General features: G+C 70.1%; 60 protein-coding genes and 2 pseudogenes (1 of these 62 only partly in view). 41 read left to right on the forward strand and 21 right to left on the reverse strand.

Features of this window, described 5'->3' with window-relative positions; translation table 11 throughout:
* Positions 1-186 precede the first annotated feature (186 nt).
* From OO63_RS44095 to OO63_RS47820, 6 genes and pseudogenes are all read left to right on the forward strand, one after another.
* Entirely contained in the window at positions 187-825 is a 639-nt protein-coding gene (locus tag OO63_RS44095; RefSeq protein WP_051834917.1) for an HNH endonuclease signature motif containing protein, read from the forward strand.
* Between the two features lie 119 nt (positions 826-944).
* Positions 945-1160 carry a hypothetical protein gene (locus OO63_RS31555; protein WP_030362640.1) on the forward strand — a complete coding sequence of 72 codons (216 nt, stop codon included), beginning with the start codon at positions 945-947 and terminating at the stop codon, positions 1158-1160.
* 133 nt (positions 1161-1293) lie between these two features.
* The gene (locus OO63_RS31560) at positions 1294-1818 is read left to right on the forward strand and encodes a helix-turn-helix domain-containing protein (RefSeq protein WP_030362641.1); all 525 of its coding nucleotides are present in this window, start codon (positions 1294-1296) and stop codon (positions 1816-1818) included.
* Positions 1799-3298 carry a hypothetical protein gene (locus tag OO63_RS31565; RefSeq protein WP_051811365.1) on the forward strand — a complete coding sequence of 500 codons (1500 nt, stop codon included), beginning with the start codon at positions 1799-1801 and terminating at the stop codon, positions 3296-3298. The genes OO63_RS31560 and OO63_RS31565 overlap by 20 nt, the downstream gene beginning before the upstream one ends.
* Positions 3295-3480 carry a hypothetical protein gene (locus OO63_RS31570; RefSeq protein WP_030362643.1) on the forward strand — a complete coding sequence of 62 codons (186 nt, stop codon included), beginning with the start codon at positions 3295-3297 and terminating at the stop codon, positions 3478-3480. The genes OO63_RS31565 and OO63_RS31570 overlap by 4 nt, the downstream gene beginning before the upstream one ends.
* Before the next feature lie 135 nt (positions 3481-3615).
* A pseudogene (locus OO63_RS47820) lies at positions 3616-4551 on the forward strand (phage portal protein); the annotation flags it as partial.
* 1077 nt (positions 4552-5628) lie between these two features.
* Here OO63_RS47820 and OO63_RS47825 read toward each other — a convergent pair.
* Entirely contained in the window at positions 5629-6516 is an 888-nt protein-coding gene (locus OO63_RS47825) for a DUF559 domain-containing protein (RefSeq protein WP_397622226.1), read from the reverse strand.
* Here OO63_RS47825 and OO63_RS47830 point away from each other — a divergent pair.
* The 16 genes from OO63_RS47830 (at position 6427) to OO63_RS31650 (ending at position 22185) form a co-directional block, all read left to right on the forward strand.
* A complete protein-coding gene (locus OO63_RS47830) occupies positions 6427-8613 on the forward strand; it encodes a head maturation protease, ClpP-related (RefSeq protein WP_397622227.1) in 2187 nt (728 codons plus the stop codon). The genes OO63_RS47825 and OO63_RS47830 overlap by 90 nt on opposite strands.
* Positions 8610-10115, forward strand: coding sequence for a phage major capsid protein (locus tag OO63_RS31580; protein ID WP_030362645.1), 1506 nt, complete (start codon positions 8610-8612; stop codon positions 10113-10115). The genes OO63_RS47830 and OO63_RS31580 overlap by 4 nt, the downstream gene beginning before the upstream one ends.
* 91 nt (positions 10116-10206) lie before the next feature.
* Positions 10207-10719, forward strand: coding sequence for a hypothetical protein (locus tag OO63_RS31585; protein WP_030362646.1), 513 nt, complete (start codon positions 10207-10209; stop codon positions 10717-10719).
* A 15-nt stretch (positions 10720-10734) separates the two neighbouring features.
* Positions 10735-11217, forward strand: coding sequence for a hypothetical protein (locus tag OO63_RS31590; protein WP_030362647.1), 483 nt, complete (start codon positions 10735-10737; stop codon positions 11215-11217).
* Positions 11218-11230: 13 nt separating this feature from the next.
* Complete coding sequence (locus tag OO63_RS31595) at positions 11231-11647, forward strand: hypothetical protein (protein ID WP_157854091.1); 417 nt, start codon at positions 11231-11233, stop codon at positions 11645-11647.
* Positions 11648-11759: 112 nt separating this feature from the next.
* On the forward strand, positions 11760-12167 hold the full coding sequence (locus OO63_RS31600; protein ID WP_157854092.1) for an SAP domain-containing protein: 408 nt from the start codon (positions 11760-11762) through the stop codon (positions 12165-12167).
* A 3-nt stretch (positions 12168-12170) separates the two neighbouring features.
* On the forward strand, positions 12171-12536 hold the full coding sequence (locus OO63_RS31605; protein ID WP_051811367.1) for a phage tail fiber protein: 366 nt from the start codon (positions 12171-12173) through the stop codon (positions 12534-12536).
* 36 nt (positions 12537-12572) lie between these two features.
* Positions 12573-13577, forward strand: coding sequence for a LamG-like jellyroll fold domain-containing protein (locus OO63_RS31610; RefSeq protein ID WP_030362651.1), 1005 nt, complete (start codon positions 12573-12575; stop codon positions 13575-13577).
* Positions 13574-14632 (forward strand): hypothetical protein, encoded by a 1059-nt coding sequence (locus OO63_RS31615; RefSeq protein ID WP_157854093.1) that lies wholly within the window; start codon positions 13574-13576, stop codon positions 14630-14632. The genes OO63_RS31610 and OO63_RS31615 overlap by 4 nt, the downstream gene beginning before the upstream one ends.
* Position 14633: 1 nt before the next feature.
* On the forward strand, positions 14634-15008 hold the full coding sequence (locus tag OO63_RS31620) for a hypothetical protein (protein WP_030362653.1): 375 nt from the start codon (positions 14634-14636) through the stop codon (positions 15006-15008).
* A gap of 6 nt (positions 15009-15014) precedes the next feature.
* Positions 15015-15476 carry a hypothetical protein gene (locus OO63_RS31625; protein ID WP_030362654.1) on the forward strand — a complete coding sequence of 154 codons (462 nt, stop codon included), beginning with the start codon at positions 15015-15017 and terminating at the stop codon, positions 15474-15476.
* On the forward strand, positions 15473-16861 hold the full coding sequence (locus tag OO63_RS31630) for a hypothetical protein (protein ID WP_030362655.1): 1389 nt from the start codon (positions 15473-15475) through the stop codon (positions 16859-16861). The genes OO63_RS31625 and OO63_RS31630 overlap by 4 nt, the downstream gene beginning before the upstream one ends.
* Positions 16862-16872: 11 nt before the next feature.
* Entirely contained in the window at positions 16873-17307 is a 435-nt protein-coding gene (locus tag OO63_RS31635; RefSeq protein WP_030362656.1) for a hypothetical protein, read from the forward strand.
* A gap of 27 nt (positions 17308-17334) precedes the next feature.
* Positions 17335-17742, forward strand: a complete 408-nt coding sequence (locus tag OO63_RS47085; protein ID WP_234311408.1) for a hypothetical protein — start codon at positions 17335-17337, stop codon at positions 17740-17742.
* A 32-nt stretch (positions 17743-17774) separates the two neighbouring features.
* Entirely contained in the window at positions 17775-18173 is a 399-nt protein-coding gene (locus OO63_RS31645; RefSeq protein WP_030362658.1) for a hypothetical protein, read from the forward strand.
* Between the two features lie 148 nt (positions 18174-18321).
* Positions 18322-22185, forward strand: a complete 3864-nt coding sequence (locus OO63_RS31650) for a hypothetical protein (RefSeq protein WP_030362659.1) — start codon at positions 18322-18324, stop codon at positions 22183-22185.
* 10 nt (positions 22186-22195) lie between these two features.
* On the opposite strand, the gene OO63_RS45665 is transcribed toward OO63_RS31650, so the two are convergent.
* Positions 22196-22360: a hypothetical protein gene (locus tag OO63_RS45665; RefSeq protein WP_157854094.1), complete on the reverse strand. Its 165-nt coding sequence runs from the start codon at positions 22358-22360 to the stop codon at positions 22196-22198.
* A gap of 94 nt (positions 22361-22454) precedes the next feature.
* Here OO63_RS45665 and OO63_RS31655 point away from each other — a divergent pair, with 94 nt between their 5' ends.
* The 7 genes and pseudogenes from OO63_RS31655 (at position 22455) to OO63_RS31685 (ending at position 29215) form a co-directional block, all read left to right on the forward strand.
* On the forward strand, positions 22455-26063 hold the full coding sequence (locus OO63_RS31655) for a carbohydrate binding domain-containing protein (protein WP_157854095.1): 3609 nt from the start codon (positions 22455-22457) through the stop codon (positions 26061-26063).
* 66 nt (positions 26064-26129) lie between these two features.
* Positions 26130-26570: a hypothetical protein gene (locus OO63_RS31660; protein ID WP_030362661.1), complete on the forward strand. Its 441-nt coding sequence runs from the start codon at positions 26130-26132 to the stop codon at positions 26568-26570.
* A gap of 12 nt (positions 26571-26582) precedes the next feature.
* Positions 26583-27068, forward strand: coding sequence for a hypothetical protein (locus OO63_RS31665; RefSeq protein WP_030362662.1), 486 nt, complete (start codon positions 26583-26585; stop codon positions 27066-27068).
* Positions 27069-27070: 2 nt separating this feature from the next.
* Positions 27071-27655 (forward strand): annotated as a pseudogene (locus OO63_RS47610) (N-acetylmuramoyl-L-alanine amidase); the annotation flags it as partial.
* A 354-nt stretch (positions 27656-28009) separates the two neighbouring features.
* The gene (locus OO63_RS31675; RefSeq protein WP_030362664.1) at positions 28010-28219 is read left to right on the forward strand and encodes a hypothetical protein; all 210 of its coding nucleotides are present in this window, start codon (positions 28010-28012) and stop codon (positions 28217-28219) included.
* Positions 28220-28250: 31 nt separating this feature from the next.
* Complete coding sequence (locus OO63_RS31680; RefSeq protein ID WP_030362665.1) at positions 28251-28517, forward strand: hypothetical protein; 267 nt, start codon at positions 28251-28253, stop codon at positions 28515-28517.
* Positions 28514-29215, forward strand: coding sequence for a collagen-like domain-containing protein (locus tag OO63_RS31685; RefSeq protein ID WP_030362666.1), 702 nt, complete (start codon positions 28514-28516; stop codon positions 29213-29215). The genes OO63_RS31680 and OO63_RS31685 overlap by 4 nt, the downstream gene beginning before the upstream one ends.
* Before the next feature lie 3 nt (positions 29216-29218).
* Here the strand turns inward: OO63_RS31685 and OO63_RS31690 are convergent, their stop codons facing one another.
* From OO63_RS31690 to OO63_RS31700, 3 genes are read right to left on the reverse strand one after another with little or no spacing between them, the layout of a single operon-like run.
* Positions 29219-29410, reverse strand: coding sequence for a hypothetical protein (locus OO63_RS31690; RefSeq protein ID WP_030362667.1), 192 nt, complete (start codon positions 29408-29410; stop codon positions 29219-29221).
* 41 nt (positions 29411-29451) lie between these two features.
* Positions 29452-29988 (reverse strand): NUDIX hydrolase, encoded by a 537-nt coding sequence (locus OO63_RS31695; RefSeq protein ID WP_030362668.1) that lies wholly within the window; start codon positions 29986-29988, stop codon positions 29452-29454.
* Between the two features lie 44 nt (positions 29989-30032).
* Positions 30033-31370: an NsdA family TPR-like regulatory protein gene (locus OO63_RS31700; protein WP_030362669.1), complete on the reverse strand. Its 1338-nt coding sequence runs from the start codon at positions 31368-31370 to the stop codon at positions 30033-30035.
* A 135-nt stretch (positions 31371-31505) separates the two neighbouring features.
* Here OO63_RS31700 and OO63_RS42555 point away from each other — a divergent pair, with 135 nt between their 5' ends.
* On the forward strand, positions 31506-31961 hold the full coding sequence (locus OO63_RS42555; protein ID WP_051811368.1) for a hypothetical protein: 456 nt from the start codon (positions 31506-31508) through the stop codon (positions 31959-31961).
* A 166-nt stretch (positions 31962-32127) separates the two neighbouring features.
* On the opposite strand, the gene OO63_RS31710 is transcribed toward OO63_RS42555, so the two are convergent.
* The 3 genes from OO63_RS31710 to mca form a co-directional block, all read right to left on the reverse strand.
* The gene (locus OO63_RS31710) at positions 32128-32307 is read right to left on the reverse strand and encodes a helix-turn-helix domain-containing protein (RefSeq protein ID WP_234311410.1); all 180 of its coding nucleotides are present in this window, start codon (positions 32305-32307) and stop codon (positions 32128-32130) included.
* Between the two features lie 634 nt (positions 32308-32941).
* Positions 32942-33226 (reverse strand): hypothetical protein, encoded by a 285-nt coding sequence (locus OO63_RS31715; RefSeq protein WP_030362672.1) that lies wholly within the window; start codon positions 33224-33226, stop codon positions 32942-32944.
* Complete coding sequence (mca, locus tag OO63_RS31720; protein WP_078619489.1) at positions 33219-34100, reverse strand: mycothiol conjugate amidase Mca; 882 nt, start codon at positions 34098-34100, stop codon at positions 33219-33221. Before mca ends, OO63_RS31715 begins: the two co-directional genes overlap by 8 nt.
* Before the next feature lie 157 nt (positions 34101-34257).
* Here mca and OO63_RS31725 point away from each other — a divergent pair, with 157 nt between their 5' ends.
* Both OO63_RS31725 and greA read left to right on the forward strand, forming a co-directional pair.
* Positions 34258-34683 (forward strand): DUF4307 domain-containing protein, encoded by a 426-nt coding sequence (locus tag OO63_RS31725; protein WP_051811369.1) that lies wholly within the window; start codon positions 34258-34260, stop codon positions 34681-34683.
* 214 nt (positions 34684-34897) lie between these two features.
* Positions 34898-35395: a transcription elongation factor GreA gene (greA, locus tag OO63_RS31730; protein ID WP_030362675.1), complete on the forward strand. Its 498-nt coding sequence runs from the start codon at positions 34898-34900 to the stop codon at positions 35393-35395.
* A 95-nt stretch (positions 35396-35490) separates the two neighbouring features.
* Here greA and OO63_RS31735 read toward each other — a convergent pair whose 3' ends face one another.
* Together OO63_RS31735 and OO63_RS31740 are read right to left on the reverse strand one after the other, a co-directional pair.
* Positions 35491-35871, reverse strand: a complete 381-nt coding sequence (locus OO63_RS31735; protein ID WP_125262054.1) for a hypothetical protein — start codon at positions 35869-35871, stop codon at positions 35491-35493.
* A 41-nt stretch (positions 35872-35912) separates the two neighbouring features.
* Positions 35913-36317 carry a hypothetical protein gene (locus OO63_RS31740; RefSeq protein ID WP_030362677.1) on the reverse strand — a complete coding sequence of 135 codons (405 nt, stop codon included), beginning with the start codon at positions 36315-36317 and terminating at the stop codon, positions 35913-35915.
* Between the two features lie 298 nt (positions 36318-36615).
* Between OO63_RS31740 and OO63_RS42560 the strand changes: the two genes are divergently transcribed.
* Positions 36616-37326 (forward strand): helix-turn-helix transcriptional regulator, encoded by a 711-nt coding sequence (locus OO63_RS42560; protein WP_051811370.1) that lies wholly within the window; start codon positions 36616-36618, stop codon positions 37324-37326.
* A 92-nt stretch (positions 37327-37418) separates the two neighbouring features.
* Here OO63_RS42560 and OO63_RS31750 read toward each other — a convergent pair whose 3' ends face one another.
* The 3 genes from OO63_RS31750 to ilvA all read right to left on the reverse strand — a co-directional run bounded on the left by OO63_RS31750 (position 37419) and on the right by ilvA (position 40817).
* A complete protein-coding gene (locus OO63_RS31750; protein WP_030362679.1) occupies positions 37419-38270 on the reverse strand; it encodes an ABC transporter permease in 852 nt (283 codons plus the stop codon).
* Positions 38267-39307: a daunorubicin resistance protein DrrA family ABC transporter ATP-binding protein gene (locus OO63_RS31755; RefSeq protein ID WP_030362680.1), complete on the reverse strand. Its 1041-nt coding sequence runs from the start codon at positions 39305-39307 to the stop codon at positions 38267-38269. The genes OO63_RS31750 and OO63_RS31755 overlap by 4 nt, the downstream gene beginning before the upstream one ends.
* Before the next feature lie 268 nt (positions 39308-39575).
* Entirely contained in the window at positions 39576-40817 is a 1242-nt protein-coding gene (gene ilvA, locus OO63_RS31760) for a threonine ammonia-lyase (RefSeq protein WP_030362681.1), read from the reverse strand.
* Positions 40818-40962: 145 nt separating this feature from the next.
* Here ilvA and OO63_RS31765 point away from each other — a divergent pair, with 145 nt between their 5' ends.
* The 3 genes from OO63_RS31765 to OO63_RS31775 all read left to right on the forward strand — a co-directional run bounded on the left by OO63_RS31765 (position 40963) and on the right by OO63_RS31775 (position 42385).
* A complete protein-coding gene (locus OO63_RS31765; RefSeq protein ID WP_030362682.1) occupies positions 40963-41475 on the forward strand; it encodes a MarR family winged helix-turn-helix transcriptional regulator in 513 nt (170 codons plus the stop codon).
* A gap of 137 nt (positions 41476-41612) precedes the next feature.
* Complete coding sequence (locus tag OO63_RS31770; RefSeq protein WP_030362683.1) at positions 41613-42134, forward strand: sigma factor-like helix-turn-helix DNA-binding protein; 522 nt, start codon at positions 41613-41615, stop codon at positions 42132-42134.
* Between the two features lie 35 nt (positions 42135-42169).
* Positions 42170-42385, forward strand: coding sequence for a hypothetical protein (locus OO63_RS31775; protein WP_051811374.1), 216 nt, complete (start codon positions 42170-42172; stop codon positions 42383-42385).
* 143 nt (positions 42386-42528) lie between these two features.
* Here the strand turns inward: OO63_RS31775 and OO63_RS31780 are convergent, their stop codons facing one another.
* Entirely contained in the window at positions 42529-43683 is a 1155-nt protein-coding gene (locus tag OO63_RS31780) for a cystathionine gamma-synthase (protein WP_030362685.1), read from the reverse strand.
* Between the two features lie 134 nt (positions 43684-43817).
* On the opposite strand from OO63_RS31780, the gene OO63_RS31785 reads away from it, so the two are divergent.
* The 3 genes from OO63_RS31785 (at position 43818) to OO63_RS31795 (ending at position 46552) form a co-directional block, all read left to right on the forward strand.
* On the forward strand, positions 43818-44936 hold the full coding sequence (locus OO63_RS31785; RefSeq protein WP_030362686.1) for a hypothetical protein: 1119 nt from the start codon (positions 43818-43820) through the stop codon (positions 44934-44936).
* Positions 44937-45013: 77 nt separating this feature from the next.
* Positions 45014-45724 carry a peptide-methionine (S)-S-oxide reductase MsrA gene (msrA, locus tag OO63_RS31790; protein WP_030362687.1) on the forward strand — a complete coding sequence of 237 codons (711 nt, stop codon included), beginning with the start codon at positions 45014-45016 and terminating at the stop codon, positions 45722-45724.
* Between the two features lie 27 nt (positions 45725-45751).
* Positions 45752-46552 carry an alpha/beta fold hydrolase gene (locus tag OO63_RS31795; protein WP_030362688.1) on the forward strand — a complete coding sequence of 267 codons (801 nt, stop codon included), beginning with the start codon at positions 45752-45754 and terminating at the stop codon, positions 46550-46552.
* Between the two features lie 40 nt (positions 46553-46592).
* On the opposite strand, the gene OO63_RS31800 is transcribed toward OO63_RS31795, so the two are convergent.
* On the reverse strand, positions 46593-46979 hold the full coding sequence (locus OO63_RS31800; protein WP_030362689.1) for a VOC family protein: 387 nt from the start codon (positions 46977-46979) through the stop codon (positions 46593-46595).
* A gap of 242 nt (positions 46980-47221) precedes the next feature.
* Positions 47222-48274 carry an NAD(P)-dependent alcohol dehydrogenase gene (locus tag OO63_RS31805; RefSeq protein WP_030362690.1) on the reverse strand — a complete coding sequence of 351 codons (1053 nt, stop codon included), beginning with the start codon at positions 48272-48274 and terminating at the stop codon, positions 47222-47224.
* A 148-nt stretch (positions 48275-48422) separates the two neighbouring features.
* Between OO63_RS31805 and OO63_RS31810 the strand changes: the two genes are divergently transcribed.
* Positions 48423-49337 (forward strand): helix-turn-helix domain-containing protein, encoded by a 915-nt coding sequence (locus OO63_RS31810; RefSeq protein ID WP_030362691.1) that lies wholly within the window; start codon positions 48423-48425, stop codon positions 49335-49337.
* Positions 49338-49369: 32 nt separating this feature from the next.
* Here the strand turns inward: OO63_RS31810 and OO63_RS42565 are convergent, their stop codons facing one another.
* From OO63_RS42565 to OO63_RS31825, 3 genes are all read right to left on the reverse strand, one after another.
* On the reverse strand, positions 49370-49981 hold the full coding sequence (locus tag OO63_RS42565; RefSeq protein WP_051811371.1) for a Uma2 family endonuclease: 612 nt from the start codon (positions 49979-49981) through the stop codon (positions 49370-49372).
* Positions 49982-50086: 105 nt separating this feature from the next.
* Positions 50087-50875: a group II truncated hemoglobin gene (locus tag OO63_RS31820; RefSeq protein ID WP_030362693.1), complete on the reverse strand. Its 789-nt coding sequence runs from the start codon at positions 50873-50875 to the stop codon at positions 50087-50089.
* Positions 50872-51294, reverse strand: a complete 423-nt coding sequence (locus OO63_RS31825) for a winged helix-turn-helix transcriptional regulator (protein ID WP_030362694.1) — start codon at positions 51292-51294, stop codon at positions 50872-50874. The genes OO63_RS31820 and OO63_RS31825 overlap by 4 nt, the downstream gene beginning before the upstream one ends.
* 25 nt (positions 51295-51319) lie before the next feature.
* Here OO63_RS31825 and OO63_RS31830 point away from each other — a divergent pair, with 25 nt between their 5' ends.
* Positions 51320-51694 carry a YybH family protein gene (locus OO63_RS31830; protein ID WP_030362695.1) on the forward strand — a complete coding sequence of 125 codons (375 nt, stop codon included), beginning with the start codon at positions 51320-51322 and terminating at the stop codon, positions 51692-51694.
* A gap of 193 nt (positions 51695-51887) precedes the next feature.
* Here OO63_RS31830 and OO63_RS31835 read toward each other — a convergent pair whose 3' ends face one another.
* Together OO63_RS31835 and OO63_RS31840 are read right to left on the reverse strand one after the other, a co-directional pair.
* Complete coding sequence (locus tag OO63_RS31835; protein WP_030362696.1) at positions 51888-55223, reverse strand: S8 family peptidase; 3336 nt, start codon at positions 55221-55223, stop codon at positions 51888-51890.
* 191 nt (positions 55224-55414) lie between these two features.
* Positions 55415-55707, reverse strand: partial view of a S8 family peptidase gene (locus tag OO63_RS31840; RefSeq protein WP_051811375.1) — the 3' portion only. The gene runs 2662 nt beyond the window's last position; only the last 293 of its 2955 coding nucleotides appear in the window; its start codon lies off the right edge, out of view; the stop codon is at positions 55415-55417.

Genomic DNA, 55707 nt, shown 5'->3' on the forward strand with positions numbered 1-55707 from the left:
AAATCTGCACCCGCTCGTCGGCAGGCACGCAAACCGACCATGTCGTGATCAAGGTGCCCAAGCTGTCGCAGACGTAGGCATGGTGAATGTCGTCCAACACACATGCCAAAGAACTGCCAGGACTGCGGGAAGCCCTCGAAGTGGCCGCTCGCCCGAGGCCGATGCCGCACCTGCTACCCCAAGCACGTGCGGTGGCTCAAGGAGGCGGGCACGTTCCGCAAGCTGACCGTGCGGCCCGCTGCCGAACGCGTACTAGCCCGCGTCGTCCCGGCGCACGGCGGGTGCGTCGTCTGGACCGGCTCAACCGTCAGCGGATACGGCCAGATCCGCGAGGCTGGTGTGCACAAGCAGGCCCACCGCGTGGTCTACGAAGCGCTCGTCGGACCGATCCCGGCAGGCATGGAACTGGACCACCTCTGCCACAGCCGCAGCAAGGACTGTCGGGCTGCCGACGATTGTCCGCACCGTCGCTGCGTGAACCCGGCCCACCTGGAGCCGGTGACGCGTCAGGAGAACAACCGTCGCAGCACGAGCTTCAGTGCGCTCAACATGGCCAAGACCCACTGCTCGATGGGTCACGAGTACACGGAGGAGAACACCTACTACCCGCCGAGCGGCCGACGGACGTGCCGCCAGTGCAGGCGCGCCCGGGTCGCTGAGGCACGGAAGCGCAAGGCGGTCCCGAAGGAAGAGCCCACGCACTGCCGCAATGGACACCCGCGCAACGAAGCGAACGCCTACGTCGACAGCAAGGGCGCGAGGGATTGCCGGGAGTGCCGCCGAGAAGCGCAGCGCCGCTATAAGCAGCGCAAGCGCGACGCCTGAGCGCACCACCGTCGGCCTCGCCACGGTCACCGTGCTCTACCCCGTCGACCTCCCCATCGCCGCCCGCGTCGACCTCCTCGCCGACGCGCTCACCGCCTGAACCGCGAACGGAGACTGCCATGGACAAGCCCAACCTCGACCGCAGCAAGGACTACGACCACGAGTACTCCGACGACGGCGGCCACACCTGGATCCCGACCAACACCAACTGCTCCGCCATGGTCGAAGCCGAAGTGCTGCACGCCCAAGACGAGGGCCGCGCGGTCACCGTCAACGGGCAGGTCGTCGTCATCGACGAGGGCGGCAGCCTCACCCGGTGGACGCCCCGCTCGTAACCCCGTCCACCACCACGCCGGAGGCCCGCCCCACCTCGGGAGCGGGCCTCCGGCCTGCGTGCGCCGTCCACCAGTTGCACTCGTCGTTACCATCAAAACGAGCCACACGGTAACCACAGGGCAGGAGGGCGCCATGGCCAACCCCAACCAAGACGCCCGCGCCCACAACACTGGCCGCTACGAACGCAGCATCGAAACTGCACGCCGCGACGCACGCGCCGCCGAACTCCGCGCCCAAGGCTGGACCTACCAGCAGATCGGCGACGAGCTCGGCATCCACCGGCGGTCCGCCATCGACTGCTGCCGCCGCGCCGTCCGCGAGGCCGTCGACGGCGCCGCCAAGGACCTCATCCACCTCGAAGTCACACGCCTCGAGGCGATGTACGACGAAGTCCTCGACGTGCTCCGCCGCGACCACTACGTCGTGTCGTACGGCCAGATCGTCCGCGACGACGCCGGCGCCCCGCTCCTCGACGACGAGATGAAGCTCAAGGCCGTCGACCGCGCACTGCGCACCCGCGAGTCGTTCCGCAAGCTCCTCGGCCTAGACGCCCCCTCCCGCGTCAGCGTCGAAGCCGAGCAACTCGGCCGCGAGATCGGCCGCCTCCTCGACTCGGCCCTCGGCCCGGACGGCGCCGGTGACGACCCCGACGCGTGACAGCATCCGCCACCAGGTCGAGCAACTGGTGCGCGCCGGAGACACCAAGGCCCTGCGCGAGATCCGCGACCAACTCCGCAGCAAGGTCGACCGCCGCGCCCTGCAACAGCGCTCACGCCTGTACGCGCACAACCCCGTCGGCTGGGTGCAGGAGCGCCTGCGCCAGATCGTGTGGTCGAAGCAGCGCGAGATCATGCTCAGCGTCCGGGACCACCGGCGCACCGCCGTACGGTCCTGCCATGGCGCGGGGAAGTCCCACACGGCCTCGCTGGTCGCCTCGTGGTGGCTCGACACGCACCCGCCCGGCGAGGCCTTCGTCGTCACCTCAGCGCCGACCTTCGCGCAGGTCCGGGCGATCCTGTGGCGGTACATCCGCCGCACCCACCGCCGCGGCAAGTTGGCCGGCCGGGTGAACCAGACAGAGTGGCACATCGACGACGAGCTCGTCGCGTTCGGCCGGAAGCCCGCCGACCACGACGAGTCCGCGTTCCAGGGCATCCACGCCCGCTACGTCCTCGTGATCCTCGACGAGGCGTGCGGCATCCCCGAGCAGCTGTGGGTGGCGGCGGACGCGCTGACGACGAACGCGGACTGCCGGATCCTCGCGATCGGCAACCCCGACTCACCCTCGTCGCACTTCCGGAAGGTGTGCGTGCCCGGCTCCGGCTGGCACGTGATCGGCATCAGCGCGTTCGACACCCCGAACCTCACCGGCGAGGACGTCCCGGAGCCGGTGGCGCAGGCCCTGGTGGGCCGGGAATGGGTGGAGGAGAAAGCGGCGGAGTGGGGCGAGGACAACCCCCTCTACCGATCCAAGGTCCTCGGCGAGTTCAGCGAGGACGCCCCCAACCGCGTCGTGCGCGCGAGCGACATCGCGGCCTGCCGCATCGACCCCGAGACCAAGCTCAAGGCGGAGGACCTGGAGCCGGTCGAGCTCGGCGTTGATGTCGGCGGCGGTGGGGACGAGACCGTCATCCGTGAGCGCCGCGGCCGCCGCGCCGGGCGGGAGTGGCGGGCGCACACGGACCGGCCGGAGAAGATCGCGCCGCTCGTGCTCCAGGCGATCATGGAGAGCGGCGCGGGCGCGGTGAAGGTCGACTCGATCGGCGTCGGGTTCGGCGTGATCGGCGAGCTGCGGAACCTCGCGAGTCAGGGCAAGCACCGTGCGCGGGTCGTCGCCGTGAACGTCTCCGAGAAGGCCAGCAAGCCCGACAAGTTCAAAAACCTGCGCGCCGAGATCTGGTGGGAGGTCGGCCGCGGCCTGTCGGAGCGCAAGGGCTGGGACCTGTCCGTCATGGAGAACGGCGACACGACGGTGGCGCAGATGCTCGCGCCGCTGTGGGACGTCGATGCGCAGGGGCGGATCCAGGTGGAGCCGAAGGACGAGATCAAGAAGCGGCTCGGCCGCAGCCCGGACAACGCCGACGCCCTACTGTTGGCTTTCTACAACGGAGGCCGAACAAGAGTGAGGTGGGTGTGAGCGCGAAGAAGGACTATATCGCCAGCTCAGGACGCAAGTTGAACACGGCCATGCCGTACCTGCTTGACACGGCTGGCATCATTCTCTTGTCTGGATCAGTCATGATGCTTCACGTGGCCGCTGGCATCGCGGTAGCGGGCGTCGGGATGTTCGTCCTGAACTGGCGGTTCTACGACAGGTAGGCGTGAAGGGAGGGGCCGGTGGCCAGAACCCTCCTCGGCACGCTCCTGAACCGCGCCCCCGTCCCGTACTCGGGCCGTTCCAACATCAGCATTCCGTGGCGGCAGCCCACCGGCGCTGAGGCGCAGATGCGCGCGATGGGCACGGTCGGCACGCTGTTCGCCATCGTCAACCGCACATCGAACGCGACCGCCTTGGTCAACTGGCGCTTGTACCGCAAGGCCCCGTCCGGGCTGCCGGAAGACCGCACCGAGGTCACCCAGCACGCAGCCCTCGACCTATGGAACAAGCCCAACAAGTTCTTCACCCGCCAGGAACTGGTGGAGTCCGAGCAGCAGCACATCGACCTGACCGGCGAGGGCTGGCTGGTCATCGCCCGCAGCCCCCGCTCCCCGATCCCGCTGGAGCTGTGGCCCGTCCGCCCGGACCGCATCGCGCCAGTCCCGCATCCGGTGGACTTCATCTCCGGCTACATGTACACGGGACCGGACGGGCAGGAGATCGCGCTGCGGGTCGAGGACGTCATCCAGATCCGCATGCCCAACCCGCTGGACCCGTACCGCGGTATGGGTCCGGTGCAGTCGGTGCTCACCGAGATCGACGCGGCGCGGTACTCGGCCGAGTGGAACCGGAACTTCTTCATGAACTCCGCCGAGCCGGGCGGGATCATCGAAGTCCCGCAGGCCCTGGGGGACACCGAATTCAACGAGCTCCGTGAGCGATGGAACGAGCAGCACAAGGGCGTCGCGAACGCGCACAGGGTCGCGATCCTGGAGCACGGCAAGTGGGTGGACCGCAAGTACACCCAGCGCGACATGCAGTTCGCCGAACTCCGGCAGGTGTCCCGCGACGTGATCCGTGAGGCGTTCGGCGCGCCAGCGTTCGTCCTCGGCGATGTCGGGGACGTCAACCGCGCCACCGCCGAGGCCTCGAAGGTCCTGTTCGCCGAGCAGCTCACCGTGCCACGGCTGGAGCGGTTCAAGCAGGCGCTGAACAACGACCTCCTCCCGCTGTACGGCAAGGACGCGGCCCGCACCCTGGAGTTCGACTACTGCGACCCGGTACCGCCGGACGCTGCGGCCCGCAACTCCGAGCTGCGAGAGAAGACGTCCGCGTATGCGCGGCTTGTCAACGCCGACGCGGACCCGCGCCTCGTATCCGAGTACCTCGGCCTGCCGGAGATCGCGGGCGATGCTGACCGGGCTCTGCTGGTGGAGATCGTGAAGGGCGCCCCGTCGACGGCTCCGTGGATTCTGCCGCTGCTCGGCTTCGACATCCCCGACCGGCCTGTTGTGCCGGCGCCTGGGGCGCCTGCGCCCGCCGCATCTGCTCGCGTGGACCTGCACCACCACGTGCCGTTCACGCCCGCAGCCCGGCACCTGCCGTCGTACAACACCGTCCTGTCCCGGCCCCGCACGCTGCCCCGCGCGGCTGCCGCAGACCCGGACCTGGGCTCGCTGCGGGCGCAGTTCGACGAGGCACTCACCGCGCTGCTGGAGGCGTGGGAGCCGGTCGCTGAGGCGCAGTACACGGAGCTGGAGCGGCAGATCGAGGAAGCCGTCGATGCCGACGACATAAACAAACTGTCTGGTCTGTCAGTAGCGTCTGATGAAGCCGCGCGCGTGCTGCGGTCGGCGCTCGCCGACATGGCCGAGACCGCGGCCAGGCAGATGGCCGAGGAAGCGGCCGAGCAGGGCGTGAAGGTCCGCCCGCCGAAGCTCGACAAGGGCCTGCGGAACGCGTTCGGGTCGGAGCTGGTGGAGATCGCCGCCGCGACCGCCGGTCTCGTCTCCGCAGATGCGGCTGCGGCGGCGGGCCGTGAGGCGCTGCGCCTGCTCGTGCCCGGCGCGTCCGGAGCGAGCGTGGCGGAGAAGGTCGGCGGGTTCCTGCGCGGGCTGAAGAACTGGTTCCGCCGCGACCAGCTCGGCGGCGCCCTGCACCGAGCCCAGAACGCCGGGCGCGTGGCCACGCTGCAAGCCGCACCCAAAGCCCGCTATTTCGCGACAGAACGCCTAGATCAGAACACCTGTCTTGCCCCCGAGGTTCTAGTGACGACCCGGTCCGGCCTGGTGCCAGCAAAGGACGTCACGCTCGACGACGAGCTGCTGACGCACTCCGGGCGCTGGGCAAAGCCAGACCGGATCGTTGTCTCAGAGGTCGAGGAGCAGCTGACCAGGATGGTGCTCACTGACGGCCGATCGCTTCGCCTGACGTGGGACCACCCGGTCCTCGTCCGGAACGGCAGTGGCTTCGCCTGGCGGAACGCGGGGGATCTCGCCGTGGGCGACCTCGTAGTCGATCAGTCGACGCTTGAACTCGACGGGGAAGTCAGCGCCGTTGATCTCGGTCTCGGACAGGCGCCAGACGGTGTATCCACGGTCGGCTATGTCGGCGGTCTTGCGGCGGTCGACGCCCGGGCGCAGCGAGTGCCAGTAGTCTCCGTCGGCCTCGACTACGAGAGAGTCGCCGACGAGGAAGTCCACGACCCAGGGGCCGATCTGGACCTGGGATCGGTGACTGCGCCCGAGGTGTTCGAGAGTCTCGCGGACCCGGCGTTCGATGCTGGTCTCGGCGTCGCTGGCGCGGTAGCAGCGGACCGAGCAGTACCGCTTGCGGGCGGCGCCGGAGGGGACGATGCGGAAGTTCGTCCCGCAGTGGCCGCAGGAGATGATGACGGGCGGTCGGCGGCAGGTCTCGGAGCAGTGGCTCCGCTTGTCGGTCTGGGAGTGCCGGAAGGCGGCACCGCATCGCTTGCACGTGGCGGTGATGCCCCGGGCGTTACTGCAGGCTCGCGAGCAGCGGATGTACCGGTGTGCGGTGCCGACGGGAACGCTGTACTCCTTGCCGCATTCGGGGCAGACCTTGGTGACCTGCCGCCTCGGGGTCCTGATCTTGGCGAGGAACTCAGGGTCGGCGAACTTGCACTTCTTCGAGCAGTAGATGGCGCGATGGCGCGACCTGCTGGTGATCTCGCCCGAGCAAGTCTTGCAAGTCGGCGGCGTGTAGTCCGGACGTCTTCTGCGCCACGCCGCGCGCATCGAGCAGGGCTTACAGAGCGGTCCGAGCTTGACCGCGTTTCCGCAGTCCGTACACGTTCTGTCCATGATCTAAGCGTACAGGTAGCGACGGCCCAAATCGCCGCAATTGAGCGGGAGTTGCACGCCGGAGAGGTCTTCGACTTCACCATCCCGGACGACGAAACGTTCTGGGCAGAGGGCGTCCTGGTCCACAACTGCACGCCGTGTGCGGACATCGACGGCCGCGAGTTCGAGGACCTCGACGCCGTGCGCGCCGTGTACGGGGCGGGCGGCTACCAGGAGTGCGAGGGCGGGATCCGCTGCCGCGGCACGGTCACAGCGGTCTGGGACACCACGGAGGAGGCCTCGATGGGCCGCACGCGACGCTGCTGGAACACCGCGACACCCGAGCAGATCGCCGCCCGCGGCCGCGCCATGCGGCCCGCGCTCCCCGCGCCGGGCGGCGAGGAAACCTGGTACCGCATCACCAACGCCATGGACGAGGCCAGCGGCAGTCCTGTCGCGTCGGTGCACATCTACGGAGACATCGGATCATGGGGCATCACGGCCGCGGCGTTCGTGGAAGAGCTGAAGACGGTCGACGCCGCCGAGATCCACCTCTTCGTCAACTCCCCCGGCGGGGACGTCTTCGACGGGCTAGCCATTCACAACGCGCTGCGCTCCCACCGGGCCCGTGTGATGGTGCAGGTCGACGCGCTCGCGGCGTCGATCGCCTCGGTGATCGCGATGGCCGGGGACCGGATCGTCATGTCCCCGCACTCGCAGATGATGATCCACGACGCGCAGGGCGTGTCCTGCGGTAGCCCTGAGGAGCTGCGGGAGTACGCCGACTTCCTCGACCGGCAGTCCGACAACATCGCCGCGGTCTACGCCGAGCGCGCGGGCGGCACGAAGTTGCAGTGGCGCAAGCGGATGCAGGCCGAGACCTGGTACTTCGCCGACGAGGCGGTGGAGGCCGGACTCGCGGACGAGGTCGCCGAGCCGCAGAGGGTGCCGGACGAGGAAGCGGCGTCGGATGACCGTGCGATCGCCGCCGCGTGGGACCTGAGCGTGTACAACTACGCGCACGCCAGCCGCGAAGAAGCGCCCGCCCCGCCGCTGGACACGGCCGCGCCGACCCACCACACCGCGACGGTGGACCGGCCCTGGGACTCCGGCCCGAACGAGCGCCGCCTGCCGTCGCCGATGAGCGTGGCGACGGCGAAGAAGGCGTACGGCTGGTACGACCCCGCCCAGGCCGAGAACGGCGAGCTGCCCAAGGCAGCCTGCAAGTTCCCTCACCACGAGGTCGACGGCGACGGCAGCCCCGGTGCCGCGAACCTGGCCGCCTGCCGCAACGCACTCGCCCGCCTACCGCAGTCCGATGTGCCCGAAGCGCAGCGCGCGGCCGTGGAAGCACACCTGCGCGCGCACCTCACCGACGGCGACAGCAGCGAGGACCACACCCACCACGCGCCCACCGCCGCGGTCGTGTTCGACCCCGAAGCGTTCCGTCAGGCCGCGGTCGCAGCCCTCGACCCGATGCCCGGCTACCAGCCCGACCACATGCGTTCCCTCATGGCCGGACTCGCAGGCGACGCACCCGCCACACCCCAGCCGCAACGCGAGGCCCCCGCCTACGTGCCGCCCCCGGCCGACACCGTGCCCGAACCCGACCCCCACGCTGTGGCCGCCGACTACTTCCGCTCCCACATGGCAGGCGTCGCCGACAACGCGCCCGCCGCACCCGAGCCCGAACGGCCGGCCGCACCATACGTACCGCCGCCTGTCGACACCGTTGCTGATGCGGATCCCGAGACCGTTGCGGTGGGCTGGTTCCGCAGCGTGTTCGCCGCCGCAGCGAACGACGCCCCCGCTGTGCCGCAGCCCGAACAGCCCGCACCCACAGCTGAGGCCCCGCAGGTGGTGTACGTCCCCGAGCCGCCGCCGCCCGCCGATGAGGTCGCCGTCGACTACATGCGCACCCTCATGGCGAACGCCGCCCACGACCTTGCCGCCCCCGAGCAGGCTGCGGCACCCGGCCCGGCGCGCGCCGAGCCGATCCCGGAAATCGACCCGAAGAGTTTCGAACGCAGCCTCAGGGAGGCACGACTGTGAACACGGCAACCATCCGGAGGCAGCGCGAGACCGTGAGGTCCGGACTGCGCCAGCGCATGATCAAGCGGGCCGGGTTCGACCCGGCCGCGGCCGGCAAGGCGTACAACCGGGTCGCCGAGCCCCCGGCGCCGGCGAACGGCATGGACCCGGAGCGGCTGGCCATTCCGACGGGTCAGGCTGAGCTGGAGGCGATGCTCACCGACTCGGCGAAGATGCAGCGCGTTTTCGCCGACAAGAACGGTGCGTTCGGGGAGTTCGTCACCAACTACGCCCGTGCGGTCCACAACCGCGACCTGTCCATCGCGACGCAGGTCAAGGAGCAGACCGAGGCGATCCTCGCGAACTGGCTGCGGGAGAACCAGCCTGAAGGCGTCGAGCGGCTCGACCTCACCCCGAAGGCGGTCGTGCAGACCGGCAACGCCCGCAACCACCTGCACAACCCGAAGGCGATGGGCGCCGTCCTGGACCGCGAGTTCAAGAACAGCGCGGAGTACTTCCAGACGATCTGGCACAACGCGAACCGCACCGCGGACATGCAGGCGAAGCTGTCCCGGGTCCGCAACGCGTTCTCCTCGACGGTGCCGTCCGAGGGCGGGTTCCTGATCCCGGAGACGCTCCGCTCGGAGATGCTCGCGGTCGCACTGGAGACCTCCGTGGTGCGTCAGCGGGCGCGGGTCATCCCGATGGAGACCCTCAGGGTGCCGTTCCCGGCGATCGACTCCACGAGCAACGTCAGCTCGGTGTACGGCGGTGTGGTCGGCTACTGGACCGAGGAAGGCGCAGCGCTCACCGCGTCGCAGGCCGCCTTCAGCCGGATCGTCCTGGACGCGAAGAAGCTCACCGCGTACACCGAGGTCCCCAACGAGCTGATCTCCGACTCGGCAGTCTCGTTCCAGGCGTTCCTCGACCAGATCTTCCCCGAAGCTCTGTCCTTCTACGAGGACATCGCCTTCCTCAAGGGCTCCGGTGTGGGCGAGCCCCTCGGCGCCCTCGACTCGGGCAACGCCGCGACGATCTCCGTCACCAAGGAGTCCGGCCAGGCGGCGGACACGATCGTCTGGGAGAACATCGTCAAGATGTACTCCCGCATGCTCCCGTCCAGCCTGGACCGGGCCGTGTGGGTGTGCTCCATCGACACCTTCCCCCAGCTCGCCACGATGGCCCTGTCCGTGGGTACGGGCGGGTCGGCGATCTGGCTCAACAACGGCGTGCAGGGCCCGCCGATGACGATCCTCGGACGGCCCGTCATCTTCACCGAGAAGGCGCCGGGTGTCCTCGGTGACCTCGGCGACATCAGCTTCGTGGACTTCGGGTTCTACCTGATCGGCGACCGGCAGGTCATGAGTGCGATGAGCTCGCCGCACTTCAAGTTCCAGAACGACCAGACCGCCTACCGCATCATCCAGCGCGTCGACGGCCGCCCCTGGCTCCAGTCCGCGATCACGCCGCAGAACAACGGCCCCACGCTTTCGCCGTTCGTCCAGCTTGCGGCCCGCGCCTGACCTGACCTGGCCAGCCCCGGGGCGGCAATCAACCCCCGCCCCGGGCTCAACCCCACGGTGGCATTAACACCCCACCGGGAGAGGCAACATCATGACCACAGGAGCACGCGGCCTCGGCCGGGTCTTCAACGCCTCTGTCGGCGCCGTCCCTGCGGACGCCGTCAGCGCGGCCATCACCGGCAACCGCATCCACATGAAGGACTGCGACACTGTCGCCTTCCTCGTGGTCGCTGGGAGCGGATCGACGGACGTCCTCGACCTCGATCTCCAGGAGCACACCGCCGCGACCGGTGGCACCAGCCAGGACCTGGACATCATCACCAAGTTCTATTACCAGGACGAGACCACCCTCGACGGTGACGAGACGTGGACCGAAGGGTCGCAGTCTGCCGCGTCGGAGATCACCGACGTCGGGTCGGCGTCGGCGCAGCAGCTCGTCGTGGTGGAGGTCGGCTCGGAGCAGCTGTCCGACGGCTACGAGTGGGTGTCGCTGAACGTGCCGGACCTGGGCACGAACGGGTCGAAGTACGTGGCGATCATCAATCTGGCGCTGGATCTGAACGTGCAGCGCAAGCCCACCAACCTCGCGAACCTCAACACCTGAGAGGAGGACTGACCCATGGCAACTCTCATTCAGGGCAACGAACTTCGCTCCCTGGTTCTCGGACGTCCGCCCGTCTCCTCTCCGTCCGGCGCGTTCGCCGCCGACACGAGGACGATCTTCACCGTCGCGGGCGGCGAGGTGCTGATCACCGCCCTGTGGGGCAAGGTCACCACCGCGATCACCGTCGCGAACACAGTGAAGCTCGTGGTCAACCCGACGACCGGTGACAGCGCCGACGTCAACGAGGCCACCGACCTCGGGACGACGGACACGGCGGCCGGGACGGTCATCGGGTTCGCCGGTTCGGTCGACGACCCTGCGACGACGGGCGCGACGTTCGAGTACCAGCTCGCCAAGAACGCGGCTGCTCTGTCCGGGCTCGTTGTGACGACCGGGGATGTCGAGCAGGTCACCACCGGTACGGGCCCGGACGGAGCGATCACCTGGTACGCGACATGGGTGCCACTCACCGACGGCGCGACCCTGGTGGCTGGCTGACATGGCGGGGTCGGTGACGGCGACGGTATCCGCGGTGACGGGCGGGGCCGGGGTGCGGAAGTACAGCCTCGACTGGACCTCGGATGCGTCCGGTGACGTGTCCGGGAATTCGGTGACGCTGCCTGCCGGGACAATCGTCGCCGTCACCTTCACCCCCGACTCAGGGGGCACGCAGCCGACCGACCAGTACGACGTGACGATGACGTGCGACCAGCACGGCGTGAACGTTCTGGACAACGGTGCGGGCACGTCGATCGGCGCGAACCTGTCGAACGCCGCCGCTACCCACAAGATCGCTTTCATTGGTGCGGCGGACACCACCTACATCCGGCAGTGGCTGCACGGAGGCGGTTACACGCTGGTGGTGGCTGCCGCCGGCAGCGCCAAGGGCGGGCTGGTGGACGTCTACATCGCTCCGGGGGTGCTGTGACATGGCGCTGTGGGTGTGTGCCGGGCCGGACGGGTGCGGGACGAAGTACGCAGTGGGGCTGTTCAAGTGCCCTCGCTGCCACAACACCGAGTTTTTCGAGGACGGAGATCCCATGGCGAAGATCACCCGCCACGGTGGGGCGTCCGACGCGACGCTGCCTCAGCCGGAGCCTGCGGCGGCTGACGCTGCTGTGCCGGAGCCGGTGAAGGCCCCCGAGCCCGCACCCGGGCTGGTCGAGGAGCCGCTCGACGTCACCAGGGACCTGGCCGGAGAGCCAGCGCCCGTAGAGGAGACGAGCGAGGGTGCGGAGCCGGGGCCTGACAGTGGCACGGCCGAGCCCGAGGCGGCCGAGGCCCCCCGCGAGCAGGAGCCGGACTACGAGACGTGGACCGTCGAACAGCTCAAGGAGCAGCTCGCCGTACGCGGCCTGCCCAAGTCCGGCAAGCGGGACGACCTCGTGCTCCGTCTCCTGGAGGACGACGACACCCGCACGGCGCAGGCCGAGACCGCAACGGAGTAGGCCATGGCCGTCGGATTCTCCACCGCTGCGGCGAACACACACCTGGACAACCAGGGCACCGCCTACCCGTGGGTCCAGCTGCACGTCGGGGACCCCGGCGCTGCGGGCACCGCGAACGCAGCGACGGAGACGACCCGTAAGCAAGCGACGTGGGCGTCGGCGTCCGCTGCCGCGAAGACCACGTCGGCTGACCTGGTCTGGACTGCCGTGGCCGGTACGGAGGACTACACGCATTTCTCGCTGTGGTCGGCCTCGTCCGGCGGGAACTTCGGCGGGTCCGGAACGGTCACGGCGAACGCGGTCACGGCCGCGGACAGTTTCACGATCTCCGCCGGTGATCTCGATCTCAGCCTGACCGTCGCAGCCTGAACCACCCGCCCGAGCCCAGAAAGGAGGTGACCGAGGATGTCTCAGCGATCCGACCAGGCCAGCGACCGCGTCAGCTACACAGCCAGCGCCCCGCCCGCGCCCGCGACGGCATTCACGGCCGTCTTCTGGGCTCGGCTGCGCGTAGACCGCGATGACTTCTCGACGATGATGCGGCTGCACTCGTCGTCCGGCGCGTCGACCACGGTCAACATCGCGACGGGCAGCAGCGGCACCACGCCGGTCGTCGTGAGCCCCGGCAACACCGGCGGAATTGTCGGCAGCGACGCGCTCGCGGTCGACACGTGGCGGATGCTCGCCGTCACGATCGCCGGTACCGGTGCCACGGACGGGAAGATCTACACCAAGGCGATCGGCGGCGCCACGAACGTCGTCACCGGAGAGGTGTCCGGCGGGAGCGCGCCCGATGGGATCACGCTGTTCGGCCGGTCGGCCGGGGATTCCGGCGAGTGGTTCAACGGCGGCCTCGCGTACGTGCGGGTGTGGTCGGCTGTTCTGTCGCAGGCCGAGATCGAGGCCGAGTGGGAGTCCGCCACGGTCGTCCGTACCTCCGGGGTGTGGGCGGACTGGCCCATGCTCACCGACATCAACGACGCCTCCGGCAACGGCAGGCACCTCGCTGCCGGAACGACCGCACTGTCCACCGAGGACGACCCGCCACAGCCAGCCGACGTCACCGGCACCGCGCTCGCGGAGTTCGGTGGCCTCAGCGCCACTGCTGCTGGTGTGCGCGCTACCAGCGGCAGCGCGGCGGGCTCTTTCGGCGGGCTCACTGCGACGGCGCGCGGCGGGTTGCCGGGGGCCTCGGAAGGCTCGTGGTACGGGCTCCTCGACATCCTCCGCGAGGGCGCGCAGCAGTACCGCGAGGACCGCACCCGCACTCCCCAAGCGTGCGAGGAGTGCGGGGAACCGCTGCGTAGTGGGCCGCGCGGTGAGCTGTTTTGCCTGTTTGACGGCTCGATCTGGGGGGCGGGCGGCCAGCGCCTCGGCCAGGTCGACCCCTCCATGACGGGGAGGCGGTGACGATGCAGCCCTCGTACGCGACCCGCGAGGAGATCAAAGCCGAACTCGATGTGCGGGAGACAGCGCGCAGCAACGCCCGCATCGACCGCGTCCTGGACGATGCGTCGCGCGCCGTCGAGGACCTGTGCCACCGGCCGCACTTCTACCCGGTGATTGCGACGCGCTACTTCAACTGGCCCAACGCGCAGTCGGGTACGTCGTGGCGGTTGTGGCTGGACGACTCCGAACTCATCTCTGTCACCACCCTCACCAGCGGCGGCACGACGATCGGGGCGAGCGACTACTTCCTGGAGCCCAACCGCAGCGGCCCGCCGTACAACTACCTGGAGATCGACCTCGGCAGCGGCTCGGCGTTCGGCGGCGGCGACACCCACCAGCGCGACATCGCCATCACCGGGCTGTGGGGTTACCGCGACGACGAGACCACCCTTAGCGCCACAGCGGAGGCGCTGGACGCCTCGGGGACCGGCATCGACGTCGATGCCGCCACCTCGGCCGCCGTCGGCGTCGGCAGCCTGCTGCGCATCGACAGCGAGCGCGTCATCGTCACCGGCCGCTCCCAGCTCGACACCGGCCAGAACCTGGGCGGGAACCTGACTGCGGCCAACAACAACGTGTCTGTCAGCGTGTCCAGCGGCGCCGCGTACGCGATCGACGAGGTCATCCTCATCGACTCGGAGAAGATGCGCATCGACGAGATCGCGGGCAACACGCTCACCGTCACGCGCGCTTGGGACGGGACCACGCTCGCCGCGCACACGTCCGGCGCGGACATCTACGCCCCCCGCACGCTCACGGTCACCCGGGGCGCGCTCGGCACCACCGCGGCCACGCACACCACGAGCGCCATCGTGTACCGGTGGGACCCGCCGGGGCCTGTGCGACAGATGTGTATCGGGGAGGCCCTCACGAGCCTGTTGCAGGGCCGGTCCGGGTACGCGCGGACGGCTGGCTCCGGTGAGTGGGAGCGCGAGACCACCGGCCGCGGGCTGAAGGACTTGCGCGAGCGCGTGTACGCCAGCCACGGGCGTAAAGCCCGGGTTCGGAGCGTGTGACGTGCTGCTCGATGTCTCCAGCCGCGGATCCGGCCCGCTGTTCGACGGGCGGGCCCGAGTTGCCGCGAACGCGTACGTCGACCATCTGGAGCGGCAGCTCGCTGAGGAGGGCCTGACCATCCTCCGCGGCGAGATGCGCGCGGTGTTCCGGAACCCGACGGGCTACTACGAGTCGCGGTGCCGGGTCGAGGACGGTCACAAGATCACGGACAGTCGGGTCGTGTATGGGCCCTGGCTGGCCGGGGTGGGCTCGCGGAATTTCCCGGTGACCAAGTTTCGCGGCTATGACCACTGGATCCGCACGCGCGACCGCCTGAACGAGCGCAAGGTCGGCATCGGCGAGCGGCTGCTGCGCCGGTACACGGGGCGGATGTGATCGCCCATGCCCCTGGACCTGCTGACCTACCGCAACGTGGCGATCAGTCACGCCATGGCAACGGGCCTGTTCGGGAACGTCCTCGCCCACGAACCGGTCAGTGCCCCGGGCTCTGGGCTCACCGCGGCGTTCTGGGTGCGGCACATCGCGCCCGTTCCCGGCGCGTCCGGACTCCAGGCGACCACCGGCCGCCTGGAGCTGAGGGGCCTCCTGCTGCTGCCCGCCGACACCGAACCGCAGGACGACGTCGACACAGCGCTCACCAGCGCCGCGGATGCCCTCCTAGCCGCGTACTCGGGGGACTTCGACTTCGGGAGCAGTGTGCGCTGCGTGGATCTCCTCGGAGCGCACGGCACAGGCCTGAGCGCGGTGTTCGGCTACCTCAACTTCCAGGGCGGGACCACGTACAGGGTCGCGACCCTCACCATCCCGCTGATCATCAACGACGTATGGGGGCAGACGGCATGAGCAAACAGTCCGGCCTCGGACAGGCCTTCTACCTCGGCGGGTATGACCTGTCCGGCGACACCGGCGCGGGCAATGAGATCGGCGGCGGGCTCACGGGCACGCAGGATGTGACGGGCATCGACAAGAGTGCCCCTGAGCGCGTCGGTCTCCTGCGGGACGGGCGCCTGAACTGGACGTCCTTCTTCAACCCCGCCTCAGGCCGGGCGCATGGGGTGCTCTCCAGTCTTCCGACGACGGACCGGCACGAGATGTGGGCCACCGGTACGAGCCTCGGGTCTGAGGCGGCGTGCATGGTCGCCAAGCAGATCGATTACAACCCGACCCGGGGCGCGGACGGCTCCCTCACTATCAGCGTGTCCTCGCTGGCCAACGCGTACGGCTTGGAGTGGGGAACGCTGCTGACGGCCGGGCAGCGCACCGACACGAGCGCCACGAACGGCACCGCAGTTGAGTTCGGTTACGACGGCGAGGACTTCCTGTTCCTCTCCGGCACATCCGGCGACTACGCGTCCACACCCGACGACGCGAGCCTGGACATCACGGGCGACATCGACATCCGGGCCCGCGTCGCCCTGGATGACTGGACGCCGGCGGCGGAGTCGACGCTCATCGCCAAGTACACGGCCACGTCGGACGAGCGCAGCTACGCACTGGCGGTGACGACTGGCGGCAACCTGATCCTGCGGTGGACGGAGGACGGGGCGTCTGAGCTGTCGGAGACGTCGTCGGTGGCGGTGTCCGCGTCCAACGGGGCGACGGCGTGGGTGCGGGCGACGCTCGATGTGGATGACGGGGCGTCGGACGCGCAGGCCACGTTCTACACCTCGGACGACGGTGTGACGTGGACGCAGCTGGGTGCGGTGCAGGCGGTCGGCGCGACGACGGCGATCTATGCGTCGACGGCTGTGCTGGAGATCGGCTCTCAGTCGGAGGGCACGGTGAACCGGACGGCGGGGAAGTTCTTCGAGGGCTCCGTCCTCAGCGGGATCGGCGGCACCGCGGTGGCGGCGCCGGTCGCGTCGGCGTCGTCGGACGCGGTCACGGATGCGACGCCGCTGACGTGGACGGTGCAGGGCAACGCCTACATCTCCTCGCACACGGTGCACGGCGCGCAGGCGTACCTCCAGGCGTTCTCGTTCGCTGGGACGGACGTGACGGTGAAGCTCCAGCACTCCCACGACAACGGGTCGACGGACGTGTTCGCGGACATCACGGGCGGAGGGTTCACGCAGATCACCGCGGCGCCGACGACGGAGCGGATCGCGATCGCCGCCGGGACGGAGATCAAACGCTACGTGCGGGCGGTGACGGTGACCACGGGCGGGTTCACGTCGCTCGTATTCGCGGCCGCGGTGAACGTCAACCTCACAGCGACCGAGTTCTGAGGGGGTGCGCGATGGGTGAGCCGTTCCGTCTCCCGCCGCAGGGGCCGATGCAGGCCTACCAGACCTTCAGCGTCCGCTCCCGGCCTGACAGGACGGTCAAGGCGGTGTGTGAGCAGGTCGGCTGTGACGCGTGGCGGCGGGGCTGGGAGTCCGTCATCGATGAGCGCACCGATCTCGGCCGGGCGCAGGCGGCCTACATCCGTGGCCAGTCCGGGCGCACTTTCCGTGAGCAGCGCCGCGGGGACGGCATGACGGTGTTCCGGTTCGAGGCTGGTCAGCGCTGTTTCGGCGAGCACCGGACTCGGCCTGAGCTGTACGTGGTCCGTGATGGGGACTGGCGGGGGAATCCGACGGGCCGTCAGCGCACGCATGTGCGGCCGGCGGACTGGGTGGAGCACATGCAGGAGGAATTCGGCCGGTTCAGCGAGGACCGCCGCAAGGGCTAGCCCACTAGGGCAGGAAGGGTGTGAACCATGGCCAAGGAGAGCGGCCTTGGATGGACCACGCTGAATGTGGATGATTCGGGCGGAAGCGCACGGGACATCCGCAACGACGTCACGAACCTCGACTGGAGCCTGCCGCGCGGCACGCAGGAGGTCACGGGTATCGACAAGAGCGCGATGGAGCGGCTGCTGCTGCTCGCTGATTTCAGCGGCACGATGAACGGCGTTTTCAACGATGCGTCGAACCTCTCGCATGCCGTGCTCCGGACGGTGTCGTCGACGTCGGTGAACCGGACGATCGGCATCGTCATCTCGGGTCAGACCCTCAACAACGAGTGCCTCATCACCGACTACGCGCTCACTCGCGCGGCGAGTGGCGAGTTCACGTGGTCGGCGCCGTTCTCTCTTGCCGACGGCACTGTGCCGACCTGGTCCTGACCGGGCCCTGATCACTGATTGGAGGTGCGGCCGTGGGATTCCGCGAGCCCAACAGCACCATCACACTCCGCTTCAAGCAGGGCGACGAGCTCCACGGCCTGGAGGCCACGCTCCGGGGCATGAGCATCGGCGAGTACATGCAGGCCACCGGCATGGACGGGGGCGAGGGCGAGGACACGGCCCAGACCATGGGCCGGTTCTTCGCTGCCCTGATCTCGTGGAACCTCGAAGACGAGCAGGGGAATCCGATCTCTGTCAGCGAGGCTCCCACCCGGGATCAGCGGCTGATCCGGCGGCTGAACAACGCCTACGTCGACGCCCTCATGGGGGTTCATGAGGCCGACCCTTTGGCCGAGAGCTCCACCTCTGGAGAGAACTCCCCGGCGCCCGCCATCCCGATGGCACCACTGTCCGAGAGCCAGGCGAGCTAGCCCATGCCCGCTGGCTGCTGGGGCTGCTCAGGCAGTTCCCCGGCTACACCCTGACGACCCTGCTGCAAGAAGACGTGCGTCTGCTGCGCCTGCTGAGTATCGAGAGCCTCGGCGCCCCTGATGAGCCCGCGGAGGGAGGTGAACCAGAGTGGCCGGAGACGATGTAACGATCATCATCCGCGCCGACAACGGCGACGCGATCCGGGCTTTCCGTGACACGGAGGGCCGTCTGCGGGACATGGGTGGCCGGTTCCGGTCCGAGGGTTCGGTGATGTCCCGGTCGATGAACCAGCTCGCGGCGTCCTTGGGCGGTGTTCGTGGCTCGCTGGTCCCGCTGGCGACGGCTGCGGTGCCGGTGGCGGCGGCGATGGCGCCGATCGCGGCGAAGACGGGCGCTGCGGGGCTGGCGGTGGCGGCGTTCGGGGCGGCGCTGAAGCCGCAGATCTCCAACTTGCAGGACGTTTCGGCTGCGCAGGACAAGTACAACGACGCCGTCGACCAGTACGGGGCCCGCTCCAAGCAGGCGGTCGAGGCGCAACAGGCGGTCGCGCAGACGCTGCGGTCGATGCCGAAGGAGACCCAGCGCGCTGCGGTCGCCTACGGGATGCTCCGCGATGAGACGCGGGCCTGGTCGGATGACATGGCGCGGTTCACGATGGCGCCGGTCGAGAAGTCGTTCGCGGTCATGGGTCAGGTGGTGCCGGAGCTGACGCCGATGGTGCGGGGTGCGTCGACGGAGCTGGACCGGCTGATGACGGTGGCCGGGGGTGCGGTGGCGTCGCCGGGGTTCGATGCCCTCTCGGAGAAGGTCTCGGCGTTCGCGAACGAGTCGCTGAGGGACGCGGTTGACGGGGCGATTCATTTCTCGCGGGTGCTGTCGGAGGGCGACGCGTCGGGGCCGATTCGGTCGTTCATGGAGTACGCGCAGCAGAGCGGGCCCGCTTTGCGGGAGACGATGTCCAGCGTCGGGGATGCGGTGTCCACGCTCGTCGAAGCCGCCGCGGCCGCCGGGCCGGGGATGCTGACGCTGGTGAACGCCGCAGCGGGCCTGGTGGCGGCGTTGCCGCCGGAGCTGGTGACCGTGGCGTTGCAGGTCGCGGTCGGGCTGAAGATGATTTCGCTGGCCGGTGCCGGGGTGGCGGCGGTTGCCGGTGGGGTGTCCGCGCTGGGGGCCAGGCTCAGTGCGTTGGGGGCGGCGTCGGCTGCCGCGGGTGGCGGGTTGGCGGGTCTGAGGGCCGCGTTCCTGTCGCTGGGGGTGGCGGCGCGAGCCTCGGTGGTCGTTGCGGGGATCGCGGCGATCGCGGTGGCGGTGCACAAGCTGTCGAGCATGGGGCGCGAGGCGCCGCCCAATGTGGACAGGTTGACGACCAGCCTGGGCAAGCTCGGACAGTCCGGCAAGGTCGGTGGTGAGGCGGCCCGCGTCTTCGGAGATGACCTCAGCAAGCTGTACGACAAGATCCGGTCGGTGTCTGATCCGTCGACTGCCGACAAGGTCCAACAAGGCCTCGTCAAAGTGTTCTCGCTGGGTATGGCGGACTCGACGCCGGTCAAGGAGGCCAAGGAGCGTCTCGACGCGATCGATACGGGTCTGACCAATCTGGTCAAGGGAGGGAAAGCGGACATTGCTGCGGCGGCGTTCGAGCGGCTGAAGAAGGCGTACGCGGAGGAGGGCAAGGCCTCGGAGTTCACGTCGCGGATGGACGACTACAAGTCGGCGTTGGCGGACATGAAGTTCGAGCAGGAGCTCGCCGCGCAGAGCATGGGCTTGTTCGGTGCGCAGTCACTGGCGGTGCAGGAGAAGCTGAACGCGCAGAAGGCGTCGGCGGATGGGCTCCGGCAGAGCATCGTTGCTCTCAACGACGTGAACCGCGCGGCGTCGGGTGCGATGAACGCGTTCGAGCAGTCCATCGACGATGTGGCGAAGGTCGCGCAGGAGAACGGCGGCGCGCTGCGGATGGTCGACGGTCAGCTCGACCTGAACTCGAAGCGGGCCCGGGATGCCGAGGCAGCGCTGCGGGCCCTGTCGCAGAACATGGATGGGGCTGCGACGGCGGCGCGTGAGGCAGGCGAGCCGTGGGAGAAGGTCAATGGGATCTATGCCCGCGGCCGTGAGAAGTTCGTCGCGGCCGCAGAGGCGTTGGGCCTTTCGGAGTCGCAGGCCCGCCAGCTGGCCAAGACCATGATGCGGATCCCGGACTCCAAGAAGCTGAAGATCGAGATGCGTACCGAGGACGCCGTGGCGGGGCTGGACTCGGTGATCTCTGCGATGAAGAAGACCCCGAAGTCCAAGAGCGTCACAGTCAAGGCGCTGACCAGGGACGCAGTCGACATGCTGAAGTCTCTGGGGCTGAAGGTCACGCGGTTGAAGGACGGGAGCTTCCGGGTCACGGCGAAGACCCGGGCGGCGCACTCCAGCATCGGAGCGGTCAGGCGGGCGCGGGACGGGCTGAAGAACAAGACCATCAGCATCGGCGCCAACACGGCAGGTTTCAGGGCGGCGGTCCGCGGAATGGTCGGCAGGTCGCTGGGCACCTCCTACGTCGATGTGGTGTACCGAAGGAACCCGGCGGTGGGTGCCGCGCTGCTGGGTGGTATGCGTGCGTTCGGTGCGTCCGGTGGTCTGGCCAGTGCCCTGCCTCGGAAGCGGTTCGCCGCGGGCGGTGAGGTGCAGGCGTTCCCCAACGGGGGGAGCATCCGGGGCCCGGGCACGAACACGTCGGACAGCATCCTGGGCATGTTCCCGTCCGGCGCCATGGCTCGGGTGTCTGACAGTGAGTACGTCGTGCAGGCGCGGGCGGTGCGCAAGTACGGGGTGCGGTTCCTCGACGCTCTGAACAGCGGCCAGCTACTGATCCCTGGGCTGAAGCGGGGTGGGTTGACGAAGGCTCAGCAGCGGGCGAAGGAGCGGGCTGAGGCGGAGTCTCGGGCGCGGAAGGAAGCCGCCGGGGAGCTGACGATCAGCTACTTCGGGCAGCGTGCGGGGTACCGCAACCCTGAGATCCGTAACCAGTTGGGGGCCCCTGACTCGCTGGGTGATCTGACGTCGTCGCTGAACAAGTGGCGGTCGGTCATCAAGCGGGCGACGCATGGCGGTGTGGAGCGCAGCCTGCTCCGTTCGCTGGACCGCGCCGGGCGGTCGCTGATCTCGCACGAGAAGAAGATCCTCGGCGTTAACAAGGCCTTGGACAAGGCGAAGGACAAGCTGGGTGATCTGCGGTCGGCGGCGTCGCAGCTCCGCAGCAGTGTGAAGGATCGGGTGGTGTCCGATGCGGGTATCACGCGGGCGGCTGGGTCTGATGATGCCCGGCTCACGATCAACACGCTGTTGTCGCAGATGACGGGCAGTGCCGCCAGTGCGAAGCAGTTCGCGAGCATGCTGAAGTCCTTGAAGAGCCGCGGCCTGTCGAAGGATTTGATCGCGCAGATCGCTGAGGCCGGTGTTGAGGGCGGGGGGCTGGAGACGGCGGCGGCGGTTCTCGGCGGCGGCAAGGGCGAGATCCAGCGGCTGAACGCCCTGCAGAAGGAGATCGTGTCTGCTGCCGGGTCGGCGGGGACGACCGCGGCGGATGCGATGTACGGGGCGGGGATCAAGGCTGCCGAGGGGTTGGTGAAGGGCCTGCAGAAGAAGCAGGATGCGATCGAGAAGCAGATGATGAAGATCGCCAAGAGCATGGAGAAGGCGATCAAGCGGGCGTTGAAGATCAAGAGCCCGTCGCAGGTGATGGAGGAGATCGGCGACTACACCGCCGAGGGATTCGCTCTGGGCATGCGCCGTAACCGGTCTGTGACTCCGGCGTGGGCGTCGATGCTGAATGTGCCTCCGCAGACGACTGCCGACCGCGGCGCCTCGGCTTCGGCTCGGGCCGGGGGTGCCGCAGGCTGGGATGGGCGGCCGATCGTCGTGCAGCTGCGCATCGGGGAGCGGGATCTCGGTGAGGTGGTGATCGACCCGCTGCGCCGGGCGATCGCCCACCGGGGCGGCAATGTCCAGTCCGCCTTGGGGAGGCCGTGATGACGTTCCCTCAGACGCCGCTGCCGATCCAGGTCGACATCTCGCTGGACGGCTCCACCTGGACCGACATCACGACGGACGTACGCGGCGGCGACCAGGTGCGCATCATCCGGGGCCGCTCGGACTGGGGGCAGCAGGCTGACGCGGGCCGGTGCAGCTTCGTCCTGAGCAACACGGGTGGAACGTACTCTCCGAGGAATCCGGAGGGCGCGTACTACGGGCAGATCGGCCGCAACACGCCCGTGAGGGTGTCCGTGAATACGGGCTCCGTGGCGCTCGACCTGCCTGGTGCGGCGGGGGATTACGCCTCGACGCCTGACGCGGCGGCGCTGGACATCACCGGGGACATCGACGTCCGTGTCGATGCGACGCTGGCCAACTGGGTCCTGCCGGAGTACCCGTCGACGGGGGACACGGATTACGGGTACACGGAGCTGATCGGCAAGGAGACCACGGCTGACAGGGCGTGGGCCCTGTACACCCGGCTGGGGAAGCTGCTGTTCCAGTGGCGGAACAGCGGCGGCTCGGCGACCAGCGTCATCTCGGATGATCTGCCGCTGACGGCGTCGGGGCGCCTGGCGGTCCGGGTGGCGCTGGACGTCGACAACGGCGCCAGCGGTTACGACCTGACGTTCTACACGTCCGACTCGATCGACGGGACGTGGACGCAGCTCGGGGACACGACCACGGGCGGCGCGACGACCAGCATCCGCGCGAGCGCGGCGGCGCTACGGATCGGGGATGTCGAGTCGGCGTCGAGTGCGTGGCATCATCCGGCGATCGGCCGGGTGCATGCGGTGCAGGTGCTGGACGGGATCGGCGGCACGGCCGTGGCGAACCCCGATTTCACGGCCCATTCCGACGGGACGACGTCGTTCGCGGATGCGGCGGGACGGACGTGGTCGCTGGCCGGGAACGCGGAGATCACTAACCGCAAGGTGAGGTTCGTCGGCGAGGTCTCCAGCTGGACGCCCCGCTGGGACACGGGCGGCCTCGATGTGGTGACGGAGGTCGAGGCCGCGGGCGTGCTGCGTCGTCTGGGGCAGGGCGCTGTGCCGCTGAAGAGCCCCGTGTTCCGCGCGTACACGGGCACGACGGCGACGGACGTGGTGGCGTACTGGCCGATGGAGGACGAGGAGAACGCCACCGAATTGGCGTCGGCGTTCGACGGGCATCCAGCGGTGACGTTCACGGACACAGTGTCGGTGGCCGGGTACAGCGACTATGTGGGGTCGGCGCCGGTGCCGACGGTGACGAGCGGGCAGCTTCAGGTCAGCGTGCCGGAGTACTCGCTGGATTCGACGAGCAACACGAACATCTTGTTCTTCGTCAAGGTGCCTGCTGCGGGTGTGGTGTCCACGCAGCGGCTGTTGTGGTTCTCGCAGTCCGGGTCTGCCACGTACTGGGACGTCCAGGTCAACACATCGGGCAACGTGAAGCTGCGCGCGTTCGACAACGAGGGCACGAACATTCTCGACAGCGGGTTCAGCTCGTCTTCCATCAACGGCCTGGAGAAGATCATCACCGTTGAGCTCGTCAAGGACGGCGCAGACGTCGATTGGGTCGTCACCGTCTACGACATCGCCGGATCGCTCACCACGGCCGTCCCCAGCGACACCCTCAGCTTCTTCACTCTCAGCGGCACCCTCGCCTCGTACACCACCGGCCGCGTGACGAGATTCCGCATGTGCCGCGACGGCGCCATGAATGGAACCGCGGTCGGGCACCTCGTCCTTGGCAACACCACCGACGCGTTCAAAGCCACAGCTGGGGCGCTTGTCGGGTGGACGGCGGAGACCGCGGCGTCCCGCGTCTCCCGGCTCGGGCGCGAGGAGGGCATCCACGCCTACGCGACCCGCTCCGGCGACGAGCAGTGCGGCGCGCAGGCCCGCAACACAGCGCTGGACCTGATGCGCAGCGCGGAGAGCGTGGACGAGGGGATCCTTGCTGAGCAGCGGGGCATCCTCGGGGTCCGGTATGTGACGCGGGCGAGCATGTACAACCAGCCCGTTGATCTCAGCCTCGACTACACCGGCTCGGATGGGCTCGTGGCGCCGCTGGCTCCGGTGGACGATGACCAGTCCGTCACCAACGACGTGACCGTGCAGCGCGAGGGCGGATCCTCGGCGCGCGCCGTGCTGGACGCCGGCGCGCTGTCCACGCAGGCCCCGCCGGACGGGGTTGGCCTGTACGACACCTCGTACGCCCTGAACCTGCTGGACGACACCCAGCCCGCGCATCACGCGGGCTGGCGCCTGCACCTGGGGACGTGGGACGAGACCCGGTTCCCGCAGGCCACAGTGAATCTGGCGAATGCCCCGGCGAGTATCGAGGCCGCGGCGGTGGTGGATGTCGGCTCGCGCCTCCAGATCACCAACCCGCCGGTGTGGCTGCCGCCGGACACGCTGGATCTGCTGGTGCAGGGATACAGCGAGGTGATGGATCAGTTCACGTGGACGATCACGTACAACTGCACGCCGTTCGGGCCGTTCAGTGTGGCCACCGAGGGCGATGCCCGGTACGCCCGGGCAGACACTGCGGGCAGTGAGCTGGACGAGGCGCTGACGACCACGGAGACCGACGTGGACGTGGCGACTACCTCGGGCCCGGTGTGGGTCGAGTCTGGTGACCGGCTCACCGCCAACCCGGACTTCGAGGTGGACACGTCCGGCTGGACGGCGGGCGGCGGCGCGACGATCTCCCGTGTGGCCACGCCCGAAAATGCGCCATTCAGCGGGTCGTGGTCGCTGAAGATCGTGCCGGACGGTGTGTCCAGCAGCGCGTACGCGGTGTCAGATCAGGTGGCGGTCAGTCCCAGCACCTCGTACTACGTGTACGGGTGGCTGCGCTGTGACACCAGCCGCAGTGTCACGTTGGGCGTCGACTGGTTCACCGGTGGGGGGGCGTACATCTCGTCGTCGTCGGTCTCGCAGAGCGTGGCGGCTGGGGTGTGGACGGAGTTCTCCGGCACGGTGACGTCACCGGGGACGGCGGGGCTGGCGAATCTGTATCCGCAGGTGGGATCGACGCCGTCGGCGTCGGATGTCGTGCACGCGGATGTGGTGCTGCTGAGCGACACCGAGGAGAGCGGGTCGCGGGAGTTGCCGTTCGAGGTTCGAGTGGCTGGTGAGGTGATGCTGGTGAGGGATGTGGCGTCGTGGGCGACAGACGCGTTCGGCCGGTCGGTGTCGAGCGGGTGGGGAACCGCCGACAGCGGGCAGGCGTGGACCACCAGCGGCGGCACGGCGGCGGACTATGCGGTCGGCTCGGGGTACGGGAGCCATGTCCTGGCGTCGACGAACGTGTCGCGGCGGTGTATCACCGATTTCGCGTACGCCGACATCGACGTGTACGTCAGCTTGACCACGTCGGCGACCGCGGCCGGGGGCAGCCTGTACGGCGGGCTGACGGGCCGGTACACGGACTCCGACAACCTGTACATGGCCCGGGTGGAGGCCACTACCAGCGACACGCTGATCTTGTCTATCCGTAAGCGGGTGGCAGCGGCGGAGACCCAACTGGGCACCTATGCGCTGTCGACGGGGATCACGTACACGCCGGGCACGACGTATGTGCGGGTGCGTTTCCAGGTGGCTGGGAGCATGCTGCGGGCGAAGGCCTGGCTGGTCGGCGCGCTGGAGCCGGGGCCGTGGCAGGTGGAGGTGGTGGATACGTCGCTGACCACGTCGGCGTCCATCGGGACGCGGTCGATCGCCTCGTCGGCGAACACGAACATCAACCCCGAGGTGCGGTACGACGACTACGAGGTCGTCAATCCCCAGACGTTCACCGTCACACGGTCCGTGAACGGCGTGACGAAAGCTCAGTCGGCTGGCGCGGATGTGCGGCTGGCGTATCCCGCGTATGCGGCCCTGTAGGAGGTTCTGATGGCGTTTACTCCGTGGGCTGCTGGTCAGCGGATCACTGCGTCGAGGCTGGCCGGCATGACGCTCACGTGGTCGGCGTGGACGCCGACGTGGACGACGTCGACCGGAGCGAACTCCCCGTCGTTCGGGAACGCGACGATCGACTGCAAATACGCGCAGTCCGCGGACGCCGTCCTGTTCGAGATGGAGATCACGTTCGGGTCGACGACGAACTTCGGCGGCGGCGGCAGCAGCGACAACTGGCGCTTCAGTCTCCCGGTGACCGCGGCTGAGTCCGTTCTGATCGCGGGCGTGGGTGAGATCCAGGACGGCGCGGCGACGACGCGCTGGCCTGTGCGTGCCCGCCTCACCACCACGACGACGGTCGAGGTCGAGCTGTGCGGGCGGGCGTACGACGACACAGCGGGCGTGAGCTCGGGTCTGGTGGACGCGACGACGCCGATGACGTGGGCCAACGGCGATCGGATTCTGCTGCATGGCCACTACCAGGCCGCCTAGCGGGAGGTATTGATGTCTGTCTATGTGTGCTCGCTGAAGACGACGGGGCCGCAGCTGATCGATCCGGGCGGCTACCAGGTGGTGCGGCTGCCGTATGGCGGGGGTGAGTCGTACGACCCGCACGGCATGCATCCGGCTGAGCAGCCCGACGGGTACGTCGTCGGCAGCTGGCTCGCCGAGGACCGCGCCGGGCTGATCTGGCCCGCCATCGACGGATGGGGCGAGCTCCGAGCCATGATCCAGTGGGAAGCGGGCGGTTACACCGAGCTGCGCGACCAGGTCGTACGCGATCCGCTGGGGATGACCAGCGACCCGGCGGACACGACGGCGACGGATCACCGTCCGCCGACGCCGGGCATGCAGTGTTTCACCAAGGCGTGGTCGATCTTCGTGCACCCGGGGGTGCCGCTCGCACTGCGCGTCGCCCACAACGACGCGGGGCCGCGGCAGTTGGTGCTCGCCGAGCTCAAGCTCATCATCCACCCTGAGGAGGGCTGACCATGGCCCCGCCCCTGACTCCCGCCACCCTCCTCAGCGTGCTCCGCGCCGAGGGCTTGACCGTCGTCGAGGTCGGCAACTGGCGTACACACAACCGCAACCACAAGGGACCGTGGGGCCCGGTGCACGGCGTGATGATCCACCACACCGTGACCCGGGGCAGCGCCGCCACGGTGGACCTCTGCCGCCGCGGCCACTCCACCCTGCCCGGCCCGCTGTGCCACGGCGTCATCACGAAGGACGGCCGCGTCCACCTCGTCGGCTACGGCCGCGCCAACCATGCCGGGATGGGCGATGACGACGTGCTCCAGGCCGTCATCGCCGAGCGCGCGCTGCCGCCGGACAACGAGGCCAACACCGACGGCAACCGCCACTTCTACGGCTTCGAGTGCGAGAACCTCGGCGACGGCGAAGACCCCTGGCCCGAGGCCCAACTCCGGGCGATCGAGAAGGTCAGCGCGGCGATCTGCCGCCACCACGGCTGGGGCCCGGGGTCCATCATCGGCCACTTGGAGTGGCAGCCCGGCAAGGTCGACCCGCGCGGCTTCTCGATGCAGACCATGCGCGGGCGGATCGCCGCGCGCCTCGACAGCAATCAACCCCCTGAGCAGGAGGACCCGATGGCAGGCATGAGTAACGCCGACATCTGCAAGGCGGTGTGGACGACCGATGGCGTGGTCGGCGTCCCCGACGGCTGGGGCGCCCCCGGCAACACGGAGTGGAAGCCTGCCAGCATCCTCATCGACATGGGCAAGCGGCTACGCACCGTGGAAGCCCAGCAGGCGGCGCAGGCCGCCACGATCGACAAGCTGGTCGATGCCGTGGCCGCCGGACCCGCCGCAGACCTCGATGCCCTCAAGGCAGAGATCCGCGCCGCGATCGAGTCCGTAGTCATCCGCATCGACGCCGACAGCGTCTGACGCACTCCGGGGAGTAGCAGCATGAGGATCTCGAAGTACTGGAAGGCGGTCGTCGCTGCGGTCGCGGCGGGCGCGGCGGCGTTGGCGACGGCGCTGGACGACGGCACGGTGACGGCGCAGGAGGGCCTGACTGTGGGGCTCGCGGTGCTCGGCGCGCTGGGGCTGACCTGGGCGGTGCCGAACAAGGCGCGCACGCCGAGTACGCCGCCTGGTCCGGTGCCGGGGAGCTGACTCTGCCCCATGCGAGCGTCGGGGAGGTGGCATGGACGCCGCCATGGTCACGGCCGTCGCCGCGCTGATCGCGGGGCCGGTGGCTGCGGCGGCCGCCATGTACGGCACCCGCGGCGCGGCTCGGGCGGCCCGGGAGGGTAATGCGGTGACCGGTCTCACCAGCTTGACCGACCAGCTCCAGGAGGAGCGCGTCGAGATGCGTGCCGAGTTGGCCACGCTGCGAGCGGAGTTGGCGGCCGAGCGCGCGGAAGTGGCCCGGCTCAAGGCGCTCGTCATGCAGTTGGGAGGGCAGCCGTGACGCGGACCGAGAGCGCGCTGTACCGGGCCCGACACCTGCTGTGGATCACAGCTGCGCTGCTCGTCCTCGGTGGTGGTCTGGGGCTCGCGTTCCTACTGATCGACCGTGCGAGCGAGCGAGCGGACACGGCGATCGCGGAGGCCAACCTCAGGGGTGAGGCGGTGAGCACGCTGGCGGGTGATGTGCGGGCGCTACGGGAGCAGGTGAAGGCGGAGGGCGAGGAGCCGGTGGCGCCGGATCCGACGCGGGCGGTGGAGGATCTGCCGGAGCGGGCGGAGGTGCCGGTGCCGATTCCGGGGCCGCGGGGTCCTGCTGGTGAGCCGGGCCAGTCAGGGGCTTCCGGGCGGCCGGGCGAGGACGGGGCTTCGGGGCGTGACGGTGCGGACGGGGCTGGTGGCGATCCGGGCCCGAGCGGTGCGCCTGGCGCTCCGGGGTCCTCCGGCGCTGACGGCGCGGCGGGCCCGCCCGGTCCGCAGGGGGAGCCGGGGCCGGCGGGCCCGGCGGGTGAGCAGGGCCCGCCCGGGGAAGACGGTGCGGACGGCCGGGATGGGCAGACGTGCCCGGACGGGTACTCGCTGCAGCCGCCGCCGGATGATCCGGATGCGCTGGTGTGTCGCCGTGATGGTCCGCCGCCGGAGGAGCCGGAGCGGTCGCCGCAGGCTGCGGCGTTGGATCCGCAGCGTCGGCAGTACGCGTGAGGTTCAGGCGGCGGTGACGATGTCGGCGTGGACGGCGGCGACCCACTCGCGGAGGAGGCGTTCGTACACGGCTCGCTGAGCGGCCGTCAGCCTGACGCGGGGGTCTCGGTGTCCGCCGTGCCAGAGGGCGCGGATGTCCTCGTTCACGTCCGCAGCGGGGCGCACGGGGCCAGGGCGCTGGGGGTTGGGGGACATGCCTGTCAGCGTAGGCGGTGCCACTGACTGGACGCCATGGGCTACACACCCCGCAGCCGCGCGAGCATGAGCAGCGCGGCGACGGCGTTCGCCGAGCGCACTTCGCCCCGGGTGATCAGCTCTGGGACCTGCGCGAGCGGCACCCACTCCCTCCGTGCCGACTCGAAGTCGTCGGCAGGGAGGTCGCGGATCTGCTCGGCCCGGTCGGACCAGTACACGCGGTGGTGCGAGGTCGAGATGCCCGGCATCGGGTCGACTGTGAGGAGGAGCTGCATCGGGCCCGGCCGCCAGCCGGTCTCCTCCTCGAACTCGCGCGCCGCCGCGACCGCTGGGTCCTCGCCCACGCCCGTGCCTCCGGAGGGAAGTTCCCAGCCCCACGCGTCCGTGATGAAGCGGTGCCGCCACAGCAACAGCGCCTCGTTGCGCTCGTTCACGACAGTCGCCACGGCCACGGGGCGCAAGCGGATCACGGTGTGATCGAGGTGTCGGCCGTCGGGCAGCTCGACGTCGGCCATCGCGACGTTCACCCACCGGTTCTCGTACACGGTGCGCTCGCCGAGGTTCCGCCACACTGACACGCTGCTGCCTCTCGTCGGGTACGTCGCCCATCCGACCACAGCGGCTACAGCGGGATGCGCAGGGTGTCGTCGATCCTCGTGATGGCCTCGGTGGTGGCGCTGCTCCGCGTCGCGGCGAGGCTGCGGCGGACACCAGCGAGCCGGTCCATCAGCCGGTACGACTCCATACCCTGCACGGTGTCGAGCATCCGCATGGCCGTGCCTGCGGCTTGGTCGACCGCGCCCGCGCGTAGTTCGCAGTCGGCCAGGGTGGCGAGCCTGTGCACGCGGCCGCGCGCGTGTGTCTGTACGGCGACGGCTGACGCCGCGTACTCCTGTGCGGGTCCCGTGTCGCCGAGCCGCATGAGGGTGTCGGCGAGCGCGTTCTCCAGCAGGCCGGGCTGTACGTATCCGGTCTCGGCCGGTTCTTCGTCGGGGCGGATGAGCCCGGCTGCGGTCTCGGCTTGACGCATGGCGCGGTGGGCGGAGGTGTGGTCGCCCATGCGCGCGAACGCCTTGGCCTGCATGGCGTTGAGGTCGCAGGCGAGCGCGGGGGAGATCGCGTGTCCTGCGGTGCGGAGCCCTGCCTCGGCGAAGGCCACGGCCTGGCTGTGCTGCCCAAGGAAGATCGAGTGATTGACCAGGAGCGCTATCACGTACCCGCCGAACGCCCGGTCGCCGCTGGCTTTCGCGAGGCGCAGGGCCTGGTGGTAGTAGCGCTGTGCGAGGCCCTGCGCGTTCGAGTCGTAGGCGCAGATCCCGGCGATCGCCGACAACCCGCCCACGGCCCGGTGCAGTTCGCGCCCCGTGCTGTCGGTGTACGTGCCGCGCATCAGCGGTGCTGTGTCGTACACGAGGTACTGGAGGATGCGGCCTCGGGTCGCCACTCCACCGGCTTTGCGGTACATCTGTTCGTAGTGGGTGCGCGCGGTGCGGAGTTGTTCCACGTCGGGGAGGCCGACTCGGATCGTGCCGCGGCTGGACACGTCGCGGTCGTCCGGCGGGTTCTCCCATTCCCACACGGGGCCTACTGCTGGCAGCCCGGTGATGACTGGCGATTGCCGGAGGTCCTCGCGCTGCTGGTGGTCGCCCCTCCAGAGGGCGGTCGCTCGACCGATGAAGCCGGTGAGCGGGACGGATGCGGGTGGCGCCGACGAGCCCATGCCGATGTCGTCGAGTGTCAGGCGGCGTCCGAGGCGTGCGCCGAGCACTTCACTGATGAGTTCGGCGACGTCGCCACGAGGCTTCTGCCCCTTCAGCCAGCGGATGACGGAGCTGTGGTCGTAGCGCATTCGTTTCCCTCGCAGTGCGCCGGCGCGGTTGACACGCGTGGCTAGGCCAGCGCGCGACATGCCGGATTCGTGCAGCAGCGCGTCCAGCAGCGTGTTCGGCTCCGTGCGCATGGGCTCGGCCTCTCGCGTGACTTTCGATTTACTGAGCGTAGCGGTGCGCGTTTCACACAGTGTGTGAACGCAGCGAAGCCGGTCAAGGGCTGCACACACTTCCCCGCACTCTGACCTGCCGCGAACGATGGGCGCATGGATGAGAGAGCGCGCATCGCCCAGTGGCTCGCCGGTGCCCACCCCGTACCCCGTCAGGCCGAGGCCGAGTGGGCGAACCACGGCGTCGCGCTGCTCCCGCTCGGCCGACGCTTCGACGCCGTGCGCGTACCCGCCGATCGCATCCACGCCGCCGTGGGCAGCGACGAGGCGGCCATCGTGGCCGACGCCCTACTCCAGTGGCTGCAAGGTCCGGTGTTCCGCGACACCCGGTACAGCGAAGGCCCGTACTACGTACTCGTGCCACCGGGCACCGCGTGGGACGGCGAGGAGCATCTCGGCGAGGGCGCCTACCTCGGCGTCCCACGGGTCGGCGACGCCACACTGCTCGCGGCCTGGGTGGTGCTGCCTCCGCGCCCGGGTGACTTGTGCGATCCGACGTACCTGCGGGGTCTGCTCGCCACAGCCGAGACCCTCAGGGAGATCGAGCGGTGAACGGCACGGAGAGCGCCGCCTCACGCGCGGACGAGTTGTACCGGATCCAGATCAGTCACCTGTACGCGTGCCCAGCGTGCAGCAGGAGCGTCGAGTGCGAGAAGGGCGTCCGTCTGCGTCGTGCTGTGCGTGCGGCGCGGCTTGCTGCTGATGGGCGGGCACGGCGTTAGCGGACGAGGTCGGCGAGGGGCACGTCGAGGGCGTTGGCGATCAGGAGCAGGTCGGTGAGGCTGGGGACGCGGATCGCGTTTTCCCACCGGCTGATGGTCTTGTGGTCGCGGCCGACGCGCTCGCCGAGTTGGAGTTGGGAGAGGCCGGCGTGTTGGCGGGCGGCTCGTATCTGCATCCCGATGTCCTGGCGACGGGTGAGTACCCAGGGGGGCATGGGGTCGAGCGGCATCCGTCAAAGCTCTGACGATCATGCGCAGGAGTCTTTACCTGGCTGGGTAAATCTTGCGATCTTGGGTAGGGGCGCGACGGACGGGAAGGAAGCTCTGACCAGGGATGCGCGGCGAGTAAACGTTTCACCCCCCGTGCGAATAGAACGCCGTCACGTGCCACACGCACACACTTCCAGCATGTACGACACCGCAGTGAGATAGGGGCACCACCCCCTCACGAGACCGGCGCGAGCCCGGAGCCCGCTCGCGCCGTCGGCGGCCGCCTGCTCGCCGTGAGCACCCCCTCGTCGGCGAGTGGGCGGCTTCCACCCATCTCCGATCACGCCTGGTTCAAACTCGTCCGATCGGATGGCGAATTTGCCCGTGTCATGTGCCTGACTAGGTCGTTAAATCAGACGGCCAGGGTGGGGGAGATTCCACCCCCCAGGTGGCACCTCCACCCTGGTCCCCCGACCGGCAGCAAACGGCCCCCGTGGATTCACATCCGCGGGGGCTGCTGTCGTGTGCGCTTGCACTTCGCATGGGAGACGGACTGGGAGACGATCATGCCGAGTAACCCCGGACAGTCTCTAGAAATCCCTAATAATCTCTAGTTTCCTTCGATTCCCCAGAAGGGGAGCCGACGCCCGCAGGCTCCTCATCAGGGCTGGCAGTGGCGCTGACCTGCCCCTCCGGCGCCTCCTTGAAGTCGACCTTCCCCATGTGCCGGTTCATGGACTTCATCAGTCGCCACACCGCGAGCGCCATCACCGCGAACACGATGAACCCCAGGACCCCGGGGGTCACCTTGTTCTCGTCGACCTCCTTGGCGAGGGGGACGAGGTGCGTCACTGCCAGGCTTGCGCTTCCGCTCATGTCAGGCATTGTCGCGGATGCCCGCGAAGAGGTCGTCCTCGGGGAGGGAGGTATCGACCAGAGACTTCGCGAGCTCGTACTCCTCGGTCGGCCAGACCTCCCGCTGGATGTCCATCGGGACCCGGAACCAGCCGCCGTCGGGGTCGATCTGCGTGGCGTGCGCGATCAGCGCCTTGTCCCGGATCTCATAGAAGTCGCCGCACGGAACGTGCGTGGTCAGCGTGCGCTCGACCCGCTCGAACTCGTCCCAGCGCTTCAGCCACTCCCCGTACGGCGACTCCAGGCCGCGGTCCAGCATGGCCTGGTGCAGCGCCTCGGTGCGCGGCCGGTTGAAGCCCTGGTTGTAGTACAGCTTCTGCGGCGTGAAGACGGGGCCGAACTCGCTCTCCGGGTACTTCTCCGCGTCCGCGGCACCCTCGAAGGCCACCATGGAGATCTTGTGGGTCATGATGTGGTCCGGGTGCGGATAGCCGCCGTTCTCGTCGTACGTCGTGATCACCTGCGGGCGGAACGTACGGATCTGCTTCACCAGCTCCCCGGCCGCCTTGTCGACGTCCTCCAGGGCGAAGCAGCCCTCGGGCAGCGGCGGCAGCGGGTCGCCCTCGGGCAGGCCCGAGTCGACGAAGCCGAGCCACTCCTGCTTGACGCCGAGGATCTCGCGCGCCTCGTCCATCTCCTTCTTGCGCACCTCGTGGATGTGCTCCTGGATGTACGCGTCGCCCTGGAGCTTGGGGTTGAGGATGTCGCCGCGCTCTCCGCCCGTGCAGGTCACGACGAGCACGTCCACCCCCTCGGACACGTACTTGGCCATGGTGGCCGCGCCCTTGCTCGACTCGTCGTCGGGGTGGGCGTGAACGGCCATCAGTCGAAGCTGCTCAGTCAAGACTCGATCCTCAGGTGTCCGGCGCCGACGCGTGCTGCGGCGCCCTCGGTCATCAGGCGTTGTGCGGGGCTTCTATAGTGACGGAACCGGGGGGCGGAAAATTCCGGCATTCCTTGCCCGTCTGCGCGGGCGCCCCGTGCCCGTCTGGAGGACGATCATGACCGTGGTGAGCGGCGGCGACAGCGGCGGCCCGGCCACCCGCGTCCCCGAGGACCGCTACGGCAGGTCGGCGGACGCGCGCGCGGACCGCAAGCTCAAGATCGTCGGCTCCGTCCTCGGCGTGCTGCTGCTCGGTGTGGTCGGCTGGTTCGGGTACGACTCGATCTCCGGGACCAAGCTCAGCGGCGAGATGATCAAGTTCGACGTGGTCTCGGACCAGGCCGTCGAGGTGCACCTGGAAGTGCGCAAGGACGCGGATGCGAACGGCTACTGCACGCTGCGCTCCCAGGCCGAGGACGGCTCCGAGGTGGGCCGCGCCGACTTCCGCTTCGACCAGGACAAGGGGCGCGTCGACAAGACCGTCACGCTGCGTACGACGGAGCGCGCCACCAGCGCGGAGCTCGTCGGCTGCCACGCAGACTGAGGCGACTGACGCGACTGACGCCCCGCGCAGGGGCGGCGACACGCCTCACTGCTCCGGGCATCCCCGCGTTCACCTGCGCTAACACTTTTCTGATGGCTTATGTCCTCCCCCTCCGGCACCGAAATTGTTAGGCTCGTGGTTTCGCCCACCCGTGAGGGAACATCCTTCTGGGTAGGGCGATGCTTTGTATTCCCAGTACCTACGAGGAGCACCTGTGACCCAGACCAGCGACAACGTCACCTGGCTGACCCAGGAGGCGTACAACCAGCTCAAGGCCGAGCTGGAGTACCTGTCTGGTCCTGCGCGCACCGAGATCGCATCCAAGATCGCGGCGGCGCGTGAGGAGGGCGACCTGCGCGAGAACGGCGGGTACCACGCGGCCAAGGAGGAGCAGGGCAAGCAGGAGCTCCGCGTCCGCCAGCTGACCCAGCTCCTGGAGCATGCCAAGGTCGGTGAGGCTCCCGCCGAGGACGGCGTCGTCGCCCCCGGCATGGTCGTCACGATCGCCTTCGACGGCGACCCGGACGACACGCTGACCTTCCTGCTGGCCTCGCGTGAGTACGCCAGCGACGACATCGAGACGTACTCCCCGCAGTCACCGCTCGGCACCGGCGTCAACGGCAAGAAGATCGGCGCGGACGCCCAGTACGAACTGCCGAACGGCAAGCTGGCCTCCGTCAAGATCCTCGAGGCCAAGGCGTACCAGGGCTGAGCCCCTCGGGACACCCGAAGACCCCCGGCGCGATCCGCTCCGGGGGTCTCGTGCGTTCGGGGCGGGGTGTCACCCGCGTGCGACGTACCCGGCCGTCACCTGCATTCGAGGTAGATGCCGCCGGACTGCTTCACGTCCACCCTGTTGTTGGTCCTGGTGCCCGACAGGAAGGTCTTGAAGGCGCCCCGGGTGGGGCACTTCACGGACGTGTTGATGCTGCCCAGCGAGCTGGGCGACACGTTCTGGCACTTGTTGGTGAGCTGCACCCAGCCGGAGAGCGTCTGCCCGAGCAGCGAGACGCAGACCTTCTTGTAGCCCTCGTAGAACCCGTTGCCCCAGACCTTGCCGTTCTGGACCTTCGGGGTGTACGCGACCAGTTCCAGCTCCTGGGCCGCGGCCGACGACTGGGACGCCGCCCCCATCACCATTCCGGCCGCCATCACGGCCGCGGCCGCACTCATCCGCACCTTGGACATGGACTTCCCCTCGTTCCGTCGGTCGATCGTGCCCGCGCCGTTCACCTGCACTTGACGAAGCGCGGCGCCGAGTCCTTGATGTCCTTGCGGTTGTTGGTCCTGGTGCCCGAGAGCAGGGTCCGGAAGATGCCCTCGCGCGGACACTTGGCGCCGATGCTGATGCTGCCCAGCGAGCTCGGCGACACGTTCTGGCACTTGCTCGTCACCGGGATCGGCGGGATCGTCCCGAGGCTCTCCTGCAGCAGCGTGACGCAGACCTTCTTGTAACCCTCGTAGAACCCGCTGGCCCACACCTTGCCGTTCTGTGCCTTGGGCTGGTACGCCACCAGCTCCAACTCCTGGGCCGCCGCGGACGACTGGGACGCCGCACCCGCCACCATCGCCGCCGCCATCACGGCCGCGGCCGCACCCATCCGAGCCTTCGACACCTTCGACACCTTGGACATGGCGTTCCCCTCGTTGGCTGTACGTCGGTCGGCCGGACCGGCCGGGGCGCGCCACCCGGACGTTCTCGGCGTCTGTAGCCTCCAGCCCCGCGCGCCCCGGCAGTACCCCCCGCCCAGGGGATCTTTTGCGCCAGGCCCGGGACACTTTCCTGCCGATGATTCATGTCCATGTCACTCGCAGTTCACCTTCGGCGTCGCACCATCTTGGGCGTACGCAGCCTGATCACGTAGTCACTGCCGTGATGGACCACTGGCTGCGCACTCACCACGGGGAAGCAGTGAGACACGGGGGTCAACTGTGATTTCGGTCGGTGTCATCGCGCGCGGCGGACCGGAACGGGCGGAGCTGCGGGCCGCCCTGGAGGCGGAGGGGCGGCATCTGGTCGCCGACGAGGACGAGCCGGGCCGGGAGGTGGCGCTCGTGCGCCGCGCCCGGCCCCGGGTGCTCGTGGTCAGCCAGGGCGACGAGGAGTCGGCGGTCACCGCCCTGCACCGGCTCGCCGCCGCGCCCGCGCCGGTGGCCGTGCTGCTGCTCGCGGGCCGCTTCACCTGCGGCGGCCTGCGCCGGATCCTGTCCTGCCGCCCGGCGGGCGTCCTGCACCGGGCCACGGCGGCCGCCCATCTGCCCTGGGCCGTCGGCGCGGCGGCCGCGGGCGGGCCGGTCCTCGGCCCCGAGCTGGTCGACGTCGTGGCCGGTGCCTGTCCGTGCCCCGGCTGCGCCCCCTCGGCGCGGGACGAGGCGCGGGCCCTGCTCGCCACCCTGTCCGCGCGCGAGCTGGAAGTGCTCGAACTCGTCGGCGACGGCCTGTCGAACCCGCAGATCGCCGCGGCCCTCACCATCAGCTGCGACACCGCCAAGGACCATGTGGGCAGCATCTGCGCCAAGCTCGGCATCCGCGGGCGGCTCCAGATCGCCCGGGTCGCCTGGCAGGCGGGGCTCACCGGGCAGGCGGGCCTCGCCGGGCGGCGGACCCCCGCGGGCGGGCGGGTGCACGCCGCCTGCGGGTGACCGGCGCCCCGGGAGAGGGGGCGCCGGGTGACGGGCCGCCAGGGTGCCGGGCCGCCGGGGTGCCGGGTGGCCCGGCGTCAGGCGGCCGAGTGTCAGGCGGCCGCCGAGCGGTACTTGCGCACCGCGAGCGTGCGGAAGACCACCAGGATGAGGATCGACCAGAGCACCGAGGCCAGGACCGGGTGCTGCATGGGCCAGGCGTCCGGCGTCTTGAAGCCGGGCGGCAGATTGCCGAACAGCTCGCGGCACGCCTGCACGGTGGTGCTGAACGGGTTCCACTCGGCGATGTGCCGGAAGAACGTCGGGAGGTTGTTGGAGTCCACGAAGGCGTTCGAGATGAACGTCAGCGGGAACAGCCAGATGAGCCCGCCGGAGGTCGCCGCCTCCGGTGTGCGCACCGACAGACCGATCAGGGCGCCGATCCACGAGAAGGCGTACCCGAGCAGGAGGAGCAGGGCGAAGCCCGCGAGGATCTTGCCGACGTTCTCATGGGTGCGCCAGCCGATGAGGAGCGCGACCAGGGCGAGCACGACCAGGGTCAGGGCGGTCTGCACCAGGTCGGCCACCGTACGGCCGGTGAGGACGGCGCCGCGCGCCATGGGCAGCGAGCGGAAGCGGTCGATGAGGCCCTTGTGCATGTCGTCCGCGATACCGGCGCCCGCTCCGGCCGTGGCGAAGGTGACCGTCTGGGCGAAGATGCCGGCCATCAGGAACTCGCGGTAGTCCTGCGACGAGAGCGAGCCGCCGACCTGGATGGACCCGCCGAAGACGTACGTGAAGAGGACGACGAACATCACCGGCTGGATGAGGCCGAAAAGGACCATCTCCGGGATCCGGGACATCCTGATCAGGTTCCGGCGGGCGATGACCAGGGAGTCGCGGACGGACTTGCCGATGCCGCCGGCCGGTCTGGGGGCGGGAGCGGTACGCGTGACGGCACTCACGGGGCGGCCTCCTTCTTGTGCTTGTCCTTGGCGGCAGCCGCACCCTTGGCGTCACTGTCGCCGTTCGCGCCGTTCGCGCCGTTCTCTTCGTCCTTGACCTCGGCCAGGTGACCCGTCAGGGAGATGAACACGTCGTCGAGCGTGGGGCGGCGCAGGCCGATGTCGTCGATCTCGATGCCGCGGGTGTCGAGTTCACGGATGACCTCGGCGAGCAGCTTCGCGCCGCCGGTGACGGGGACGGTCAGCTTGCGGGTGTGCCGGTCGACGGTGGCCTCGCCCTTGCCGAAGCCGGTGAGGACCTCGACGGCGGTCGTGATGTGGTCCGGCTCGTGCACCACGACCTCGACGCGCTCGCCGCCGATCTGGGCCTTGAGCTGGTCGGCGGTGCCGCGGGCGATGACGCGGCCGTGGTCGACGACGCAGATGTCGTGCGCCAGGTGGTCGGCCTCCTCCAGATACTGCGTGGTCAGCAGGAGGGTGGTGCCGCCGGCGACGAGCTCCTGGATGACCTCCCACAACTGCTGGCGGTTGCGCGGGTCCAGACCGGTCGTGGGCTCGTCCATGAACATCACCGGCGGCGACACGACCAAGGCGGCGGCGAGGTCGAGGCGGCGGCGCATACCGCCGGAGTAGGTCTTGGAGGGGCGGTCCGCCGCGTCCGCGAGATGGAAGCGCTCGAGGAGCTCACCCGCGCGCTCCTTGGCCTCCTTGGCCCGCATCTCGTAGAGCTGGCCGACCATCTGGAGATTCTCACGGCCCGTCAGATACTCGTCCACGGCGGCGAATTGGCCGGAGAGGCCGATCGAGCGCCGCACTTCGTTCGGATGCTTCAGGACATCGATCCCGGCGACGAACGCCTTGCCGCTGTCGGGGGTGAGCAGCGTGGTCAGGCAGCGCACCGCCGTCGTCTTTCCCGCGCCGTTCGGCCCGAGGAGGCCGAGGACGGTGGCTTCCGGGACATCGAGATCGACGCCGTCCAGAGCCTTTACGTCGCCGAAGGTCTTCACCAGACCTTCGGCGTAGATGGCGCCCGACATAGGGGGCCTCCCATGTTTTGGGTGGTTTCCTAGCGAAAAGCTTAGAATCACCGGGTTCCGATCGCCCGGGCGCTCAGTGGCGTGCATCACAACGCTAACGCGATACATCGCGTCACTCAACGCATTCACTGAATCTCGCGGAACCTGGCGGAGCACGGGATCCGTCGCGCGCCCCCCGCGTCGCCCGCGCGCCCTCACTGCCGTACACGATGTAGCCGACGTCAGTCGATCTACGTGCCCGGCATCAGCCGATCGACGTGTCCCGACGTCAGCCGATCACCGTGTACCCGGCGTCCCGCAACGCCGTCGCGACCTCCGCGCAGTGCTCGGGCCCCTTGGTCTCCAGGTGCAGCTCCACCTCCGCCTCCGTGAGCCCGAGCCGGGGATCGGTCCGCACATGGCTCACGTCGAGGACATTGGCGTCCGCCGCCGACAGCACACCGAGCAGGGTCGCCAGGGCGCCGGGCCGGTCCGTCAGACGCAGCCGCAGCGACAGATAGCGGCCCGCCGCCGCCATGCCGTGGCGCAGGATGCGCTGCATCAGCAGCGGGTCCACATTGCCGCCGGAGAGCAGCGCGACGACCGGGCCCTCGAAGGCGCGCGGATCGCTCAGCAGCGCCGCCACCGGGCTCGCACCCGCGGGTTCGACGACCATCTTGGCCCGCTCCAGGCAGAGCAGCAAGGCACTCGACAGCTCGTCCTCGGACACCGTGACGACGTCGTCCACGAGCTCCTCGACGAGCCGGAAAGGCACGTCCCCCGGGCGGCCCACCTTGATGCCGTCCGCCATGGTCACGGGGTTGTCGATCGACGTCGGGCGCCCCGCGGCCAGCGAGGGCGGGTACGCCGCGGCGCCCGCCGCCTGCACCCCCACCAGACGTACGTCCGGGCGCAGCGACTTGACCGCGACCGCGATGCCCGCGACGAGGCCGCCGCCGCCCACGCCGACGACGAGCGTGCGCAGCTCCGGGCACTGCTCCAGGATCTCCAGGCCGACGGTGCCCTGTCCGGCGACGATGTCCGGGTGGTCGAAGGGGTGGATGAAGACCGCGCCCGTCTCGCGCGCGTAGTCCTGCGCGGCGGCCAGCGTCTCGTCGATGACGTTGCCGCGCAGCCGGACCTCCGCGCCGTAGTCCCGGGTCGCCGCGACCTTCGGCAGCGGGGCCCCGGCCGGCATGAACACCGTGGCGCGGACGCCGAGCAGGGAGGAGGCGAGGGCCACGCCCTGGGCGTGGTTCCCGGCGCTGGCCGCGACGACTCCGGCGGCGCGCTCCTCGGGCAGCAGCCCGGAGATGCGCACATAGGCGCCGCGGAGCTTGAAGGAGCCGGTCCGCTGGAGGTTCTCGCACTTCAGGTGCACCGGCGCGCCGACCAGCTGCGACAGGTGCCTGCTGCCTTCCATGGCGGTCACCCTGGAGACGCCGACGAGCATCTTCTGGGCGCCCCGTACGTCGTCGAGCGTGACGGCCGGGAGGGAGCGCGGAAAGGAGCGAGTCGTGCGGTAGCTCATGACTGCAGTCTCGCAGTTCACGCCCGTCCCCTCCCGGCGTGACCAAGCGGCGAGACGGGTTTGCGCAGCGCCGGTACGGGTAGCGCCCGGGCCGCGTACCCTGTCCCCCAACCCACCACCCTTCCCATGAAGTGAGCCCCCGGCCATGCCCACAACTCCGGACATGACGACCGCCAGCGATCCCGGCCTCCTCGATACGCTGCAGCACCAGGTTGCGGTGTTCGCACGGCGTGCGGAGCAGACCCGCCTCGGCGGCGTCGGACAGGTCCGCAACTCCATGGACCGCGCCGCATACTTGCTGCTCAACCGCCTCGACAAGGAAGGTCCCATGGGCGTCAAGGCGCTCGCGGCGAGCATGGGCATCGACTCGTCGACCGTGACCCGGCAGGTCGCTCCCCTGGTCGACACCGGCCTGGTCAAGCGCACCTCCCACCCCGAGGACGGCCGTGCCGTCGTCCTCCAGCTGTCCCCGCGCGGGCAGGCCCGCCTGGACGAGGTCCGCTCCTCGCGCCGCGAGCTGATGGCGGAGCTCACGCAGGACTGGGCCCCGGCGGAACGCGAGAGCTTCACCGCGCTCCTCACCCGCTTCAACACCGCGCTCTCGGCGCGGCAGTCCTCCCAGGGGGTACCGGACTCCGTCGCTCCGACCGACTCCTGAGCCCCCGGCCGCGGTACGCCGACCACCGCGGCCGGGCGCAGGGCGGCACGTTCCGCTCGCGCAGGGCTCTTGACCTGGGCACCGTGCCTGGCCTCAGATGAAACCGAGTCCCCCTACGCCGGACGGCGGGAGGCGCGGTGCGAGACCGGCAGGCCGCCCAACAGGCCCGCCGTGCCCGGGAGTTCCAGGCGTTCGTCGCGGGCGCGGCAGGGCGTCTCCTGCATGCCGCCACGCTGCTCACCGGTGAGCGGCCGGACGCCAACCCGCGCGCGCGGGCGTTGCTCACGGCCGCGCTCGCGTCCACGTACGCCTCCTGGGACAGGCTGCGCGGCGAGGATCCGTACGACCGCACCCGCACCGTCCTCGTCGTCCGCTTCGCCCGGGGCGCCTGGCGGCGGTCCCGCGGGCGCGGTGGGCTGCTCGCCCGGCTGTCCCCGCAGGAGCGGCTCGTCGTCGTTCTCCGCCTGTACGAGGGGGTGGCGGAGGAGCAGACGGCGGCGCTGCTGGGCCTCGGCGTGGAGCGGGTGCGGGTGCTGTCGGCGCGGGCCGTCGCCGCGGTGCTGCATCCGCCGCGGGGGCCGGCGCCCGGGGTGTCCGGGGTGTCCGCCGCGCTCGGGGGGCCGTCCGGTGCGTCGCTGGGGAAGGGGGCCTCGCCGTGAGCCAGCAGGAGCGGCGTGAGGCCGTGGTCCGGGGGATGCTCGACGCCGAGGGGCCGGTGGCGGTACCGGTCGAGCTGCACGCGGACGCCGTCCGGCGGGGGGCCCGCATGCTGCGGCGCCGCACGGTCGTGCGGCGGCTGATGTGGCTGCTCCTGCTGATCGCCGTGGTCGCGTTCGCCGTCTGGGCGGCTCAGGCCCAGCCCTGGGTGGAGCCCCCGTCGAGCCGCACCCCGCCCCTGACCAGCTGGTGACCCGCCCCGGCAGCGGAAACGCCCTCTCCGGAGAGGCCCGGCAAGCTCCGGAGAGGCCCGGGCAAGCTCCGGAGAGGCCGGGGAAGGCGAAGGGGCGGCCCGGGAACCCCCGGCCGCCCCGCACCGTACCGGCGCCCGCGCGCCTAGCCCAGCGCCTGCTGCAGGTCCGCCAGCAGGTCGTCCGCCGACTCGATGCCCACGGAGAGGCGCACCAGGTCGGCCGGGACCTCCAGGGCGGAGCCCGCGACGGAGGCGTGGGTCATGCGGCCGGGGTGCTCGATGAGGGACTCGACGCCGCCGAGGGACTCGCCGAGGGTGAAGAGGCGGGCCCGGTCGCAGACCGCGACGGCCGCTTCCTCGCCGCCCTCGACCTGGAAGGACACCATCCCGCCGAAGGACTTCATCTGCTTGGCGGCGACCTCGTGCCCGGGGTGCGAGGCGAGCCCCGGGTAAAGCACCTTGGTCACGCGCGCGTGCCGCGTGAGCATCTCGACGACGCGCTCGGCGTTCTCGCTGTGCCGGTCCATGCGGACGGCAAGCGTCTTGATGCCGCGCAGGACCAGCCAGGAGTCGAAGGGCCCGGCGACGGCGCCCATCGCGTTCTGGTGGAACGCCAGCTCCTCGCCGAGTTCGGCGTCGTTGACGACGAGCGCGCCGCCGACGACGTCGGAGTGCCCGCCCATGTACTTCGTCATGGAGTGCACGACGACGTCCGCGCCGAGGGCGAGCGGCTGCTGCAGGTAGGGGCTGGCGAAGGTGTTGTCGACGACGAGCTTCGCCCCGGCCTCGCGGGCGATCTGGGCGACGGCCTCGATGTCGGTGATGCCGAGCAGCGGGTTGGAGGGGGTCTCCACCCAGACGGCCTTGGTACGCGGCGTGAGCGCGGCCCGCACCGACTCCGGGTCGGAGGTGTCGGCGACCGACCACTCCACGCCCCAGCGCGAGACGACCTTGGCGAACAGGCGGAACGTGCCGCCGTACGCGTCATTGGGGATGACGACGTGGTCGCCGGGGCCGAGCAGCGTACGCAGCAGGCAGTCCTCGGCGGCGAGGCCGGAGGCGAAGGCGAGGCCGCGGCGGCCGCCTTCGAGGGCTGCGAGGTTCTCCTCCAGGGCAGTGCGCGTCGGGTTGGCGCTGCGGCTGTACTCGTAGCCGCCGCGGAGTCCGCCGACTCCGTCCTGCTTGTACGTGGACACCTGGTAGATGGGCGGGACGACGGCGCCGGTGAGCGGGTCGGCGGTGTTGCCCGCGTGAATGGCGACGGTCTCGAAATTCTGGCTGCTGTGCGAGTCACTCATGCGGCCTGAGCGTAATGCGGCGCGGCCCCGGGGGCCGGGCGGGGCGAAGGGCGGCCCGGGTCGGGCGGCGCGGGATGACCGGCGGGCACGGCCAGGTTGGCCAATTGTCACAGGCGTCTGGTTCGCTTGTACGTATGGAGATTCTCTGGGTCCTGATGGCAGTGGTCATGATCGGGGCGGTTCTCGGGCCGGTCCTGCTGCGCAGGCGCGGCGGAATCCGCCAGGTGCACCCGGGCGCGCCGGACGCGGCGGACCCGGCGAACTACGGCTTCGCGCGGCAGGAGGAGCTGGACATCCGCATGCCCGGCCCCGACGCGGACCTGATCGAGGTCCTCGACCTGGTGCAGCGCACGCAGGACTGGCGTGCCGCGTCGCAGCTGCTCGCCGGGACAGAGGTGCACGGTGAGCAGCGGTGGCAGCGTGTGCAGGCCTTCGCGGGCGCGGCGTCCCTGGAGCTTGCGCAGCGGCCGGGCGGGGTCAGCGACAACCCCGGCGGGCAGTGGCTGCGCGTCTGGCGGGCGGAGGCGCCGAAGGACGCGGGCGGCGCGGCCGTGCACGCGGAGTTCCTGGTGCAGCAGGCCTGGCGCTCCTCGACGGCCGGGACGGACGAGTTCCGGATCATCCTGGAGGAGGCGAAGGAGGCCTGCGGCCAGGCCGCACTCCTCTCCCCCGGCGACCCCATCCCGTACATCGTCGAGCTGTCGATCGCCCGCGGCATGGCCTATCCGCGTGCGGACTTCGAGCAGCTGTGGCTGAAGATCCTGGACCGCGCCCCGGCCCACATGGGGGCGCATCTGGCGGCGCTGCACTACTGGTGCGAGAAGTGGCACGGCACCCGCGAGGAGGCGTACTCCTTCGCGGAGGCCGCGGCGGCCCGCGCCCCCAAGGGCTCCCTGCTCTCCGCGCTGCCCCTGTTCGCGGTGTACGAGCACCTGCCCGAGGTGAACCTGGTCCGCGGGTTCTACCAGAGCGAGGTCGTCACCAAGGCGATCGAGGGCGCCAAGTTCGCGGTGCACTCCGCCCGCCCGGACGACCCGATGCTGGCCCACGTCCGCCACCTTCTGGTGTTCTTCCTGGTGCGCTGCGAGCGCTGGGGCGAGGCCATGGACCAGCTGGTCCACGTCGACGGCCACGTCGGCGCCCTCCCCTGGACCCTGTCCCCCGACCCGGCCGCGGACTACGCGGTCTACCGCGCCCTGGCCGTCGCGGGCTACGAGGCCAACGGCGGCAGCCCGGCCACGCTGCCGCACTGACCGGCAGGAATGCCGAGACCCGTAGCAGCGTTCTGCATACTTGCCGCCGCCCGCCCCGCCACAAGGAGTGAACCCCCATGATCTTCGGCCGCACGCCCGTCCTCCCCACCCCCGAGGAGGCCCTGAAGGGCCGCGAGACGCCCGAGTTCGAGGTCCCCTCCCGGCACACGGTGCTCGGCAACGCCCTGCTCGGCCCCTACCCCGAGGGCCTGGAGGTCGCGGACTTCGGCCTCGGCTGCTTCTGGGGCGCCGAGCGCAAGTTCTGGCAGACCGACGGCGTCTGGACGACCCTCGTCGGCTACCAGGGCGGCTACACCCGAAACCCCTCCTACGAAGAGGTCTGCTCCGGCCTGACCGGCCACACGGAGGTCGTGCGCGTCGTCTTCGACCCCGAGAAGGTCACGTACGCCGAACTCCTGAAGCTCTTCTGGGAGTCCCACAACCCCACCCAGGGCTTCCGCCAGGGCAACGACGTGGGCACCCAGTACCGCTCCGCGATCTACACCCACACCCCCGCCCAGGAGACCACCGCCGCGGCCTCCCGCGACGCCTACCAGCAGGTCCTCACGGCCGCGGGCCACGGCGAGATCACCACCACGGTCCTCCCGGCAGCCGACCGCGCCTTCTGGCCCGCCGAGGCCTACCACCAGCAGTACCTGGACAAGAACCCCGACGGCTACTGCGGCATCGGCGGCACGGGCGTGAAGCTGGGCGACCCCTTCGAGACGAACTGGGGGGTGTCGTGCCCGACGGGGATCGCGCCCGCGCCCGAGGCGGCGGACAAGTAACCGAGCCCTCCGCTTCCAAGGACCCCCATGCCCCACGCCTACGCCCCCGACGGCACCGCTCTGCACTATGAACTTTGTGGCTCCGGTGAGCCGTTGGTGTTGTTGAGCGGGCAGTCCAACAGTCGGCACTGGTGGGATCCGGTGGTCGAGGACTTCGCCGCCGCGTTCACCGTCGTCACGCTGGACTGGCGGGGGACGGGGGACAGTGATCGGCCCGACACCGACTCCTACAGCACGCGGGGGTTCGCGGACGACGTCGCGGCCGTGCTCGATGACGCGGGGATCGGGCGGGCGCATGTGTACGGGACGTCGATGGGCGGGCGGGTCGCGCAGTGGTTCGCCGCCGAGTTTCCGGAGCGGGTGGGGCGGCTCGTGCTCGGGTGTACGTCGCCGGGGGCGCCGCACGGTGTCGAGCGGGGGCCCGAGGTGCGGCGGGCGCTCGCGCAGGGTGACCCGGAGGCGGTGCGACGGGCCCTCCTTGAGCTGATGTACACGCCCGCGTGGATCGCCGCCCAGGAGGCGGGCGGGCGGCGGGAGTTCGGGACGCTCGGCGATCCGTCCATGCCCGCGCACGCCCGCCGCCGTCATCTGCGGGCCAGCGCCCGCCACGACGCGTGGGACGCCCTCGTCAGGATCAAGGCGCCGACACTCGTCGTGCACGGGAGCGACGACACCTTCAACCCCACCGCCAACGCCCCGCTCCTCGCCGAGCGCCTGCCGGACGCCCGGATGCGGCTCGTCCCGGGCGCGCGGCACGCCTACTTCGAGGAGTTCGCGGAGGTCGCCACCCCTCTGGTCCTCGGGTTCCTGCGCGACGGGCAGGCGTGAGGCGGCGGGGCCCGATACCCGGTCACGCCGCCCGGACGGGCTACTCCCCCGACCCGTACGCCCGCGTGATGATCTCCAGCTTGTGGCCGTCCGGGTCGTCCCAATACACCCCGCGGCCGCCGTCGTTCGTGTTGATCTGGTTCTCCTGCGTGTGGTACGGGTCCGCCCAGTAGGTCAGGCCCCGCTCCTTGATGCGGCCGAAGATCGCGTCGAACTCGCCCTCGGAGACGAGGAACGCGTAGTGCTGGGGCACCAACGGGCCGCCGTCGCCCTCGTAGTAGTCGAGCGTGACGCCGTTGGGGATCTCCACGGGGATGAACGGGCCGTACTGCGGGCCGACTTCGAGCCCCAGGATGTCGGCGAGGAACTGCGCGGACGCCTTCTTGTCCGTGGCGGCGACAATCGTGTGGTTCAGCTCGATGGTCATCGTGCGGACCTCCTCGTAGCGCGGCCGGTACGGCTCTGCCCGGCCTTGCGGTGTGGACCTGTGTGCCTGACATCGACCACGCTACGTTCGGCCGCCCGACCCCACATCGGTCAGCGGTTCGGCGCCCGCTGCGCATTGCGCCCTAGGCCCGTGGTCGCAGTCGAAATCCGGTCACGGGGCCCGCACCGCCGACCTCACCGACTTCGCCGCCGCCGTCCGGGCGGCCGTCCCGTCCCACCAGGTCAGATCGTCCCCGCGTCGATCACGAAGCGGTAGCGCACGTCGCTCGCGAGCACCCGCTCGTACGCCTCGTTGATCTGGTCGGCCGAGATCAGCTCGATCTCCGCGCCCAGGCCGTGCTCGGCGCAGAAGTCCAGCATCTCCTGGGTCTCCTGGATGCCGCCGATGCCGGAGCCCGCGAGGCTCCTGCGGCCCAGGATCAGGGAGAAGAGGTTGAGCGACACGGGCTCCTCGGGGGCGCCCACGTTCACGAACGCGCCGTCCGTCTTCAGGAGGCCCAGGTACTTGTCCAGGGGCAGGGGCGCCGACACCGTGGAGACGACCAGGTCGAGGCTGCCCGCGAGCTGCTCGAAGGTGGCGTCGTCGCTGGTCGCGTAGTAGTGGTCGGCACCCAGGCGCAGGCCGTCGTCCTTCTTGCGCAGGGACTGCGAGAGGACGGTGACCTCGGCGCCCATGGCGTGCGCGATCTTGACGGCCATGTGGCCGAGCCCGCCGAGTCCGACGACGGCGACCTTCTTGCCGGGGCCCGCGTTCCAGTGCGCCAGCGGGGAGTACGTGGTGATGCCCGCGCACAGCAGCGGCGCGGCGACGTCCAGGGACAGGCCGTCGGGGATGCGGAGGGTGAAGGCCTCGTCGACGACGATGCGGGTGGAGTAGCCGCCGTAGGTGGGCCGGCCCTCCTTGTCGAGGGCGTTGTACGTCTGGATGTTGCCCTGGGCGCAGTACTGCTCCAGGCCCGCCTTGCAGTTCTCGCACTCCCGGCAGGAGTCGACCATGCAGCCGACACCGACGCGGTCGCCGACCTTGAACCTGGTGACGTCGGCGCCGACCTCCGCCACCACACCGGCGATCTCGTGGCCGGGCACCATCGGGAAGATGCCCTCGCCCCAGCCGTCGCGGGCCTGGTGGATGTCGGAGTGGCAGATGCCGGCGTACTTGACGTCGATCAGGACGTCGGAGGCGCCGACGGCGCGGCGCTCGATGGTGGTGCGCGCCAGCGGGGCGCCGGCGGCGGGGGCTGCGTAAGCGGGGACGTTCATGGTCTGTGCGGTCATGCCATCGACGCTGTCACCTGCGGAAAGACCTACCCAGCCCTCCGTTGCGCGTACGTCCGGCGGGCCTACCACGGGCCGTCCTACCCCTGCCCTGCCTACCACTGGCAGTGTCAGGCCCCTGCGTCGGCGAGGCGGAATACTGGACATCATGGACGACAACGCGCCCACCCCCCGGCGGCAGCCGGAGACCCTCGACCCGCGCGCCGAGCTGAGCGAGTTCCTGCGTACCCGCAGGGCCCGGTTGCAGCCGCACGACGTCGGCCTGCCCAGCTTCGGGCGGCACCGGCGGGTGCCGGGGCTCAGGCGCGAGGAGCTGGCGCAGCTCGCCGGGGTGTCGGTGGCGTACTACACGCGCCTTGAGCAGGGCAACGGCCGCAATGTGTCGGGCGAGGTCCTCGACGCCATCGCGCGCGCCCTGCGCCTGAGCGACGCCGAGCACGCCCACCTGACGCACCTGGCGCGGCCGACCGCCCACAAGAAGAAGAAGGCGACCCGGCCCCAGCACCTGCGCCCCGCGGTGCAGCACCTGATGGACGCCATGGACGGCGTCCCCGCCTACGCCCTGGGGCGGCGCTCGGAGATCCTCGGCTGGAACAGGCTGGCGGCGGCGCTGTTCGGCGACTGGGGGCTGCTTCCGCCCGAGGAGCGCAACTGGGCGCGGCTGACGTTCCTGAGCGAGGACATGCGGACGCTGTTCGACGAGACGTGGCAGCAGAAGGCGTCGGACATGGTGAGCTTCCTGCGGATGGAGGCGGGCTGCTATCCGAACGACCCGCTGCTGTCCGCCCTGGTCGGCGAACTCTCCGTGAAGAGCGAGGAGTTCAGGCGGCTGTGGGCCGAGCACGACGTGCGCGAGAAGGGTCACGGCGTCAAGCGCCTGCGCCACCCCGTGGTCGGCGAGCTGACCCTGTCGTTCGAGTCCATGCGCCTGCCCGACGACTATGAACAGACCTTGGTGACGTACCACGCGGAGCCGGGCTCCCCGTCGGCGGAGGGCCTGCGGCTGCTCGCGAGCTGGGGCGTGGACGCGGCGGCCCCGGCGGCCCGCAGTGAGGTGCCGTAGGGGCCCGCCGGGTCAGGAGTGGTACCGCCGGGTCAGGAGCGGTAGCGGGGGAACTTGGCCGTGTCGATGGTCCACCGGCCCATGGGGACGGCGTCGCCGAACTTGTACCGGCGCGGGGTGTCGGCGTACCGGGGCTCGCCACTGGTCGTGTCCGGACCGGAGTGCACGGTGATCGTGCCGTCCCTGGGGTCGACGATCACGTACTCGGGGACGCCCATGCGGGGGTAGTCGCGGAGCTTGGTGATGTAGTCGTTGCCGGGATTCGACGAGGAGACGACCTCAACGGCTACGGACACATCAGGGGCGAACGCGGCGAAGTCTTCGGTCTCCCGCTCGTAGGCCTCTTGGGTCATGACCAACAGGTCGGCTGTACGGCACAGACCGAGCTCGGGATGGTCGACACGAGTCTCGGCAAAGGTGGCGGCCGTCTCATCCTGGTTCTCGACCTGATGGCTGATCATGATCACGATACGTCCGTGCGTCGTTGTCGGGGACATCATGTGGACGGTGATCTCCTGGTTCGCGATGTCTGCCCGCACACGGTCGCCCTGCCGGTCCGCCTGCGCCTCGACTGCTTCGACAAGGCCGCGGAACCGCTGATACGTGGCTGCCGGCATGTTCTGCTCGACCTGCTGCGCACTCATGCTGCGACTCCCTTACGCGTGTGGTGCCCGGCCGCGCGGCCGGATCCCGTTTTCCACGGTACCCGCCGCGCGCCCGGACCACCTGCCCCTTCCCCGTACGGGTGATCAGGGCTGGTACGGCGGCGCCGCCCCCCAGTTCCACAGCGGCACCGGCTGGGCCGTGGGCCGGGCCGCGTCCGGTCCCGAGAAGTACACCGCGAGGCGCGTGCCCCACTCGACGTACGCGACGAACGCCGAGCGGAACTCCGCGTCCGTCGGCAGCCCGGCCTCGTCCGCCGCGTCCTGGATGAGGTTCACCCAGCGGCGCCGCTGCGGCTCCGTGATGCCCTTGCCGAAGTGCTTGCCGACCATGTGGGCGTGGGCGCCGGAGCCGTCCTCGCCGCCGTGCTCCTTGGAGTACGCCGCCGGGCCGCCGAAGACCTCGCCGAGCCACCGCGCGACGTGCGCGGCGTGTTCGGGCGCGAGGCCCGCGAAGACCGGGGCGAGCAGGTCGTCGGCGAGCACCTTCTCGTAGAAGACCTCGGTGAGGCGGTCGAAGCGCTCCGCGCCGCCCGCCCACGCGTACAGCGTCGGCGTGGAGGCGCCGGATCCGCGCACGGACGTCGGCGTGTAGTGCCGCATCTCCTCGATGTTCTCGACGTAGGGACGGATGTGCGCGAAGGAGTCCTGGAACTGCTGGGAGGATCTGAAGCCCTCCAGGTGGTCTTTCGTGGACGTCCAGGTGATGCGCAGGATGAAGTGTTCGAAATCCTCCTCGCAGCGCGTGAGTTCGTAGTCCACGCACTGCGGCGCGGCGGCCAGCGGGACGGCGGCGAGGGTGTACGCGGCGAGGAACTCGGCGGCGCGGTCCTCGGGGACGCGGTAGCGGATGTACTCGACGGTGTGGGCGCTCATGGGGTGACGGCTTCCTTCTCCCTGGCAGACGGGGCCTTGGCGCCCCAGTCCCAGAGTGCTTGCAGGACTTGACCCAACTCCCGGCCGTGCGAAGTCAGCTCATAGGTGACGGCGGGTGGCCAGCCGGGCGTCCGCGTGCGCCGGACGACCCCGGCGTCGGTCAGCTGGGTCAACCGCTCCGCAAGTACTTTGTCGGACAACTGCGGGAGGGCGGCGGCCAGTTCGCTGTACGCGTACACGTCACCCGAGAGCAGTTCGCGGACCAGGAGCGTCGTCCAACGACCGCGCAGCGCCGCGAGGGTGACCTCGACGGGGCACTCGGCGGTGGGCGTGGTGACGCGGGCGCGCGGGTCGTCGGGCAGGCCGGGGCGCGGCTCCCGGGTGGCCGGGGGTGCCTGCCTTACCGTTCGGTGAGCCACGGGCGCGCCTCCTACTGTGCCGGTCATGAGCACTTTCATCCTGCCCCAGCGCCCCGAGGACGTGCCGTCGGCGTTCGCCGAGCGGTTCAACAGCGGCGACCCGGCCGCCGTCCGTGAGCTGTACGAACCCGGGGCCTGTTTCGTCCCCGAGTCGGGTGCCCCCGTGCGCGGCGCCGACGCCGTCGCCGCGCAGAACGCCCCGTTCCTCGCCCTCGGCCTGCCCATCTCCGTGACGCCCCGGCGCGTGCACGTCGTGGACGACATCGCGCTCCTGCTCGTCGACTGGGAGATCGGCGGGAAGGTGGCGGCCACCGCCACGGACGTGGCGCGCCGGGGCGCCGACGGGTACTGGCGCTATCTGATCGACAGCCCGTTCGGTGCGGGGCGCCGGGACTCCTGAACGCGGCGGGACGCGTGCCCCACCCCCGTGGAGGCACGCGTCCCTCGGCTCGCGCCGCATGTTCCCTCAACTCACGCCGTACGCGCCCCTCTTCCCGTCCGCGCCGTTCGCTTCCGGAAGTACGGGTTCATGTCCCGACGTAGACATCTCACTTCCCGACATGCGCGTCTCACTTCCCGATGTACGACGCGTCTCACTTCCCGAAGTACGCGTCCCGGATGGCCACCGTCGCCCTGTTCCCCTTCTTGTCCTCGACCTCGGCGCGGAAGGACACCGACTTGCCCGCGGCCGGGTTCTTCACGGCGATCCGGCCTTCGCGCACGGCCGCCTTCTTCCAGGTGCGGCCCCGGTCGTGGGAGACGTACACGGCGAGGGACTTGAGGTTCGCGCCCGCGGCGTCGCCCTGGACCGTCACCGGCACGGACTGGGTCACCCCGGCGGGCGCCCGGCTGTCCAGCCCCACCTTCGGAGTGAAGCGGACCGTCGACGCGGGGAGCCGGGTCTCGCCGCTCGCCTTCCTGGAGCGGAACGTCCAGCTCGCGTCGATGCGCGAGGACGCCGTCGCCACGCGCGGGTCCCGCCGCACCGACGTGGTCAGGCGGTAGTCGGCGGCCGCCGCGGGGACCGTGAAGGACTCGTCGCCGGAGAGCGGGTCCTTGTTCGTGGCGATCTTCCGGCCGTCGCGGTAGAGGGTCGTCCGCACCGAGGAGAAGTCGGACTCGCCCTCGTGCCCCGCGCCGTCGGCGGCCACCGGCACGAAGCCAGTGATCTTGTTGCCCTCGCGGGAGATCCCGAGGTCGTATCCGAGGCGCGGCCCGAACACGGCCGTGTTGAACGCCTTCGTGTAGGTCCTGCCCGCCTTGAATGTCTGCGGCGAGAGGACGTAGTACTCCGCCTCGTCGCTCTGGGCGCCGTTCTCGTCCACGGCCAGCTGCAGGAAGCGTGAGTGCCACTTCACCTTGTCCTCCGTGGACACGTGGAACGTGCGGGTGCTGCGGGCACGCTGCGGCACGTCCCAGGCGTCTATGCGCCCCCTGCCGCCGGGCAGCTTCCCGGCAACGCCGGCCACCCCCTCCTTGCCCGTGGCGGACGCCCCCAGGCCGACCCGCACCGTGGCCAGGTCGGCGGCCTCGACGTGCTTGGTGTAGCCGGTCGCGAACCGGTCGACCTTGCCGCCGACGAGGATGTCGTACTGCTCGTCGGCGCCCTTGACCCAGTGCCCGGACCACTGTTGGTGCAGCGCGCCGTCCGTGACTTCGGGGCCGAGGTGCGCGGTGCGCAGCGGGGCGAAGGAATCGAGGAACATCTGGCCGCCGTCGCCGCTCTTGGTCTGGTACCGCGGCCAGGCATGCACCTGCCGGGCGTCCTTGTCGGGCACCGTGATGTCCACCGGCTTCGCCTTCCGGGCGTCCACCGTCAGGGTCATGTCCTTGGTGACGTCCAGCTTGGGCCGGGCGAGCCAGTCGACGCCCTTGGCGCTGTCCTCGGGGTCCTGGTAGATCTTGGTGTCGAGCAGGTAACCACCCCTGGGCACCCGGATCTTGACCGTTCCTGACAGGTCGTTGGCGTAGAAGTCGTGGTCGGCGCCGGGTCCGCTCAGACCGGTGAGGGCGGACGAGTAGAACCTCGCGGGCCGGCCGTCCCGCCCGATGTACTTCAGGGTCACGTCGAACGCCTCCCCCTCGCGCCGCACCACGGCGGCCGTGCGCACGGCCTGGCCGCCGCCCTTCGCCGCGACGTACGCGGAGTAGGCGCCGTGCCCGGCGCCGCCGATCCTGGTGCGGGCCGTCAGGCGGACCGACGCGCGCCCGCCCGCGGGCACCGTGACCTTCTTCGCGCCGAGCGTGTAGAAGCCGCGAGGGGCGGGCCGCCCCTTCGGGTCGGTGGCGGTCACCGACAGGTCGAGGGTGACGTCCTTCGTCCCGAGGTTCTTGTACGTGACCTTCCGGGTGACCGGCCTGTCGTCGGCGTGCGGCCACTTCGGGGCGCCGAAGTTCAGCGACACCGGGTCGGCGACCACCGTCTGGCCGATGGCCCTGTCGACGGCTATGCGCCCCGAACCCTGCTGGTACGGCGTGTACGCGCCGCCCTTCGCAGAGGACGTCAGGGCGCGCTTGAGGTCGGCCGCCCGCCAGTTGGGGTGCCGCTGCTTGAGCAGGGCGGCGGCGCCCGCGACGTGCGGGGTCGCCATCGACGTACCGGAGATCGTCAGATAGCCCTCGGGCTTCTGGCCGACTTCCTGCTCGATCTCGCTGCCCGGCGCGGCCGCCGCCGTGATGTCGACGCCGGGCGCCGTCACGTCCGGCTTGACCGCGCCGTCGCCGCGGCGCGGGCCCTGGTTGGAGAAGTCCGCGAGCTTGTCCCCGCCGTCGACCGCGCCGACGGTCAGCGCCGCGTCCGCGCTGCCCGGCGAGTCGACGGCGCCGGGAGAGCCCTTGTTGCCCGCGGCGGCCGTGATCAGGACGCCCTTGTCGGCGGAGATCCTGTTGACCGCCTCCTCCAGCGGGTCGACGCCGATGGCGTCGGGTCCGCCGAGGCTCAGGTTCACGACATCGGCCCCTTGCGCGGCCGCCCACTCCATGCCCGCGATGATCCCGGAGTCGCTGCCCTCGCCGTCGTCCCCGAGCACCTTGCCGTTCAGGATCTCGGCGCCGGGTGCGACGCCCTTGAACCTGCCGCCCGACTTCGCCCCCGTACCGGCCGCCGTGGACGCGACGTGCGTGCCGTGCCCGACCCGGTCCTCGGTGCCGGCGGCGGCGGTGAAGTTCCGCGCGCCGACGATCCGGCCCTTCAGGTCCGGGTGGGTGGCGTCGACTCCCGTGTCCAGGACGGCGATCCTGACGCCCTTGCCGTCGTACCCGGCCGCCCACGCCTTCGGCGCCCCGACCTGCCGGACGCTCTTGTCGAGGCTCGCCTTCCGCGTCCCGTCCAGCCAGACGCGGTCGACGCCGGACGCGGTGCCGCGCCTGCCGCCGGTGAGGGTCTTCCAGAGCGCGGCCGTGTCCCGCTTCGGGGTGGTCACGGCGTCCGCGTTCAGGGAGGTCAGGGTGCGGCGGACCGCCGTGTCACCGGCCGCGCGGACCCCGGCTCTGGCGCCGCGCGCGGCGCCCTTGTAGCCGACGATCAGCTTCAGGCCGTTCCGCTGGGCCGTGCGGTTCGCCTTGCTGGTCAACTCCGAGACGTCGAAGAGGCGTTGGTCGACCCGGCCCTCGGCGATGAGCCGCTCGGCGTCCGCGGGCAGGACGAGGACGCGCCCGCGCACGGTCCGGGCGCTCACGGGGACGCGCTCGCGCCCCTTGGCCGGAGTGAAGCCGAGCAGGCGGCCCGTGGCCGCGACGGTGACGCGGTCGCCGGTGACGAGGGTGACGTGGTGCACGGAACCGGTCAGGGCCCGGTGCGGCGGCCCGGCCTGCGCGGACGCCCGCCCGGAGCCCGGCAGGTCCGCCCCCGCCGAAGCGGGCCCGACCACCCCCGCCGCCAGTGCCACGGCGATCGCCGCCGCGCACGCCTTCTTCCTGTGCTGACGCAAGACTTCCCCCTGCCGTCGAAGTGTGGTCCGGACGTGCGTTCCGGACGAACGAAGCGGCTCCCGGCGCCTGTGGGGCCCCGGGAGCCGCTCCTCTCACTCCTTCAACTGTCCGCGGGATTCAGGTCGGTTCCCGGCGGACGCGGATCAGTTCCCTTGCCGCGAAGGTCACTTCCGCCGTGAGGCGGTGAAGGTCACTTCCCGTAGTACGCGTTGTAGATCGAGATCGTGGACTTGTTGCCCTTCTTGTCCGTGATCTTGGCGTGGAACGAGATGGCCTTGCCCTTCTCCGGGTTCTTGATCTCGACCTTGCCGCCGGTGACCTTCAGCGGGTCCCCCCAGTGCTGGCCGTAGTCGTAACTGACGTAGAAGTGCAGCGACTTGAGGTTGGCTCCGGCCGCCGCGCCCGTGACCTTCAGCGGCACGGACTGCTTGGCGCCCGCGGGGGCCCGGCTGTCGAGGCCGACGGCCGCGCCGACGTGCACCC

Origin of the sequence: Streptomyces alboflavus (assembly GCF_000716675.1) — a bacterium.
Classification (GTDB): Bacteria; Actinomycetota; Actinomycetes; order Streptomycetales; family Streptomycetaceae; genus Streptomyces; species Streptomyces alboflavus.

What these genes read in the sequence shown, in the direction of transcription:
- OO63_RS31680 (WP_030362665.1), top strand. Translation starts at nt 28,251, where the DNA reads ATGGACGCCGCCATGGTCACGGCCGTCGCCGCGCTGATCGCGGGGCCG.
- OO63_RS31800 (WP_030362689.1), bottom strand. Translation starts at nt 46,979, where the DNA reads ATGACCATCGAGCTGAACCACACGATTGTCGCCGCCACGGACAAGAAG.
- OO63_RS31740 (WP_030362677.1), bottom strand. Translation starts at nt 36,317, where the DNA reads ATGTCCAAGGTGTCGAAGGTGTCGAAGGCTCGGATGGGTGCGGCCGCG.
- OO63_RS31630 (WP_030362655.1), top strand. Translation starts at nt 15,473, where the DNA reads ATGAGCAAACAGTCCGGCCTCGGACAGGCCTTCTACCTCGGCGGGTAT.
- OO63_RS47830 (WP_397622227.1), top strand. Translation starts at nt 6,427, where the DNA reads ATGGCGCGACCTGCTGGTGATCTCGCCCGAGCAAGTCTTGCAAGTCGG.
- OO63_RS31755 (WP_030362680.1), bottom strand. Translation starts at nt 39,307, where the DNA reads ATGTCGGGCGCCATCTACGCCGAAGGTCTGGTGAAGACCTTCGGCGAC.
- OO63_RS31725 (WP_051811369.1), top strand. Translation starts at nt 34,258, where the DNA reads ATGACCGTGGTGAGCGGCGGCGACAGCGGCGGCCCGGCCACCCGCGTC.
- OO63_RS31715 (WP_030362672.1), bottom strand. Translation starts at nt 33,226, where the DNA reads ATGCCTGACATGAGCGGAAGCGCAAGCCTGGCAGTGACGCACCTCGTC.
- msrA (WP_030362687.1), top strand. Translation starts at nt 45,014, where the DNA reads ATGATCTTCGGCCGCACGCCCGTCCTCCCCACCCCCGAGGAGGCCCTG.
- OO63_RS31590 (WP_030362647.1), top strand. Translation starts at nt 10,735, where the DNA reads ATGGCAACTCTCATTCAGGGCAACGAACTTCGCTCCCTGGTTCTCGGA.
- OO63_RS31785 (WP_030362686.1), top strand. Translation starts at nt 43,818, where the DNA reads ATGGAGATTCTCTGGGTCCTGATGGCAGTGGTCATGATCGGGGCGGTT.
- OO63_RS31675 (WP_030362664.1), top strand. Translation starts at nt 28,010, where the DNA reads ATGAGGATCTCGAAGTACTGGAAGGCGGTCGTCGCTGCGGTCGCGGCG.
- OO63_RS47085 (WP_234311408.1), top strand. Translation starts at nt 17,335, where the DNA reads ATGGCCAAGGAGAGCGGCCTTGGATGGACCACGCTGAATGTGGATGAT.
- OO63_RS31585 (WP_030362646.1), top strand. Translation starts at nt 10,207, where the DNA reads ATGACCACAGGAGCACGCGGCCTCGGCCGGGTCTTCAACGCCTCTGTC.
- OO63_RS31600 (WP_157854092.1), top strand. Translation starts at nt 11,760, where the DNA reads ATGGCGAAGATCACCCGCCACGGTGGGGCGTCCGACGCGACGCTGCCT.
- OO63_RS31810 (WP_030362691.1), top strand. Translation starts at nt 48,423, where the DNA reads ATGGACGACAACGCGCCCACCCCCCGGCGGCAGCCGGAGACCCTCGAC.
- OO63_RS31765 (WP_030362682.1), top strand. Translation starts at nt 40,963, where the DNA reads ATGCCCACAACTCCGGACATGACGACCGCCAGCGATCCCGGCCTCCTC.
- OO63_RS31780 (WP_030362685.1), bottom strand. Translation starts at nt 43,683, where the DNA reads ATGAGTGACTCGCACAGCAGCCAGAATTTCGAGACCGTCGCCATTCAC.
- OO63_RS31605 (WP_051811367.1), top strand. Translation starts at nt 12,171, where the DNA reads ATGGCCGTCGGATTCTCCACCGCTGCGGCGAACACACACCTGGACAAC.
- OO63_RS31610 (WP_030362651.1), top strand. Translation starts at nt 12,573, where the DNA reads ATGTCTCAGCGATCCGACCAGGCCAGCGACCGCGTCAGCTACACAGCC.
- OO63_RS31560 (WP_030362641.1), top strand. Translation starts at nt 1,294, where the DNA reads ATGGCCAACCCCAACCAAGACGCCCGCGCCCACAACACTGGCCGCTAC.
- OO63_RS31665 (WP_030362662.1), top strand. Translation starts at nt 26,583, where the DNA reads ATGTCTGTCTATGTGTGCTCGCTGAAGACGACGGGGCCGCAGCTGATC.
- OO63_RS31795 (WP_030362688.1), top strand. Translation starts at nt 45,752, where the DNA reads ATGCCCCACGCCTACGCCCCCGACGGCACCGCTCTGCACTATGAACTT.
- OO63_RS31700 (WP_030362669.1), bottom strand. Translation starts at nt 31,370, where the DNA reads ATGCGCACGGAGCCGAACACGCTGCTGGACGCGCTGCTGCACGAATCC.
- OO63_RS42555 (WP_051811368.1), top strand. Translation starts at nt 31,506, where the DNA reads ATGGATGAGAGAGCGCGCATCGCCCAGTGGCTCGCCGGTGCCCACCCC.
- OO63_RS31735 (WP_125262054.1), bottom strand. Translation starts at nt 35,871, where the DNA reads ATGTCCAAGGTGCGGATGAGTGCGGCCGCGGCCGTGATGGCGGCCGGA.
- OO63_RS31625 (WP_030362654.1), top strand. Translation starts at nt 15,015, where the DNA reads ATGCCCCTGGACCTGCTGACCTACCGCAACGTGGCGATCAGTCACGCC.
- OO63_RS31555 (WP_030362640.1), top strand. Translation starts at nt 945, where the DNA reads ATGGACAAGCCCAACCTCGACCGCAGCAAGGACTACGACCACGAGTAC.
- OO63_RS31635 (WP_030362656.1), top strand. Translation starts at nt 16,873, where the DNA reads ATGGGTGAGCCGTTCCGTCTCCCGCCGCAGGGGCCGATGCAGGCCTAC.
- OO63_RS31805 (WP_030362690.1), bottom strand. Translation starts at nt 48,274, where the DNA reads ATGACCGCACAGACCATGAACGTCCCCGCTTACGCAGCCCCCGCCGCC.
- OO63_RS42565 (WP_051811371.1), bottom strand. Translation starts at nt 49,981, where the DNA reads ATGAGTGCGCAGCAGGTCGAGCAGAACATGCCGGCAGCCACGTATCAG.
- OO63_RS31820 (WP_030362693.1), bottom strand. Translation starts at nt 50,875, where the DNA reads ATGAGCGCCCACACCGTCGAGTACATCCGCTACCGCGTCCCCGAGGAC.
- ilvA (WP_030362681.1), bottom strand. Translation starts at nt 40,817, where the DNA reads ATGAGCTACCGCACGACTCGCTCCTTTCCGCGCTCCCTCCCGGCCGTC.
- OO63_RS31690 (WP_030362667.1), bottom strand. Translation starts at nt 29,410, where the DNA reads ATGTCCCCCAACCCCCAGCGCCCTGGCCCCGTGCGCCCCGCTGCGGAC.
- OO63_RS47825 (WP_397622226.1), bottom strand. Translation starts at nt 6,516, where the DNA reads ATGCGCGCGGCGTGGCGCAGAAGACGTCCGGACTACACGCCGCCGACT.
- OO63_RS31710 (WP_234311410.1), bottom strand. Translation starts at nt 32,307, where the DNA reads ATGCAGATACGAGCCGCCCGCCAACACGCCGGCCTCTCCCAACTCCAA.
- OO63_RS31660 (WP_030362661.1), top strand. Translation starts at nt 26,130, where the DNA reads ATGACGCTCACGTGGTCGGCGTGGACGCCGACGTGGACGACGTCGACC.
- OO63_RS31775 (WP_051811374.1), top strand. Translation starts at nt 42,170, where the DNA reads ATGCTCGACGCCGAGGGGCCGGTGGCGGTACCGGTCGAGCTGCACGCG.
- OO63_RS31830 (WP_030362695.1), top strand. Translation starts at nt 51,320, where the DNA reads ATGAGCACTTTCATCCTGCCCCAGCGCCCCGAGGACGTGCCGTCGGCG.